The sequence below is a fragment of the Veillonella sp. LMAG:90 genome, assembly GCF_008679445.1.
Classification (GTDB): Bacteria; Bacillota; Negativicutes; order Veillonellales; family Veillonellaceae; genus Veillonella_A.
Map to the genome: position 1 here is coordinate 1563529 of NZ_NAND01000001.1, position 57671 is coordinate 1621199.

At 41.6% G+C, this 57671-nt stretch carries 62 protein-coding genes and 2 riboswitches (1 of these 64 running past the window's edge); of the genes, 54 read left to right on the forward strand and 8 right to left on the reverse strand.

The features are described from left to right. Positions 1-604: 604 nt before the first annotated feature. The 11 genes from CCC71_RS06830 (at position 605) to CCC71_RS06880 (ending at position 13739) form a co-directional block, all read left to right on the forward strand. Positions 605-1669 (forward strand): hypothetical protein, encoded by a 1065-nt coding sequence (locus CCC71_RS06830; protein ID WP_021842095.1) that lies wholly within the window; start codon positions 605-607, stop codon positions 1667-1669. 83 nt (positions 1670-1752) lie between these two features. Further along, positions 1753-1887: riboswitch (FMN riboswitch) on the forward strand. 182 nt (positions 1888-2069) lie between these two features. Then, the gene (gene ribD / locus CCC71_RS06835; RefSeq protein ID WP_021842096.1) at positions 2070-3362 is read left to right on the forward strand and encodes a bifunctional diaminohydroxyphosphoribosylaminopyrimidine deaminase/5-amino-6-(5-phosphoribosylamino)uracil reductase RibD; all 1293 of its coding nucleotides are present in this window, start codon (positions 2070-2072) and stop codon (positions 3360-3362) included. Further along, positions 3343-4044 (forward strand): riboflavin synthase, encoded by a 702-nt coding sequence (locus CCC71_RS06840; protein ID WP_156705632.1) that lies wholly within the window; start codon positions 3343-3345, stop codon positions 4042-4044. The genes ribD and CCC71_RS06840 overlap by 20 nt, the downstream gene beginning before the upstream one ends. A gap of 90 nt (positions 4045-4134) precedes the next feature. Then, positions 4135-5331: a bifunctional 3,4-dihydroxy-2-butanone-4-phosphate synthase/GTP cyclohydrolase II gene (locus CCC71_RS06845; protein ID WP_021842098.1), complete on the forward strand. Its 1197-nt coding sequence runs from the start codon at positions 4135-4137 to the stop codon at positions 5329-5331. 81 nt (positions 5332-5412) lie between these two features. Beyond that, a complete protein-coding gene (gene ribH, locus CCC71_RS06850; RefSeq protein WP_021842099.1) occupies positions 5413-5874 on the forward strand; it encodes a 6,7-dimethyl-8-ribityllumazine synthase in 462 nt (153 codons plus the stop codon). A gap of 241 nt (positions 5875-6115) precedes the next feature. Next, complete coding sequence (gene hslO / locus CCC71_RS06855) at positions 6116-7006, forward strand: Hsp33 family molecular chaperone HslO (RefSeq protein WP_021842100.1); 891 nt, start codon at positions 6116-6118, stop codon at positions 7004-7006. Between the two features lie 192 nt (positions 7007-7198). Next, positions 7199-8020 (forward strand): S-methyl-5'-thioadenosine phosphorylase, encoded by an 822-nt coding sequence (gene mtnP, locus CCC71_RS06860; RefSeq protein WP_021842101.1) that lies wholly within the window; start codon positions 7199-7201, stop codon positions 8018-8020. A gap of 47 nt (positions 8021-8067) precedes the next feature. Beyond that, complete coding sequence (gene mtnA, locus CCC71_RS06865) at positions 8068-9120, forward strand: S-methyl-5-thioribose-1-phosphate isomerase (protein WP_156703946.1); 1053 nt, start codon at positions 8068-8070, stop codon at positions 9118-9120. A gap of 143 nt (positions 9121-9263) precedes the next feature. After that, entirely contained in the window at positions 9264-10508 is a 1245-nt protein-coding gene (locus CCC71_RS06870; protein WP_226974399.1) for an adenosylhomocysteinase, read from the forward strand. A 91-nt stretch (positions 10509-10599) separates the two neighbouring features. Continuing rightward, the gene (locus CCC71_RS06875; protein WP_021842104.1) at positions 10600-11934 is read left to right on the forward strand and encodes an amidohydrolase; all 1335 of its coding nucleotides are present in this window, start codon (positions 10600-10602) and stop codon (positions 11932-11934) included. A 197-nt stretch (positions 11935-12131) separates the two neighbouring features. Beyond that, positions 12132-13739 carry an IS1182 family transposase gene (locus tag CCC71_RS06880; RefSeq protein ID WP_156704349.1) on the forward strand — a complete coding sequence of 536 codons (1608 nt, stop codon included), beginning with the start codon at positions 12132-12134 and terminating at the stop codon, positions 13737-13739. Positions 13740-14026: 287 nt separating this feature from the next. Here CCC71_RS06880 and tpx read toward each other — a convergent pair whose 3' ends face one another. Further along, positions 14027-14542 carry a thiol peroxidase gene (gene tpx / locus CCC71_RS06885; protein ID WP_296333347.1) on the reverse strand — a complete coding sequence of 172 codons (516 nt, stop codon included), beginning with the start codon at positions 14540-14542 and terminating at the stop codon, positions 14027-14029. 271 nt (positions 14543-14813) lie between these two features. On the opposite strand from tpx, the gene CCC71_RS06890 reads away from it, so the two are divergent. The 13 genes from CCC71_RS06890 (at position 14814) to CCC71_RS06950 (ending at position 27224) form a co-directional block, all read left to right on the forward strand. Continuing rightward, entirely contained in the window at positions 14814-16559 is a 1746-nt protein-coding gene (locus CCC71_RS06890) for an ABC transporter ATP-binding protein (protein WP_226974397.1), read from the forward strand. Continuing rightward, positions 16556-18334: an ABC transporter ATP-binding protein gene (locus tag CCC71_RS06895; RefSeq protein WP_021841869.1), complete on the forward strand. Its 1779-nt coding sequence runs from the start codon at positions 16556-16558 to the stop codon at positions 18332-18334. The genes CCC71_RS06890 and CCC71_RS06895 overlap by 4 nt, the downstream gene beginning before the upstream one ends. A 2-nt stretch (positions 18335-18336) precedes the next feature. Beyond that, a complete protein-coding gene (locus tag CCC71_RS06900; protein WP_021841868.1) occupies positions 18337-19116 on the forward strand; it encodes a TrmH family RNA methyltransferase in 780 nt (259 codons plus the stop codon). Next, on the forward strand, positions 19116-19895 hold the full coding sequence (gene larB, locus CCC71_RS06905) for a nickel pincer cofactor biosynthesis protein LarB (RefSeq protein WP_021841867.1): 780 nt from the start codon (positions 19116-19118) through the stop codon (positions 19893-19895). Before CCC71_RS06900 ends, larB begins: the two co-directional genes overlap by 1 nt. Before the next feature lie 4 nt (positions 19896-19899). Beyond that, the gene (gene larC2, locus CCC71_RS06910) at positions 19900-20346 is read left to right on the forward strand and encodes a nickel pincer cofactor biosynthesis protein LarC2 (RefSeq protein ID WP_021841866.1); all 447 of its coding nucleotides are present in this window, start codon (positions 19900-19902) and stop codon (positions 20344-20346) included. A gap of 245 nt (positions 20347-20591) precedes the next feature. Continuing rightward, a complete protein-coding gene (locus CCC71_RS06915; RefSeq protein ID WP_021841865.1) occupies positions 20592-21446 on the forward strand; it encodes a ChbG/HpnK family deacetylase in 855 nt (284 codons plus the stop codon). Further along, positions 21443-22465 (forward strand): lysylphosphatidylglycerol synthase transmembrane domain-containing protein, encoded by a 1023-nt coding sequence (locus CCC71_RS06920; RefSeq protein ID WP_021841864.1) that lies wholly within the window; start codon positions 21443-21445, stop codon positions 22463-22465. The genes CCC71_RS06915 and CCC71_RS06920 overlap by 4 nt, the downstream gene beginning before the upstream one ends. Continuing rightward, the gene (locus tag CCC71_RS06925; RefSeq protein ID WP_127058088.1) at positions 22458-22907 is read left to right on the forward strand and encodes an ACT domain-containing protein; all 450 of its coding nucleotides are present in this window, start codon (positions 22458-22460) and stop codon (positions 22905-22907) included. The genes CCC71_RS06920 and CCC71_RS06925 overlap by 8 nt, the downstream gene beginning before the upstream one ends. Before the next feature lie 121 nt (positions 22908-23028). Further along, the gene (locus CCC71_RS06930; RefSeq protein WP_296333350.1) at positions 23029-24318 is read left to right on the forward strand and encodes a homoserine dehydrogenase; all 1290 of its coding nucleotides are present in this window, start codon (positions 23029-23031) and stop codon (positions 24316-24318) included. A gap of 12 nt (positions 24319-24330) precedes the next feature. Then, the gene (gene thrB, locus CCC71_RS06935) at positions 24331-25245 is read left to right on the forward strand and encodes a homoserine kinase (RefSeq protein WP_021841861.1); all 915 of its coding nucleotides are present in this window, start codon (positions 24331-24333) and stop codon (positions 25243-25245) included. Between the two features lie 153 nt (positions 25246-25398). Beyond that, positions 25399-26262: a zinc metalloprotease HtpX gene (gene htpX / locus CCC71_RS06940; protein WP_021841860.1), complete on the forward strand. Its 864-nt coding sequence runs from the start codon at positions 25399-25401 to the stop codon at positions 26260-26262. 11 nt (positions 26263-26273) lie between these two features. Next, positions 26274-26684: a nucleoside-diphosphate kinase gene (gene ndk, locus CCC71_RS06945; protein WP_021841859.1), complete on the forward strand. Its 411-nt coding sequence runs from the start codon at positions 26274-26276 to the stop codon at positions 26682-26684. Positions 26685-26717: 33 nt separating this feature from the next. After that, on the forward strand, positions 26718-27224 hold the full coding sequence (locus CCC71_RS06950; RefSeq protein ID WP_021841858.1) for a cob(I)yrinic acid a,c-diamide adenosyltransferase: 507 nt from the start codon (positions 26718-26720) through the stop codon (positions 27222-27224). Positions 27225-27367: 143 nt separating this feature from the next. On the opposite strand, the gene CCC71_RS06955 is transcribed toward CCC71_RS06950, so the two are convergent. Then, complete coding sequence (locus CCC71_RS06955) at positions 27368-27709, reverse strand: hypothetical protein (RefSeq protein ID WP_021841857.1); 342 nt, start codon at positions 27707-27709, stop codon at positions 27368-27370. A gap of 116 nt (positions 27710-27825) precedes the next feature. Here CCC71_RS06955 and cobU point away from each other — a divergent pair, with 116 nt between their 5' ends. From cobU to dapA, 26 genes are all read left to right on the forward strand, one after another. Further along, positions 27826-28401 carry a bifunctional adenosylcobinamide kinase/adenosylcobinamide-phosphate guanylyltransferase gene (gene cobU, locus CCC71_RS06960; RefSeq protein ID WP_021841856.1) on the forward strand — a complete coding sequence of 192 codons (576 nt, stop codon included), beginning with the start codon at positions 27826-27828 and terminating at the stop codon, positions 28399-28401. Next, the gene (locus tag CCC71_RS06965; RefSeq protein WP_295240351.1) at positions 28401-29924 is read left to right on the forward strand and encodes a cobyric acid synthase; all 1524 of its coding nucleotides are present in this window, start codon (positions 28401-28403) and stop codon (positions 29922-29924) included. Before cobU ends, CCC71_RS06965 begins: the two co-directional genes overlap by 1 nt. Next, positions 29924-30901, forward strand: a complete 978-nt coding sequence (gene cbiB, locus CCC71_RS06970) for an adenosylcobinamide-phosphate synthase CbiB (RefSeq protein WP_226974394.1) — start codon at positions 29924-29926, stop codon at positions 30899-30901. The genes CCC71_RS06965 and cbiB overlap by 1 nt, the downstream gene beginning before the upstream one ends. Continuing rightward, the gene (gene cobS / locus CCC71_RS06975) at positions 30898-31638 is read left to right on the forward strand and encodes an adenosylcobinamide-GDP ribazoletransferase (protein WP_021841853.1); all 741 of its coding nucleotides are present in this window, start codon (positions 30898-30900) and stop codon (positions 31636-31638) included. The genes cbiB and cobS overlap by 4 nt, the downstream gene beginning before the upstream one ends. A gap of 131 nt (positions 31639-31769) precedes the next feature. Further along, positions 31770-32678, forward strand: coding sequence for a GHMP family kinase ATP-binding protein (locus CCC71_RS06980; RefSeq protein WP_226974393.1), 909 nt, complete (start codon positions 31770-31772; stop codon positions 32676-32678). Between the two features lie 13 nt (positions 32679-32691). Continuing rightward, a complete protein-coding gene (locus CCC71_RS06985; RefSeq protein ID WP_296333353.1) occupies positions 32692-33900 on the forward strand; it encodes an aminotransferase class I/II-fold pyridoxal phosphate-dependent enzyme in 1209 nt (402 codons plus the stop codon). Then, positions 33854-34486, forward strand: a complete 633-nt coding sequence (gene cobC, locus CCC71_RS06990; protein WP_021841850.1) for an alpha-ribazole phosphatase — start codon at positions 33854-33856, stop codon at positions 34484-34486. Before CCC71_RS06985 ends, cobC begins: the two co-directional genes overlap by 47 nt. Before the next feature lie 16 nt (positions 34487-34502). Continuing rightward, positions 34503-35249, forward strand: coding sequence for a pseudouridine synthase (locus CCC71_RS06995; protein ID WP_021841849.1), 747 nt, complete (start codon positions 34503-34505; stop codon positions 35247-35249). Between the two features lie 60 nt (positions 35250-35309). Then, positions 35310-36380, forward strand: a complete 1071-nt coding sequence (locus tag CCC71_RS07000) for a M24 family metallopeptidase (RefSeq protein ID WP_021841848.1) — start codon at positions 35310-35312, stop codon at positions 36378-36380. A gap of 14 nt (positions 36381-36394) precedes the next feature. After that, a complete protein-coding gene (gene efp, locus CCC71_RS07005; protein WP_006556749.1) occupies positions 36395-36952 on the forward strand; it encodes an elongation factor P in 558 nt (185 codons plus the stop codon). Between the two features lie 86 nt (positions 36953-37038). Next, complete coding sequence (locus tag CCC71_RS07010; RefSeq protein WP_021841847.1) at positions 37039-37413, forward strand: Asp23/Gls24 family envelope stress response protein; 375 nt, start codon at positions 37039-37041, stop codon at positions 37411-37413. Positions 37414-37434: 21 nt separating this feature from the next. Next, positions 37435-37833, forward strand: coding sequence for an Asp23/Gls24 family envelope stress response protein (locus CCC71_RS07015; RefSeq protein ID WP_226974392.1), 399 nt, complete (start codon positions 37435-37437; stop codon positions 37831-37833). Continuing rightward, positions 37817-38326: a transcription antitermination factor NusB gene (gene nusB, locus CCC71_RS07020; RefSeq protein WP_021841845.1), complete on the forward strand. Its 510-nt coding sequence runs from the start codon at positions 37817-37819 to the stop codon at positions 38324-38326. The genes CCC71_RS07015 and nusB overlap by 17 nt, the downstream gene beginning before the upstream one ends. A 12-nt stretch (positions 38327-38338) precedes the next feature. Then, entirely contained in the window at positions 38339-39364 is a 1026-nt protein-coding gene (locus CCC71_RS07025; RefSeq protein ID WP_226974391.1) for a tRNA (adenosine(37)-N6)-threonylcarbamoyltransferase complex transferase subunit TsaD, read from the forward strand. Between the two features lie 60 nt (positions 39365-39424). Then, positions 39425-40630 carry an exodeoxyribonuclease VII large subunit gene (gene xseA, locus CCC71_RS07030; protein WP_296333356.1) on the forward strand — a complete coding sequence of 402 codons (1206 nt, stop codon included), beginning with the start codon at positions 39425-39427 and terminating at the stop codon, positions 40628-40630. Then, complete coding sequence (gene xseB, locus CCC71_RS07035; protein WP_226974390.1) at positions 40623-40841, forward strand: exodeoxyribonuclease VII small subunit; 219 nt, start codon at positions 40623-40625, stop codon at positions 40839-40841. Before xseA ends, xseB begins: the two co-directional genes overlap by 8 nt. A 136-nt stretch (positions 40842-40977) precedes the next feature. Continuing rightward, entirely contained in the window at positions 40978-41856 is an 879-nt protein-coding gene (locus tag CCC71_RS07040) for a polyprenyl synthetase family protein (RefSeq protein ID WP_021841841.1), read from the forward strand. Position 41857: 1 nt separating this feature from the next. Further along, positions 41858-42325 (forward strand): divergent PAP2 family protein, encoded by a 468-nt coding sequence (locus CCC71_RS07045; RefSeq protein ID WP_021841840.1) that lies wholly within the window; start codon positions 41858-41860, stop codon positions 42323-42325. A 65-nt stretch (positions 42326-42390) separates the two neighbouring features. Further along, the gene (locus CCC71_RS07050; protein ID WP_021841839.1) at positions 42391-43194 is read left to right on the forward strand and encodes a TlyA family RNA methyltransferase; all 804 of its coding nucleotides are present in this window, start codon (positions 42391-42393) and stop codon (positions 43192-43194) included. A gap of 8 nt (positions 43195-43202) precedes the next feature. Then, on the forward strand, positions 43203-44084 hold the full coding sequence (locus tag CCC71_RS07055; protein WP_247239991.1) for an NAD(+)/NADH kinase: 882 nt from the start codon (positions 43203-43205) through the stop codon (positions 44082-44084). Then, on the forward strand, positions 44081-44707 hold the full coding sequence (gene mnmM, locus CCC71_RS07060; RefSeq protein WP_021841837.1) for a tRNA 5-(aminomethyl)-2-thiouridylate-methyltransferase MnmM: 627 nt from the start codon (positions 44081-44083) through the stop codon (positions 44705-44707). The genes CCC71_RS07055 and mnmM overlap by 4 nt, the downstream gene beginning before the upstream one ends. A gap of 3 nt (positions 44708-44710) precedes the next feature. Next, entirely contained in the window at positions 44711-45166 is a 456-nt protein-coding gene (gene argR / locus CCC71_RS07065) for an arginine repressor (protein WP_021841836.1), read from the forward strand. Between the two features lie 181 nt (positions 45167-45347). After that, a complete protein-coding gene (gene recN, locus CCC71_RS07070; RefSeq protein WP_296333359.1) occupies positions 45348-47021 on the forward strand; it encodes a DNA repair protein RecN in 1674 nt (557 codons plus the stop codon). A gap of 108 nt (positions 47022-47129) precedes the next feature. After that, positions 47130-47297: riboswitch (Lysine riboswitch) on the forward strand. Between the two features lie 112 nt (positions 47298-47409). Continuing rightward, positions 47410-48207: a 4-hydroxy-tetrahydrodipicolinate reductase gene (dapB, locus tag CCC71_RS07075; protein ID WP_226974387.1), complete on the forward strand. Its 798-nt coding sequence runs from the start codon at positions 47410-47412 to the stop codon at positions 48205-48207. Positions 48208-48297: 90 nt separating this feature from the next. Next, on the forward strand, positions 48298-49329 hold the full coding sequence (locus CCC71_RS07080; RefSeq protein WP_156705032.1) for an aspartate-semialdehyde dehydrogenase: 1032 nt from the start codon (positions 48298-48300) through the stop codon (positions 49327-49329). Positions 49330-49353: 24 nt separating this feature from the next. Next, a complete protein-coding gene (gene dapA / locus CCC71_RS07085) occupies positions 49354-50235 on the forward strand; it encodes a 4-hydroxy-tetrahydrodipicolinate synthase (RefSeq protein ID WP_296333361.1) in 882 nt (293 codons plus the stop codon). Between the two features lie 146 nt (positions 50236-50381). Here dapA and lexA read toward each other — a convergent pair whose 3' ends face one another. Further along, positions 50382-51065 (reverse strand): transcriptional repressor LexA, encoded by a 684-nt coding sequence (gene lexA / locus CCC71_RS07090; RefSeq protein WP_296333363.1) that lies wholly within the window; start codon positions 51063-51065, stop codon positions 50382-50384. Positions 51066-51335: 270 nt separating this feature from the next. Between lexA and CCC71_RS07095 the strand changes: the two genes are divergently transcribed. From CCC71_RS07095 to CCC71_RS10885, 4 genes are all read left to right on the forward strand, one after another. After that, the gene (locus tag CCC71_RS07095) at positions 51336-51650 is read left to right on the forward strand and encodes a LysM peptidoglycan-binding domain-containing protein (RefSeq protein WP_021841830.1); all 315 of its coding nucleotides are present in this window, start codon (positions 51336-51338) and stop codon (positions 51648-51650) included. 218 nt (positions 51651-51868) lie between these two features. Continuing rightward, the gene (locus tag CCC71_RS07100; RefSeq protein WP_021841829.1) at positions 51869-52135 is read left to right on the forward strand and encodes a type II toxin-antitoxin system Phd/YefM family antitoxin; all 267 of its coding nucleotides are present in this window, start codon (positions 51869-51871) and stop codon (positions 52133-52135) included. Continuing rightward, positions 52122-52316: a Fic family protein gene (locus CCC71_RS07105; protein WP_021841828.1), complete on the forward strand. Its 195-nt coding sequence runs from the start codon at positions 52122-52124 to the stop codon at positions 52314-52316. Before CCC71_RS07100 ends, CCC71_RS07105 begins: the two co-directional genes overlap by 14 nt. Before the next feature lie 12 nt (positions 52317-52328). Then, positions 52329-52499: a hypothetical protein gene (locus CCC71_RS10885; protein ID WP_226974398.1), complete on the forward strand. Its 171-nt coding sequence runs from the start codon at positions 52329-52331 to the stop codon at positions 52497-52499. On the opposite strand, the gene CCC71_RS07110 is transcribed toward CCC71_RS10885, so the two are convergent. From CCC71_RS07110 to CCC71_RS07130, 5 genes are all read right to left on the reverse strand, one after another. After that, positions 52500-53501 carry a site-specific integrase gene (locus tag CCC71_RS07110; RefSeq protein WP_021841826.1) on the reverse strand — a complete coding sequence of 334 codons (1002 nt, stop codon included), beginning with the start codon at positions 53499-53501 and terminating at the stop codon, positions 52500-52502. It abuts the gene before it with no gap. A gap of 181 nt (positions 53502-53682) precedes the next feature. Beyond that, entirely contained in the window at positions 53683-54522 is an 840-nt protein-coding gene (locus tag CCC71_RS07115; protein ID WP_296333365.1) for an ABC transporter ATP-binding protein, read from the reverse strand. 1 nt (position 54523) lies between these two features. After that, complete coding sequence (locus CCC71_RS07120) at positions 54524-55531, reverse strand: FecCD family ABC transporter permease (protein WP_296333367.1); 1008 nt, start codon at positions 55529-55531, stop codon at positions 54524-54526. An 11-nt stretch (positions 55532-55542) separates the two neighbouring features. Continuing rightward, on the reverse strand, positions 55543-56655 hold the full coding sequence (locus CCC71_RS07125) for an ABC transporter substrate-binding protein (RefSeq protein WP_226974384.1): 1113 nt from the start codon (positions 56653-56655) through the stop codon (positions 55543-55545). A 219-nt stretch (positions 56656-56874) separates the two neighbouring features. After that, positions 56875-57671: the end of an FAD-binding and (Fe-S)-binding domain-containing protein gene (locus CCC71_RS07130; RefSeq protein WP_156705020.1), read on the reverse strand. It continues 2023 nt past the right edge of the window; the window shows 797 of its 2820 coding nt (coding positions 2024-2820); its start codon lies off the right edge, out of view; the stop codon is at positions 56875-56877.

The window sequence follows — 57671 nt, forward strand, 5'->3', positions numbered from 1 at the left end:
AAGTTTTTCAGCCTGCTGTTACAAACTGATTTGTTATACTGTTACGAACTGATTTGTTTTACTGTTACGAACTGAGTTATTCGCCGGTAACAAACAGAGTCGTTCTGATATTACAGATTAATTTGTTGAAACGTGTATTGCAATCACTAGTCTTAGTATAGTAAAGCGGCGGTTTTCAGGCAAATCCGGAGAAAACTCGAAAAAGTTTACCACTTATGAATCTTGATTTATTGCGTGCCAAGGTATAGAGTAGAGCATGTCGGTAATATGTCTGATTTTTTCATGATTGCAGTTTCATAATGACTAATAAATGATGATATTAGTACGCTATTTTTTGGGAAATATATCGGATATGGAGAGCCGGTAGTTGGGGGTAAGCAAATCCATTGGAACAGCTTAGTAACGCATGTATTAAGTGTAGCGAATTTCAAATGGGTACGATGATTCGGAAGAAGGCGGCTAAGTATTTTAACAAAAACGAGGTCAGTTGACAGGTTCTAGTCTTGTTTATGACTAAGAGTATGCATTATTGCGTTGGTAAGAATCTTCTGAATTTAAATTAATTGACCGCGGGGATTTATCGTTATAGGGGAGTGTTGTATATATGGCGGAAAATGATACGTATACTTCGATTGAGCGAACGTATTGTATTGATGCCGGTAAAGATTTTATAATTCCACAGTATCTTAATTTCTTCCTGTGTATTTTGGAGGAGCGGCTGCAGGAGTCGTTGCTCGATACTGCGCCTATAGAGTCTGTAATGAAGCCTTTTAATGAAGGATACATGCTCTTAGTGGAGTATTTGAAATTAAATATTTTTTCCAGGCGGCATGCGGATAAAATCGTGGATATGTTCAACGATGGTTATATGAAAGCCATGGATCCTGAATTGCTTTGGGAGCGAGAAGAATACGCAGCTTATGTCGAGGATGCCCATATCATTATTTCTAAAATATGTCACTTAGTGCATTATGAGCAGCGTTATACCTGTCTTACTCATAATCGGTACTCCATGTTAGCCCCATTTTCACTGCATGATTTAATCGATGCTACCAGGCTAAGCAATAAAGAAATGACTTGTAAATCTAAAGAGAGACGGGAGTTTACGTATGGTCGCATTTATCTCAAGGGATGCCGGCGTATCATACGCGATATCAATGTAGCTTTAGTTAATTTTGGTTATAAAGAATTGCCCTCGCCGTTCCAAATTTTATTATGCCGAACTATGGATTTGTATGACATAGTAGAGCGTTTGAAGAACATGGTAAGCTACATTGAAGTTTCGAAAAAGATTCCACGGCCTTATATACGCCGTGAAATAGAATCGGTCCATCAGTCTTTTCATGCCTTTGAAGCCGCCTTTTTGAATGCGTTTTCACAACAAGCGACCAAGAACGATGTACCGGCGGGTACTAATAATCAGTCACATCAAGGCGGACCGAAGTTTCTTAATTCACAGCCTCATAAAGAAAAAGTGGCACGCGTTTTGAAAAGTTTAGCCGTCAATTTAGCTTCGCTCCGTTGGGGCCTATATTTTCTCACACTTAGTTACGGCAGCGGTTATATTAACCAATTTGGCGAACTGGCAATCAAAAAAGGAAATGTGAAAAATAGAGCCGCCGGTAGAAGACAAAAACGGATAGTGCAAACCTCTTGCACTATCAGCTAAATGATAGTATAATCAACTATAGAAAAGATGCTCGATTTGATACTAATTAGATTCGGAAGAGTCATCTTAAATAATTATATATAGATAGTCTTTGAGGCAAGGTGCGGAATGTAAGCATTCCAATTCCTGACCGGCGGTCATAGTCCGCAAACTCTGAAATGGGTTGACTCGGTGCGATTCCGAGACCGACAGTATAGTCTGGATGGGAAAAGACACGCTATACGTTTGCGTTTTAATTAAGCTGTTAGGATTCAAGGCGTTTGCCTTTTGATTTGCTGTGAATCAATTAGAGGTAATTGAAGGCTTTCAGCAATTGTAAACAATAAACGATATATAACGTAAATAACTCAGGGACTATAGATACTATAGTTCCTTTTTTGTTAGGAGTTGAGTTCATAATATGAGAGATGAACAATATACGGGGAAGCCGCAGACAGCTGAATATGAACAAGATAAGCAGTATATGTTGCGGGCATTAACGTTGGCCAAGCGGGCGACCGGATTTACCCATCCCAATCCAATGGTGGGTGCCGTTGTTGTGAAAAACGGTGAAATCATCGGCGAAGGGTATCATCAAAAAGCCGGCGAGGCTCATGCCGAGGTACATGCTCTAAAGGCAGCCGGTGAAAATGCCAAAGGGGCGACACTTTATGTAACGCTCGAACCTTGTGCGCATTACGGCAAAACACCGCCTTGTGCGAAACGAGTTATCGAAGCGGGCATTAAACGTGTTGTAGTTGGTTTAATCGATCCGAATCCGTTGGTTGCCGGTAAAGGTATTCAGATGATTCGCGAGGCGGGGATTGAAGTGACTACCGGCATTTTGGAAAAGGAATGTGCCAAACTGGTGGAAGGTTTTCTGACGTTTATAAAAACGGGCAAGCCCTTTGTTACCTTGAAGTCGGCTATGTCGCTGGACGGTAAGATTGCCACGCGGACCGGTCATTCGCAGTGGATTACGAATGAAACGGCACGCAGGGACGGGCATAAACTTCGAGCCCTTCATGATGCGATTTTAACCGGTATCGGCACGGTATTGAGCGATAATCCGAGTCTTAATTGCCGTTGGCAACCGGAGGATGTCAATGAGTATGCGGTGCATCAGCCGGACGTAATTGTTCTCGATAGTATGGGCCGTACACCAACGGATGCCAATATATTTAAGCAGGATCATCGCAAAGTATATATCTTTGTAAGTTCTGCGTGTGAAACTTCACGTATAAAAGTTCTTGAAGATGTGGGGGCGCAAGTGATTATCTTGGATGATAGGACTAATGTGACTAATACGACCGATACGACTAATACGACTAATACGACTAATACGACTGTCGCGACTGACACAGGCGATGCTACAGCGATAAAACAATCCGGAGCGACGAAAGGGCAACTGCCGATTGAACAGATTTTAACAAAAATGGCTGAACTTGGTTTTACTTCGGTCCTTGTAGAAGGGGGCAGTCAGGTTATTGCCTCATTTGTGGAAGCACGAGCTTTTGACAAAATCGTAACTTATATCGGTAACACCATAATCGGCGGTCAAGCCGCTTTAGGTGCCATCAGCGGTACCGGCATTGATCAGTTGGCCGACGGTGTTGATTTAGTCTTTGAATCGGTTGAAATTTTAGCTAATAATATACGAATAGAAACCTATTTAGCAGGAAGGAGCGGTGCCTATGTTCACGGGAATCATTGAAGAAGTGGGTCATGTGGTCAGCGCTCAACGGAATGCGCAGGCCATGCGGCTCACCATTGCGGGTGACGTGATTTTTTCAGATATGAAAATCGGGGATTCCATTGCGGTTAACGGTGTTTGCCTTACCGTAACATCTTTTGCGGGCAAACAGTTCGTGGCTGATGTCATGCCTGAATCGGTGAATATGACGACGTTTTCTAAATTTACATCCGGCCAGCCGGTTAATTTGGAACGAGCTATGGCGTCAAACGGGCGCTTCGGTGGTCATATGGTAGCCGGTCACGTAGACGGGCAAGGACGAATTCGTCAAATCCGCAAGTTGGATAATTCGGTAGTGTTCACCATTGAAACAACGCCGGATGTACTTGATTACATCATTTACAAAGGCTCTATCGCCGTTGACGGAGCGAGTCTTACTGTTTCTAAACGAGAGCGCACGTATTTTGAAATTTCTATCATTCCTCACACCATCGCCAATACTGTATTGGCTAATGCCAAGGTTGGTACGGTGGTGAATTTAGAAACCGATATAGCCGGTCGCTATATCCGTCATTTTATGACGCTCGACAAAGAACCTAGTTCGGGTTCCGAAGCAGGCAATGCTTCGAGGGCAACCGGTGAGGCCAAGCAGGAGTCAAAGAGTTTTTCAAAAGACTGGCTCATGAGCAAAGGTTTTATCTGATAAGTAGCAATACATAATTAACAAGCAATAACAAACTCATAACAGTTTATTTTTATAGATTTACAATTCATGTTTTAAGGAGATGCTAGTATGGCAAAAACATTGAACACCATTGAAGAAGTATTAGAAGATATTAAGGTTGGCAAACCGGTTATTATCGTGGATGACGAGAAGCGTGAAAACGAAGGCGATCTCATGGTTGCCGCTGAATTTGCCACTATGGAGAATATCAATTTCATGGTGAAAGAAGCGCGTGGTATCGTTTGTACGCCTATGAAAAAAGAGGATTTGGACGCCCTTCAAATCGGTCAAATGGTGACGAAAAATACAGATAATCACGAAACGGCTTTTACCGTAAGTGTTGACCATGTGGATACAACTACCGGTGTGTCGCCATACGAACGTGCGTTGACGATTCGTGCCTTGGTTGACGGCAAAGCTCGTCCGGAAGATTTCCGTCGCCCGGGCCATGTATTCCCATTGCAGTATAAAGAAGGGGGCGTGTTGGTTCGTCAGGGTCATACGGAAGCATCTATCGATTTATGCCGTTTGGCAGGCCTTAAGGAAGCATCCGTAATCTGCGAAATTACCAAAGATGACGGCAATATGGCTCGTCTCGATGATTTGTTGGCTTTTGCCGAAAAACATGATTTAAAAATTGCGTCCGTAGCCGAACTTATCGAATACCGTAAATTGCACGAACCAATCATTACCTTGGCAGCTGAATCTAATTTGCCGACTGAATTCGGCGATTTCAAGATTTTCGTTTTCAAAAACTACTTGGATCACAAAGAACATTTAGCTATCGTTAAAGGCGATGTGAAAGACCTTGAAAATGTACTCGTTCGTGTTCACTCCGAATGTCTCACCGGTGATGTGTTCGGCTCCAAACGTTGCGATTGCGGCGAACAGCTTCACAATGCCTTACGCACCATTGAAAAAGAAGGTAAGGGCGTTGTTGTGTACATGCGCCAGGAAGGTCGCGGTATCGGCTTAACCAATAAGATTAAAGCCTACGCCTTGCAGGAAAAAGGCCTCGATACGGTGGAAGCGAATGTGGAATTAGGTTTCCCGCCTGATATGCGTGAATACTCGTTGGCAGCGCAAATTATTCGTTTCTTGGGCATTAAGAGTGTAAATCTTATCACCAATAATCCAATTAAGAAAAACAGCTTGGAACACTGGGGTATCAAAGTAAATAAACGGGTTCCGGTGATTGTAAAAGCTAATAACATCAATGCCGGTTATTTACAGACAAAAAAAGAAAAAATGGGTCATTTACTATAATAAGATGAGCCAATTATTATATTTTAGAAGAAGTTGAAGCTTTAATTTTTAGAAAATCCCTTAGACTATTAGGAGGCTATTATGATGGTTACAGAAGGTAAATTATTAGGCACAGGTAAACGCTTTGCTATTATCGGTTCTCGTTTTAATGAATTCATTACATCTAAATTAATCGGCGGTGCTATGGATGCATTGTTACGTCATGATGTAGCGGAAGAAAATATTAACACAATTTGGGTACCGGGCGCGTTTGAAATTCCAATCGTTGCCAAAAAAGCAGCTCTCAGTGGCAAATACGATGCCATTATCTGTGTCGGTGCTGTAATTCGCGGATCCACGACTCATTATGATTATGTATGCAGCGAAGTGTCCAAAGGTATCGCTCATATCAGCCTTGAAACAGGCGTTCCTGTTATGTTCGGCGTTCTTACGACTGAAAATATCGAACAGGCTATTGAACGTGCAGGCACTAAAGCAGGCAACAAAGGTTTCGATTGTGCTATGGGCGCTATTGAAATGGTTAACTTGTTGGAACAAATCTAAGAGTTTTATAGTAAGTGAGTATCAGTGCCAATTATTGGAAGTATAATTGGCACTGTTTACTTATTGACGTTTAATATTTGAGTTTAATATTTGAGTTTAATATTCTAGTTTAGTTTTTAAATCGAATTTTAAAGTGAATGCTAGAATTAAATTTTATGTTGAATTTTATATTTAATTTTAAGTTGAATTTTTAAGTTATACGTATATTTTTAAGTTATACGTATCAGAAAGGAAAATAGATATGGATTTTATTCGTCGTTATACGACTAAAGAAGGTGTACGTATGGCCTTTGCCGTAACGACTGACACTGTAGAAGAAGCAAGAGTGCGTCACGATTTGAGCCCTGTAGCTACGGCGGCTCTCGGCCGTACCATGACAGGGGCCCTTTTAATGGCAGGGGATTTTAAAAACGAAGAAAATGTAAGCTTACGCTTGAACGGTAAAGGCCCGTTAGGCGTTGTTCATGTGGACGCTTTCAGCGACAACACAGTGCGCGGTTATGTGGATAACCCGCATGTGGAAGTGCCTTTAAAATATGCAGGCAAACTCGATGTAGGCGCTGCTGTCGGTCATGACGGTGAAGTACAGGTAACTCGTTTTACCAAACTTCGTCAAGATTACACGTCCCAAAGCCCTATGCAGACCGGTGAAGTGGCTGAAGATTTGGCCTATTATTTATATACATCGGAACAGATTCCGGCCACTATCAGCTTGGGGGTTCTGGTAAATACGGACAGAACGACTAAGGCTGCGGGCGGTTTTCTCGTACAGGCTTTGCCGGATGCAACTGATGAAGCATTGGCACAAGTAGAAGCTAATATTAATGAATTGGGACCAATTTCTCATTATTTAGAAGCCCATCCTAATGGCGAAGGGTTAGTGGAAAAAGTATTGGCCGGTTTGACGTGTGAACAGGTATATGAAGGAGATGTCGCCTTTAAATGTACTTGCAGCCGTGAACGGTTTGAACAAATTTTGGCTACCTTACAACCTGCCGACAAGGAAGAGCTTCTAGAAGATGAAACGACTGAGCTTGTTTGTCATTATTGCAATGAAAAATATCAGTTCAGCCGTGATGAATTGAAACAGATTTTTGCGGAAGCGTCCCGTAACGATGGGGCAGCTCATTAATCAGATTTTTTGATAAACATGTTTTGACCTTCAAAAACAAATGATTAACGCAATCAGTTAGATTGTGGTACAATAGAATAGACGAGCCTTAGGGCAGTAACTAAGGTATGGAATCTCCGGGGCTCAGGCTCCGGAGGTTTATTTTTTTAGTAAAAAGCTAATTGTAAAGAAAGATAAGACGAGGTGACTATAATGGGTGTAATCGCAGTTATTGGCGGTACCGGTGTGTACGATCCATCTATGTTTGAAAATATTGAAGAAAAGACTATGCAAACGCCATATGGTGAAATTGCTTATACCAGCGGCAGCTATAAGGGTAAACAGCTTATATTCCTGGCCCGTCACGGTAAAGGTCATTCCATTCCGCCTCATTTGATTAACTATCGCGCCAATATTTGGGGCCTCAAAAAATTGGGCGTAACCATGATTGTATCCACTACGGCGGTAGGTTCTTTAAATACGGATTTTGCTCCGGGCCATTTCGTTTTGGTTGATCAATTTCTTGATTTTACAAAATCTCGTGTATCTACTTTCTTTGACGGCAACGGTAAAAAAGTTGTTCATCTAGGCGTTGGTAATCCTTATTCACCGGCTCTTCGCAAGGTGATTATGGAAGCAGCGTCGGAACTCAATATCGACGCTCATAACGGTGGTACTTATGTATGCACGGAAGGTCCTCGTTTTGAAACGCCGGCTGAAATTAAGATGTTCAAAATGCTGGGCGCCGATACGGTGGGCATGACGAATGTTCCGGAAGTGGTATTAGCGGGCGAAGCGGAAATTGCTTATGCTACGATTTCTATGGTAACCAACTTTGCCGCCGGTATTTCGCCGACTGAACTAACGCATCAGGAAGTACTCGATATCATGGCGGAAATGTCCGATAAATTTAAAGCCTTGATTTTGCGCACGATTGAAAAACTTAATCCGGATCAGGATTTACCATGTCATCATCGTTTGGCCGAATACGGCGGTTTTAAAGCGGCCTTAGGTAAAGAGGGCGAATTACTATGAGTTTAGAAGAAGCAGTTCATACATTGGATACCTTAAAAAGTGAATCTATGAAGAGCATTACTTGGAATGGTAATTCTTTGATTTTATTAGACCAAACGAAATTACCGAACCGGGAAGAATATATCGATTGTACCGACTGGCGTCAGGTGGCAGAAGCCATTAAAAAATTACGTGTCCGCGGGGCACCGGCCATCGGGGTGGCCGCCGGTTACGGTCTTATTTTGGCTGCCCGTGAGGCCATTGAATCGGCACCTGATGAAGTAACGCAGCGAGCTAATTTCTTGACGTTTGCCAATACGTTAAAAGAGACACGCCCTACCGCCATTAATTTGGCTTGGGCCATTGACCGTATTGTAACAAATATCGTATTCCCTTGCGACACCATGATTAACGCGTTGCCGTTAATCGAAGCGGAAGCAAAAGCTATTGATTTGGAAGACCAAGGTTTAAACGCGGCTATGGCTAAAGCGGGGGCCACTCTTTTCGAAGGAAAAAAAGGCATACGCATTTTAACGCATTGTAATGCCGGTGCTTTGGCGACAGCCGGTTTGGGTACCGCTCTTGGCGTGGTTCGTGAACTTCATGCTAACGGTCAATTAGAACGGGTATACGCGGATGAAACGAGACCACTTTTGCAGGGCGCTCGCTTAACGGCTTTTGAGCTTCACCATGACGGTATTCCTGTTACTTTGTTAACCGATAACATGGCTGCTTATGCTATGCAACAGGGGCTTATTGATGCTGTTATCGTCGGTGCCGACCGCATCACTACGGAAGGGGATGTGGCCAATAAAATCGGTACTTACGGCGTAGCCTTGGCGGCGAAAGCCCATAATATTCCGTTTTATGTAGCCGCACCGTACAGCACTTTTGATTTTACCTTGGCTAAAGGCAGTGACATCCCAATCGAAATGCGCAGTGCTGATGAAGTTAAATGCTTTGCCGGTATCCCGACCGCACCGGACGGAATCGACGTTTTGAACCCTGCTTTTGACGTAACACCGCATGAACTTGTAAGTGCTATTATTACCGAAGAAGGCGTTTTAAAAGCACCTTACAATAAAGCGATTGAAGATTTACAAAAGAAGCTTGTACGCTAACGCGTTCTATATTAATCAATTGATGGATTTCAAATAATATAGTTGAGTCTAAAACAGGCCTACCTATGTTTACATACTCATTACTACAAAATCTACTTATATCGGTTTTACTATAGATGTTTTTCAAGAAAGAAGAGGTTATCATGGAATCATTAATCAGAGACATTAAATTGGCACCGGAAGGACGCAAGAAGATTGAATGGGTGTCCAATTTTATGCCTGCCCTTAACAGCTTGCGCGAAGAATTCAAAGCCAGTCATAAATTTGAAGGCAAAACCGTCGTAGTAAGCGTTCATTTGGAAGCTAAAACGGCGTACTTGTCTACTATTTTAAAAGAAGCGGGCGCTGATGTTATCGTAACCGGTTCCAATCCATTGTCCACTCAAGATGATGTAGCGGCAGCCCTCGTTGATATGGGTCTCACCGTATATGCTTGGCATGACTGCACCGAAGAAGAATACTTCATGTTCTTAAATAAAGCCTTGGACCATAAACCGCATATTATCATCGATGACGGTGGGGATTTGGTAAACTTGTTGCACACCACCCGTACGGACGCTAAAGAACGTCTAATCGGCGGTTCCGAAGAAACAACGACGGGCGTGCATCGTCTCCATGCGTTGGCTAACGAAAATAAATTGACTTTCCCAATGATTGCTGTTAACGATTCTTATTGTAAATACCTCTTCGACAATCGTTACGGCACGGGCCAATCCGTATGGGACGGCATCATGCGTACCACTAACTTGACCGTTACCGGTAAAAATGTAGTCGTAGCCGGCTATGGCTGGTGCGGTAAAGGCGTGGCTATGCGTGCTAAAGGACTTGGCGCTCATGTTATCGTTACCGAAGTGGATCCGATTAAAGCCATCGAAGCCGTATTTGACGGTTTTAAAGTAATGCCTATGATTGAAGCAGCCCCAATCGGCGATATTTTCATCACCGTAACCGGCTGTAAAGACGTAATCCGCAAACAACACTTTGAAGTGATGAAAGATAAAGCCATTATGTGTAATGCCGGTCATTTCGACTGCGAAGTAAACGGTGTGGAACTTGCCGAAGTGGCTGTGTCTCATAAAAATGTTCGTAAAAATATCGAAGGTTATAGCTTAGCTGATGGTCGTACGCTTTATTTATTAGCCGGTGGGCGTCTTGTTAACCTCGCCGCCGGAGATGGTCATCCTGCGGAAATCATGGACTTGTCCTTTGCTATGCAGGCATTGGCTGCGGAATACTTGCTTGACCATGGTAAAGATATGGAAGCAACGGTTCATATTTTGCCGCATGAACTGGATGTTCGTATTGCTAAAGTTAAATTGCAGAACATGGGCTACGATTTAGATGCCTTGACTCAAGAACAATACGATTATTTGCATAAAGTTCAATAAGAGACGGCGCTCTGGGGTTATAGGCACAAACGATTGTGTCGTGTAATACGAATAGAGTACGTTGGTAGCGGTTCAACTAAAGGAGATATAAATGGCTGATATTGTAATTCGCAATATTGATTGCATTACCGGGGAAAGTGCCGAATCCGGCAAAGACATGTTGCGTAACGTAACTTTGATTATTAAAGATGGGTATATCGATAAAATTTTGACCGAAGAAGAAAGTCAGACGCCATTCGGTCAAGAATTAATTACTAAAGAATGCGGCAATGCGGCGTTCATTTTAGACGGTCACGGTCGTGTAGCCGCACCGGGGCTTGTCAATACTCATACCCACATCGCTATGGGCTTATTCCGTAACTATGCGGATGATTTGGAACTCATGGATTGGCTGGAAAAGGCCATTTGGCCGGCCGAAGCTAAGTTAACCAATGAATTGGTAGAAGTTGGTACACGCTTAGGTATCGCTGAAATGTTCCGTTCCGGCACCACTTGTTTCAGCGATATGTATTTCTTCATGAACGATACGGCCAAGGTGGTAAAAGAAACCGGCATTCGTGCCGTTTTATCACGCGGTATGGCCGGGGTAGCACCTACAGCCGAACAAGCCTTGGTGGATAGCCGTCATTTATTCAATGATTGGCACGGTTTTGACAATGACCGTATCAAAGTAATGCTTGGGCCACATGCGCCATATACTTGTCCCGATGAATATATGAAAAAAGTCATGGACCTCAGCCATGACTTGGGGGCGCAAATTCACATCCACTTATGTGAAACTAAAGGGGAAGTGGAGAATGTAATTAAAGCGACCGGCAAAACTCCGATTGCTCACTTCAATGATTTAGGCGTCTTTGATACGGGCTGTGTGGCGGCTCACGGCGTTCATTTAACGGATGAAGACCTTGATATCATGAAAGCCAAAAACGTGCGTGTCGCTCACAATCCGCAGTCCAATCTTAAATTAGCCAGCGGCATTGCCGATGTGCCGGCTATGCTCGCAAAAGGTATTACCGTAGGTCTCGGTACCGACGGTTCCGCCAGCAACAATAATGCCGATATGCTTGAAGAAGTGCGCTTAGCGGCAACCCTCCATAAAGCAACTCACTTTGATCCAAAAGCCATTCCGGCCCATCAAGCCTTACAATTAGGCACCGTTGAAGGGGCCAAAGTACTTGATTATAACGATTTGGGGCTCATTAAAGAAGGCTATCGCGCCGATCTTTGTTTATACGATGTAACGGGCATGCATTGGTTACCACGTTACAATGATGTAGCCTCTTTGGTTTATGCGGCTAATTCGTCTGATGTTCAGACAACGATTGTAGCGGGCAAAGTAGTCATGAAAGACCGCGAATTACTTACCATCGATGAAGAAAAATTACGTCATGATGTGATGAGTAAGACGGAGATATTTAAACAATAATATTGTATAATTTACATATAAAAACGGTTTCTCAGCCAACCAAAATGAGAGCTAAAAATGAAGGGGCTGTAACGAAATACACCCCTAAAAACAAGAATGCGGTTTGAAGATACGAAAGTGTCTTCAAGCCGCATTCTTGCTATATTTGTATAAGAAAAAAGGCCCCGAAGAGCCTTCTTTGTTGGTATAATTAATTTATGAACAGAAACCATATCCAACAAGGCAATTATACTAAACTTTCTGGCTTTCGCCAAGTAGTTTTATCATTGGATTATGGCTTTCAGATCGGACCAAAAGAACCGGTGAGATTACTGGATGCTGTATTGGAGGAACTGGACTATACAAGGTTGCAGCATTTATATTCTTCAAAAGGAAGAAAATCTTTAGTACCTCCCCATCTTTTGTTTAAAGTCTATGTGTTAGCTATGACCGAAGGCATTGTATCTGTTCGCAAAATTGCTGAGCAATGCACTAAAAATATCCATTACATGTGGCTCTTACAGGGCTATCCGACTCCGTCTCATATGGTATTTCATCGATTCTTTCAACGCTTAACTGTTGATGTACTTAGAGATTTGTTATCTCAATTTATTCAAGCATTAAGTGAATTTGACAGCTTAGATTTTTCTGAAGTATTCATCGACGGAACTAAATGGGAAGCCTATGCAAATAAATACACCTTTGTGTGGAAAAAGGCAATTCTTAAGCACTATGCTAAGTTACCGGATAAATTGTTAGTTCTTCAATATGAAATACAAAATCTTTTGGACATAGACGTCTCAGATATGACTGAAGATGAACTATTGGTTTTGCTGGAGCAATCCATACGCGAAAAGCAAATTGAGTTTGTACACGGTACCGGTAAACGAAAACATCCATTGCAAAGAGCTTTTGAATCCTGTTTAGCCTTGCGTGACAAGCGAAATGAATATGATGAAAAGTTAGCTATTCTAGGCTCTCGCAACAGTTACTCTAAAACTGATCATGATGCTACGTTTATGCGACTAAAAGAAGATCATATGTTAAACGGCCAATTAAAACCGGCCTACAATGTTCAACTAGCTGTTCATAGTGAATATATTATGGGCGTTGGCGTATTTCCAAATCCTACAGATACGAACACCTTAATTCCATTTATGCAACAATTAGAAGGACAATACAAACAACACTTTCAATATGTGGTAGCTGATGCCGGTTATGACAGCAACGAAAATCTGGCATGGTTATGGGCTCATGATTACAAAACTTGTATTAAACCAAGTACATATGAATTGAGTAAAACGAAAAAGTATAAGAAAGATATTGGTCGAGCGGATAACATGGTATATGATGAGGCGACCGATACATTTACTTGTGCCAAAGGCCGTACATTACGATTCCAATACATACGCAGAAACAAAAGTAAGACCGGTTTCATTAAGCAAAACCGAGTATACCGGTGTGAAAACTGCAATTATTGTGGCTTACGTAAGGAATGCCAAAAACTTAAGTTCGGAAAACTTCCTAAGGGGAATAAGACGATATATATTGCTACTGATTACCGCGAATTATTAGCCAAAAACAAGGCTGTATTTGATAGTGACTATGGCTTACAACTTCGAGTAAACCGTTCTATTCAGGTGGAAGGTGCTTTTGGCATAACAAAAGAAGATTTTGAATACACCAGGTTCAGGCACCGAGGCAAAGTTAACGTAGAAAAAGATTTATTACTATTAGCTTTTGGATACAATTTACTGAAGCTGCATAACCGAATACAGAAGAAGCGATTAGGTCAACGGTTGTTCGAAACTAATTCTGCTGCGTAATTAAAAGCCAAAAGCTAAAGGCTTATTTAAGTGCGCTAAAAAACAAAAAAACAAGGATATTTTCAGAATTGTTGATTTTGGAAATATCCTTGTTTTAATTGAAAAGAGAGCTGTAACTGAAATGTGAGTTAAAAAACTCAATTTCGTTACAGCCCCTTTTTCATACAAAAATAGGCGCTTATAGGGTAAATAGGGTCTTATAGAGCTCAGTGGGTGAGGACCTATAGGACAAAAAAAGAGTGCCGAGCCAATGCTCGACACTCTATGTGAGTTAATTAAGTTAATCCTTAGATTAATTTTTTAACAGCATCAACAGCTGCGTCAAAGTTAACGGAGCTTGTTACTTCCGGAACATATTCAACATAAGCAACTTTGTCGTCTTTACCGATAACAACGATACCGCGAGTTAACAAACGAAGTTCTTCAATCAAGAAACCGTATGCTTCACCGAAGCTTGCATCTTTGTGGTCGGAAAGGGTGATTACGTTATCAACGCCGGCAGCACCGCACCAACGTTTCTGAGCGAATGGAAGGTCCATGGAGATAGTCAAGATAACTACGTCGTCGGAAAGTTCAGTAGCTTCTTTGTTGAACCAACGAGTCTGTGCGTCACAAACGCCGGTATCAAGGGAAGGAACTACGGAAATAATTTTTACTTTGCCTTCGTAGTCTTTCAAAGTTTTAGCGCCTAAGCCGTTATCTAAAACAGTAAAGTTAGGAGCTGTGTCGCCAACTTTTACTTCTTTACCTAATAATGTCATTGGATTGCCTGCGAATGTAATTACACCGGTACGTTTTTCCATAATGAATAACCTCCTAAGATTAATTCAAAATTTAATGTTTAATTTATCTGACAGAGAACAATTTTCACTGCCTCATAAAGTGGAGACGGTTATTTTTATAAATGCCGTACAACTCCGCTTACCATATTAAGTATAGCATGATAGAATTTATAAGTAAAATAAAAATTGATGATTTTCGATGTGATATAAACTATGTTACAATATAGAAGTAAAATATATCATTTTATTTTTATAGATAAAATAAAAAATCTAACTATTCTTGGAGACGATAATGAAAAAACTGACTATTTTTTCACAATTTTTTAAAGGTTATGGGCCCGTCTATTTGCTGGGCGTTTTGATTCTGATTACGATTAACATTCTGTTTTTATATGTTCCGCGCCTCATCGGGGAAGCCATTAACACCTTATATTACGGTAAGGAAGGCCTTACTACATATATAGGGTACTTTTTTATGTTAGCTATTGTTATCACTGTGCTAAAATTTTCATCCCGACATTTGCTGTTGGGGTCCATTCGTCGCTTTGAATTTTTACTGCGTCGTCGTTTATTTGATCACGCATTATATATTCCTACTGCCTATTATGAAAAAAACGGCCCCGGTAAGGTTATGGCCTTAATGACCAATGACGTAACATCCTTGCGCGTTTCCTTAGGCCTGGGGGTAATGATTTTAGTAGATGCCATCTTTTTCGGTATTTTTTCATTCTTCTTGATGGCTAAAGAAATCAGCGTTTCCTTGACGGTACTTACCTTACTACCGATGCCGTTTATTCTGACCGGTATGCTCACCGTGAGTCGCCGCATGCGTAAGCGTCAAAAAGAAGCGCAGAATACGTATAGCGACTTAACGGAGTTCGCTCAAGAGCTATTCCTCGGCATGCCGGTGATTCGTGCCTTTAACCGTGAAATGCGCAGTTTATGGCGTTTTAATAACATTAACAAGGTGAATTATGACAAGAACATGCGTGTTGCCTTCCTTGATTCAATCTTGGCACCGCTCACTTTCGTAGCTCCTTTTATGTGTCACGCCATCGCCATTTTTATCTGCGGTCGCTTAATCATTGCCAATGAAATTACCGTAGGCGATTTCGTAGCAGTCAACGGCTATTTGAGCTTAATTATCGGCCCAATTATGGGTATTGGCTCCTTGTTATCGGTTCTTCAAAAAGGGTTGGCCTCTTTGGATCGTATTTACGATTTCCTCATGATTGAAGAAGAAAAACCAACCGACGAGGAACGGGAGTTACCATTGACCACACTTACCGTTAAAGATTTAACCTTTACCTATCCGGAAACAAAAGTACCTATGCTTCACGACGTAAACTTAACGATTAAACCGGGTGAATTTATCGGCATCGTCGGTGGACCGGGGTCCGGTAAATCTACGCTATTTAAATTGCTATTGCGCTTACACGATACGCCGCAAGGCAGTATTTATGTGGGGGACGAAGATATTACGTCCATGCCGCTTCAAGTGCTGCGTCGCAGCATTGCCTATGTACCGCCGGAACCATATTTGTTAGGCACTACTATCGGTGAAAATATCGCCTTTGGGGAAGCGTCAGATCATACGCTGGAACTTTCCCAAGCGGCTGAACGAGCGGCTTTAACTCGTGATTTAAGCGAGCGCCTGGCGCCGGCGGCTAAACGTCTAAAAGAAGGGGGCACCGATTTATCGGGCGGTCAAAAACAGCGTGTTAATATTGCTCGCGGTCTTTATAAAAATGCACCGTACTTGCTCCTGGATGATAGTTTTTCCGCTTTGGATACCATCAGTGCCGGTACGATTATAAACACCTTACGCCAAGGTCGTAATCAAAGTTTATTATTCATTTCCCAACGTTTGGAAGCACTCCGCGAAGCGGATCGCATTATTGTTTTTAAAGAAGGTACCATTGTCGAAGAAGGTACTCATGAAGCGCTTATGGCCAAAGAAGGCGAGTATTATCGCTTATATGCCCAGCAGCTTGATGAACCGCTTATCGGTGTAGCTGAGGAAGGAGGGGACCAATGAGCAAGCAACATACCAGTTCCTATACGGTACAGGAAGAAGCGCAGTTAACGAAGCATCAAGATATCTTGCTACTAAGCCGTTTAGGACAATATATAAAACCGCATTCCTTCCTGCTTTTGTGGGCAGCGCTGTTTTTATTGATTGCCATGGGCCTCGACTTACTGCGCCCGCTTTTGATGAAAACCGTAATCGATACGGCTTTTCCGCAACGAGACATCGGCATTATTACAGAGTATGCCGGTATCTACTTTATGACGATATGCTTCAGTATTATTGCTTTGTTTGTACAAAATTATACATTACAAAAATTCGGTCAAAGCATTATTTTTGAAATTCGAAATATAGTATTTTCCAAGATTTTAGCGCGCACACCGGCTCATTTCGGGCAATTGCCAATCGGTAACTTGGTTACCCGGGTAACCAATGATACGGAATCACTGCGCACTTTGTATACCGACGTAGTGTTAAAATTGGGCAGCAGTGTGCTCATGATTATCGGTATTTTAATATCCATGTTTGCCATCGACGTAAAATTGGCGTCCTTAGTCTCCTTACTGGTGCCGATTATGGCGGTTATTATTTTTATTTATCAAAAATACAGCCGTAAAGCGTTCCGCGGTGTCCGTACCAAATTGGCGGCTTCCAATACGTCGGTGCAGGAGATGCTCAACTTCATCGTCATTATTAAATCCTATGTGGGTGAAAAGATTATGGCGAAGCAGTATGACCGCATCAGTCGTGAATTTTTAGAAGCCGGTTTATTCGAGGTTAAAACCTTCGCCATCTTCCGTCCGATTGTGGACGGCTTACTGTTCGTCATTTTTATCGCTATTTTCAGTTTTACCAATTGGTTCGATTCGGTGACGGAAGCAGGTACAGTATTTGCCTTCATCCAATATATGGATAAATTTTTCCAGCCGATTAAAGAAATCGCCGAAAAATATAATAACTTGCAAAGTGCCTTAGCCGGTGCGGAGCGTTTGGTGCCGATTATTAATGAAGAGTCCGACACGACCATTGAAGCAGTGTCGATTCCGGAAGAGTTTAAAACGATTAACACCATTGAATTTGACCATGTGTGGTTTTCCTATGATGATTCCGATAATTATGCCTTAAAAGATATTTCCATTGCCATCGACGGTGGGCAATTTGTAGGCATCGTAGGACCGTCCGGGGGCGGTAAATCTACCTTGATGAGCTTATTAATGGGCTTTTACCGTCCTACTAAAGGTACGATTCGCATCAACGGCTATGATACAGCCGATTATGCACCGGCTGTCTTGCGAGAAGTCATGGGCTATGTATTCCAAGACAGTCATTTGTTCAAAGGGACTATTCGTGAAAATCTCTCCCTCTACGATGACACAATTCCGGAAGAGAATCTCATAAAAGCGGCTAAAAAGGCCCATTTGCACGCTATGATTGAACGATTGCCGCAAGGCTATAATACGCCGGTTGGTTATTTAGGTTCTTTATTATCCACCGGTCAGAAGCAGTTGTTAGCGTTAGCTCGCGTCTTGGTGCGCGATCGCAAGGTTCTTATCTTTGACGAAGCAACCGCTCATATTGACAGTCATACGGAACAATTGATTCAAGAATCCATTGAAACGATTCGCGGTGAAAAAACGATTATCAGCATTGCCCATCGTTTATCGACTATTCGTTCGGCTAATTGTATTTATATGATTAAGCACGGACAAATTGTAGAGCAGGGGGATTATGAATCATTAATTGCACAAAAGGGTGAATTCTTTGCACTTTGGGAGGCGAAATAAGGTTGGAGCTCATTACGTCAAAAGATAATAAAACATTAAAATATGCACAATCTTTGCAGCGCAAAAAATACCGCAAATTACATGGTGAATATTTAGCGGAAGGTCTTCGTACCGTAAGTGATATGATGGCCACGGGATTGGTAACTACGATTTTTGTAAAAGAAGACAGTAACTGTGAATCAATAATATCGGAGGCGGAACAACGAGGTATCAAGTTATGGTCGGTGAGCAGTGATTTGATGCATACCATCGAATCTACCGTTAACGGCCAAGGCATCGTTGCCATTGTGAAGAAGCAACATCATGATATTAACGATTTAGTTATTACCGATGGTTTATATGTATTACTTGATGAAGTGCAAGATCCCGGTAATTTGGGGACTATTATTCGTACTGCATTAGCGGCCGGTGCGAAGGGGCTTTTTTTAACCAAAGGCAGTGTAGACCCTTATAATGAAAAGACCGTTCGCAGCACCATGAGTGCCATCACTAAAATACCGATTTTTGAGAATGTTACCATGGAAAATGTGGTGGGTCTAATGAAAAACAGTCAGTTAACGGCCTATGCCACCGCCTTAGATAATGCTGAGGCTATTCAAGATGTAACATTTGCGAAGCAAACCTTATTACTTTTAGGCAATGAAGCGAATGGGCTCAGTGAAGCGTGGTTCAACATGGCCGATAATCGGATAACTATACCTATGTACGGACCTATTGAGTCCCTTAATTTATCGGTAGCGGCCGCTTTATGCATGTATGCAGTGAGAGAGAGTTGGTTATAATGAATGAACAGGACATCAGCCAAATTTTAAAAGCTTATAAAAATGGTTCCCTTGAGTTAGAAGAATGTAAGTCATCGATTACTGAATTGATTAGTCAAGCGGTTCAAAAAGAAGAACGGTCGCGCAATTTACAAGATGCCGTACTCGATTTGGATCGTGACAAACGACAGGGGTTTCCCGAAGTGGTCTATTGTGAAGGTAAAACCGATGAACAGTGTATTACGATTCTAAAAGAACTGAATTTACACTACAGTACGTATATGGGCACCAGAGCGAGACAGAGCATTTATGATGCGTTAAAAACTGTGATTCCTGAAATTGAATACGATGAAACGAGTCGCATTATTTATCGTCATAGTGATAAAGTCATACACAATGAGGGTCGTACTATTGCGGTAGTAACAGCGGGGACAAGTGATATTCCAATCGCCGAAGAAGCAGCGGTAACCGCAGAGCTTATGGGGAATGAAGTGACTCGCATTTATGACGTTGGCGTAGCAGGGATTCATCGTCTGTTTCACCGTTTAGATGATATTACATCCGCCAATGTCGTTATTGTAGTAGCAGGCATGGAAGGTGCTCTGGCCAGTGTAATCGGTGGGCTTGTGACGAAACCGATTATAGCCGTGCCCACCAGTGTTGGTTATGGCGCTAATTTTAAAGGTTTAGCCGCCTTGTTATCCATGTTAAATTCTTGTGCCGCCGGAGTCGGTGTAGTGAACATCGATAACGGATTCGGCGCCGGCCGTTTGGCTCATATGATTAACAGTCAGAGGTGAATGTATGAACTCACAATTAATTCAAATTGAAGCCAATATCGATAACATGAATCCGGAACTATATGGTCCTTTACTGGATACCTTGCTGAAGGGCGGCGCCAATGATGCGTGGTTAACCCCTATTATTATGAAAAAGGGAAGACCGGCTATTATGCTCAGTGTGTTGGCACCGAAAGAGCAATTAAAGGATATCAGTGAATTGATTTTTGAAAATACCACCACTATCGGTTTTCGATATTTTGAGGTAGACCGTGTAATCTGTGAACGAGAGTTTGAAGAGATTTTTTACAAAAATCAAAAGATACATGTAAAAAAGGCATTTCACGACGGAAAACTGGTGAATATTTCCCTTGAATACGAAGATTTAGCTAACGCGGCACTTGCATTAAATATTCCTATAAAAATTTTAGAAAAAGAAGTGTGGGCCACCTTAACAAGTCCCGTATTTTAGTGTAAAATATAGTCTCTCGCACTAATTATTTAAAATTCAAGATGAAAAGTATCATCTGTCGTGATTTGAGACATCATGACGGTAAATTTTACAGTCATATTATCAGCAGTTCATTAATTGATTATAATTTTTTCCTAAAATTAGTGTGTAATAGTAAAATTCCACTATACACTACCAATAGACATATGTTAAAATAACATATATCCTCTTTAAATGATTAAGTATTAAAAAAGTAGAAGGTGCATATGATACGATTAATTGTTAATGCCGACGATTTCGGCTTACATCAAGCCGTTAACGAAGGTATCATTAAAGGGCACAAAGAGGGGATTATCACAAGCACATCGTTATTGGCCAATGGCGATGCTTTTGACGAAGCAGTTGCTATGGCCAAGGAAAATCCTCGTTTGGGGATTGGCGTCCACACAGCCCTTGTGGGTGGTCTTAAACCACTAAGCGGTGCCGACAAAGTACCGAGCCTCGTTGACGAGCACGGTCGATTTTTTACCTCCTATCCGCAATTCATTAAGAAAGCGGTATCGGGAGATATTAATTTTGAAGAAGTATATCAAGAATTGGATTTACAATTCGAAAAAGTGGTATCCTCCGGACTTGCCATTACACATGCGGACGGACATCAGCACTTGCATGTATTGCCGCAAATTACACCGATTATGACTTCCTTATTGAAAAAATACGGCATTAAAAAGATGCGCATTCCTGCGGAAGATCGTTTTTTCCGCAACGGAATTAATCAATGGGGACGTTTTGCCGGTAAGGTAGGTTTGGCGGAAGTGGCCGATAAAGCATACACCTTTTCAAGTCGTATGGGTATTTGGTCACCACGTTATTTCTGGGGTATGATGAGTGGCGGCCAGCTCACGGAAGAACGATTAATGGAAATTCTTCATCGTGTAGCCGGTACTCGTGGCAGTCATGAAATTATGACTCATCCCGGTAATAATGATCGGGTTCTCAACGCTTTATTCCCTTGGGATTATCACTGGGAAAGTGAGTTAGCCGCTATGTGCGCGGAACCGGTAAAAGAGTTTATCAAGTTCCATCAGATTCAGCTTCTCAATTATGGTGAATGTGAATGAATAAGATGCTCAAGCGAGGCCTATTGTTAGGGCTTTTGCTACTGGTTATTTCAGGGCTCACTATTTATTTCACCATTGATTTAAAAGCGTTACAAACTCTGGAAACCTTTAATATTACATCCCTGTTGTTGGCTTTGATTGCATTGGCTGTGGGTATGTATTTTGACGGTTTACGTTTACAGCGGTTAGTACAAATGGGCGGCTATAAATTACCGATTAAAGCTATTTTACGCGTTATATTCGGTAACTATTTTATGGCCATGCTGACACCTGGTGCCAGCGGCGGCGCGGTGGCTCAGGTTTTAATCCTTAAGAGTTACGGTGTACCCGTTATGAAAGGGGCGCCGATTGTACTGATTCGAACCGTATTTTCTATTTTGTTCTTAATTGCTATGTTACCGGTTATATTTTTACACGGCTCCATAACAATTCCTTACATCAGCAACGAAGCTTTGATTCAGGTATCATTTATTATGGTACTTTGTACAATTTTTGGCTTATATCTGTTGCAGACCAATTTAATGAAACGATTTGTTTACATTGTAGCCGAACGGTTACAAAGTGGTCATCCTAAAAGTTGGTTAGCCAAATTAGCTGAGTTAAATGAAGGGTTTAGCTTAATCTATGCCAGACCATTTCAGTCCATAGTGGTTTTCATTGAGTCCGGTTTAAGTCTTATCGCTTTATATACGATAGCACCGGCACTTATGATGGCCTTTACATGGGATATACCGATTGTGGAAGTCCTCAATCGCATGATTTTATTAAATCTTATTTTGTATTTTGCCCCTACACCGGGTGGTACAGGTGTAGCCGAAGGTTTGTTCGTTTATTTGTTTGAGTCATTTTTGCCGTTAGGGACTGTCGGAATTGTCGCAGTTGGCTGGCGTGTAGTGGCTGAGTATTTGCCGTTTTTCATTGGCATGTATTCCGTATTTACCCTCTACGGTCGTCAATTTGTAGCCGGCGCGGCAATGACTGATGAACAGGAAAAAGATGGAGGTAATAACATTGGCTAAGTTAAAGAAAGACAAATTTTATTTGGTTCAAGAAGACATTCTTCCTGAAGCCATTAAAAAGACGATTAAAGTAAAAGAAATTTTAAAATTAGGCGAAGCTAAAACGATTAACGAAGCTGTTGAACGCATGGATTTAAGTCGTTCCGCCTACTATAAATATAAGGACTATGTATTCCCGTTTTACGAAATTGCCCAAGGTAAAATCGTATCTATTACGGTTTCCATGTCTAATGATCCGGGCATGTTATCCAGCATCTTACGGGCTATTGCCGAAAGTAACGGCAGTATTTTGACAATTAACCAGGATATTCCGCTTCAAGGCATTGCTAACGTAACGATTGCCTTTGAAACCAAGGATTTGTCCACTACATTAGAAGAATGTTTGGATAATATCCGTAGTATCCGCGGTATCTTAAAAGTTGAAATTTTAGGTCAGGCTTAATCGAAACAGATTGATCACTCATTTCAACATTAAAGAATATGGCTAATAAAAAAGAAAAATAGGCTTAGCCCCGACTTATTTAATAGGCCGGGGCACTCTTATAAGAGAGAGGGAGAAGAAGATGGAACAAGTTAAGGTCGCTTTACTGGGATTTGGGACCGTAGGGCAAGGAACATTTGAATTATTAGTTAAAAACCGTGATTTAATCACTAATCGCACCGGTGTATCGATTCAAGTCAGCAAAATTTTCGTGCGTAATGCTGAAAAATACAGCCACATTACGTTGCCGGAAGGTACACAGTTTACGAATGATGTAGACTCGATTTTTGAAGATTCGTCCATTCAAATTATTGTGGAAGTTATGGGCGGTGTGACTTTCGCCCGGGATTGTGTTGAAAAAGCTCTAAAAGCTAAGAAAAGTGTAGTTACAGCCAATAAGGATTTACTGGCTGAAGCAGGTCCTTATTTATTGGATTTAGCCGGTAAAAACGGCGTTGATTTGCGTTACGAAGCCAGCGTATTAGGCGGTATTCCGATTATCCGCACCCTCTATGAATCCTTAGGGGGGAATAAAATTACGGAAATCGTTGGTATTTTGAACGGTACAACTAACTTTATTTTGTCCAACATGACTGAAAAAGGCGCCGGCTATGCCGAAGTATTGGCGGAAGCACAGGCTTTAGGCTACGCCGAAGCAGATCCGACAGCCGACGTGGAAGGGCTCGACGCGGCTCGTAAATTGGCTTTTTTATCATCTATTGCCTTTAACCGTCGTATATTCTTTGAAGACGTATCCGTAGAAGGGATTACTAAAATCGACGCTACGGATATTGCCTTTGGTAAAGAATTCGGTTACACCATTAAATTGTTGGGTATTGCCAAAGAAACGAAAAAAGGTTTGTCGCTTAATGTGCATCCGTCCTTTATTTCCAGCAATCATCCGCTCGCGTCGGTACGCGGTTCCTATAATGCATTATATGTTAAGGGCAACGGCATCGATGACGCCATGTTCTATGGCCGCGGCGCCGGCAGCTTGCCAACGGGCAGCTCCGTCGTAAGTGACATCATGGAAATTGCCAAAAATATCCAAACTAACCACCTTGGTCAGTTAAAACCATTCTATTTCTCCGAAAAGAATCTATATGCGTCCGGTAAGATTGAATCGTCCTACTACATTCGCATCTTAGTAGACAACTCCACCGGTGTTTTGGCAAAAGTAGCATCAAAACTGGCGGAGCAGCGTATTTCCGTACAAGCCGTAACGCAGCGTAATGAAAGTGAAACGACCTCTACGTTAGCTATTGTTACATCGTCCTGCCCTCGTTCGTATATTTCAAATGTAATCGATGCGTTCAATAATCTTCGCGTCGTTCGTGAAATCGGCAGCGTTATTCCTATTATGACTGATTAGGAGGCAATGCAGATGGATACAATTACAGTTAAAGTACCGGCTACCAGTGCCAATTGCGGCCCCGGATTTGACTCTCTGGGGCTCGCCTTGGAGCTTTATAATACATTTACCTTCACGCCCGATAAAACGGCCAGCGCCAACACATATACCTTTTCCGGCTTTGATGCCGATACGTTGGCCAAAGAAGATCAAACTTATAATTTAGTGGGGCAGGCCATGCAAGCTGTATTTCAACAAGCAAGCTCCGAACCTATATATGGTAACGTTCACAGTGAAACGGTAATTCCACCGTCCCGTGGGCTCGGTAGCAGCTCCACGGCCATCGTAGCGGGTTTACTCTTAGCGAATCGCTTGTTGGCAAAACCACTTACAACGCATGAACTCTTAGTCTTAGCCAACGACATCGAAGGACATCCGGATAATGTGGCGCCTGCTTTATTGGGTAATCTTGTGTGTGCCGTCAATGATCCGAAAGAACTTTTATATACAACCGTGGCCTTACCGGAAGAGTTACTTTTCGCCGTAGTGGTACCGGAAGTGTCTGTTTCAACGGAATATGCCCGGAGCGTTTTGCCAAAGACTATTGCTCATAAAGAAGCGGTGGCTAATGTAAGTCATGCCACTTTATTTGTTACGGCCTTATTGCAACATAAACTGGATTACTTGCGCATCGCTTTGGAAGATTATCTTCATGTGCCATACCGCAAAACGCTCATTCCTCATTGTGAGGACGTGTTTGAGGCCTCTCGCAAAGCAGGTGCCTATGGCGCCACTATCAGCGGCTCCGGCTCTACCTTAATTGCCTATTGCCCGCGCTCAACAGCACAAACCGTAGCCACGCGTATGGGTGATGTGTTTAATAACAATAATATTCCATGCCGTACTTATGTGCTGAAAGCCGATACGGTAGGGGCTCGATACATATGATAAATGTTTATAAAATTGCCAAATGAAAGCAATTACTATATAATTATACTGTGAATAGAATGTTACTAAAATCAGGAAACAAGTCTATTCATCAGGACGTAGCTTACTGAGTAGCAAGCTACACATTTATCTTAAGAAAGAGGCAAAACAAATATGAATAATGTTAAGACTGCTGTTTTACTGGCATTGATGACGGGGTTATTGATGGTGATCGGACAGTTGGTCGCCGGACGGGCCGGTCTCATGACAATGTTCCTTATCTCCATGGCTATGAACTTCTTCAGCTATTGGAATAGCGATAAGATTGTACTTAAAATGTACAATGCACAGCAAGTTTCGGGCACGGACAATCCGGAATTATACAATATGGTAGCCGGTTTGGCCAAACGCGGTAATTTGCCGATGCCAAAGGTGTATATCATCAACTCCGATGTGCCGAATGCATTTGCCACAGGTCGTAATCCTGAGCATGCAGCGGTAGCAGTTACGACAGGGATTATGAATCTCTTGACGGATGATGAAATCGAAGGTGTACTGGGTCACGAATTAACTCACGTTAAACATCGCGATACCTTAATCAGTACTGTGGCTGCCAGTCTGGCCGGTGTAATTACAATGATTGCCAATATGATGCAAATGTTTGCTATCTTCGGTAGCAGTGATGACCGTGAAAGAGGCAATCCAATCGCAATGTTGGCTACCATTATTTTGGCACCGATTGCGGCTGCCTTAATTCAGATGGCGATTTCACGTTCCCGTGAATACCTCGCCGATGAAGGGGGCGCCGAAATGAGCGGCAAACCATTAGCTTTAGCTTCGGCCTTAGCTAAAATCGATTATTACGCTAAACATGGCATGTTGCCGGGCGGCGAAGCTCAGCTTGGGCCAACAGCTCACATGTTCATCATTAACCCGTTGGGAAGTGTGAAAGATTTAGCAAGCTCACTTTTCAGCACACATCCAAGTACAGCATCTCGTATTGAAAAATTAAAAGAATTAGCAAGTCGTATGCGTTAGGAGGCAGTCTTATGGAACACACGTTAGTACTCGTAAAACCGGACGGAGTGAAAAAGAAAATTTGCGGTGAAATCTTGGCTCGTTATGAGCGCAAAGGTTTGACAATCAGCGCTTTAAAATTATTGCAAGTACCGCGTGAGTTAGCCGCTGCCCATTACGACGAACATAAAGATAAGCCGTTCTTCCAAGAATTGATTGATTTTATTACGTCCGGCCCGGTTTTGGCTATGGTACTTAGCGGTGATAATGCAGTTGCTGCCGTTCGCCAGTTAAATGGCGCCACAGATCCGTTAAAAGCTAATGCCGGTACTATTCGCGGCGATTACGGTTTGGCTATTAATGAAAATGTTGTTCACGCATCGGATGCGGTAGCAACGGCAGAACGTGAAGTTGCCCTTTGGTTCCCTGAATTCAAAGCGTAATATATCTTTCTTTTTACAAATGAGGTGATTAGTATGAGTGGTAAAGTATATACTAAGACTGGCGATAAAGGTTCTACATCTCTTTACACGGGTGAGCGTCTTTCCAAAGCATCCCTTCGCGTAGAAGCGTATGGTACGGTTGATGAACTTCAATCTGTATTAGGTGTTGCGCGTGCTTTTTCTGAACATGAAGATATTCAGCAGGTTATCTATGATATTGAAAAGGAATTGTGGCAGCTTATGGCGGATGTGGCCAGTCTCGGCCAAGAACCGAATATCACGGATGCTCATATTGAAAATTTAGAAAAGATTATTGACAGCTATGATGCTAAAATGGAACCGCTCACTAAATTTATCGTACCGGGCGACAAAAAAAGTTCCGCCTTATTGCATCAATGCCGTACGGTAACTCGTCGTGCCGAACGCGCTTTATGGCGTCTTGCCGAGTCCGGTGAAACCGTTCACGATGTGGATATTCGCTATTTAAATCGTTTGTCCGATTGCTGCTATATGTTAGCACGTGCCGAATTTGAACTATAAGTTGGTGGCAGTAACTTCATAAAATTTGACACGTGAATACGGTCACCAATATAAAAAAGCTATGTTACCGAATTATTCGCGTAACATAGCTTTTTCTTTTGTTATATAGATAGTTTTAAACTAAGCGATTTAGTAATAACTGACTATTGCTGGTCTATGGTGCCTTTATTGAGCACATCTTCGGGACTTGGATAGTAGAAGAAGACCGTCATGATTTCATAATTAAATTTTTCACGAACTTTCGCCGCTAAAATAGTTTCGAATTCGATGAGATTATTGGGATCGAGAGCGCCGTCTTCAACAAGTACCAATAACTGTGGGTCCACTTCGGGGGCGTTATCCGGCAGTACTTCACGACTTAAGGGAATATTAACGATAACGCGAGCCGTTGCTACGTACTGATCATTTTGATCGGTAACCACGGCACGATATGTATTTTCCCATAAAGTGGCCATTAATTTTACAAACAAGTTTTTCATTTCCATAGGTATACACTCCTTATCAGTCTTTGATTTATTGTATACTTATTCTAGAAATAATTTCAAGGGTTTATGATATACAAAATCCTTTAAATTTAAATGTAAGGGAGAGGATATTTCTCATGTCGATAGTAGAGAGTCGAATTATATTGTGCACCGGCGGGGCACGCAGCGGTAAAAGTGAATTTGCGGAGCGACTCGTTTTATCCTTGCCCGGTCAAAAAGGCTACGTTGCAACGGGTCAGATTTTTGACGATGAAATGGAAGATCGCGTCAGAAAACATAAAGCACGGCGCGGTAATATATGGCATAATTTTGAGATTCCTTATGACATAACCGCTTCATGGTCAAAGATTTTAGACAGCTGCGACGTTATTCTTATTGATTGTTTGACTATGTATGCCACTAATGCTATGCTAAAAAAAGAGCCTCAAAATCAAGCTGAGTGCAATGAGTTGGCAGATTCATTAGTAGCTGAGTTCAAAGAACTCATAGATGCAACGCATAAAGCCGATAAAACAGTAGTTTTTGTAACGAATGAATTGGGTCTCGGAATTGTTCCGGAAAACAGAATGGCTCGATTCTTCCGTGATATTGCAGGCTTATTAAATCAAACTGTGGCCCAAGCGGCCGATGAAGTATATTTAACAATCAGTGGCATTACCACAGAGCTAAAGGCTAAGGAGGTTCATATATAATGGCAAAAAAACTCATGTTCCAAGGAACCAGCTCAAATGTAGGTAAAAGTATTTTAACGACGGCGCTTTGCCGTATTTTTTATCGTCGCGGCTTAAAAACAGTACCGTTCAAAGCCCAGAATATGGCTTTAAATTCCTATGTAACACGCTGGGGCGATGAAATCGGCCGGGCTCAAGTGGCACAGGCGGAAGCCGCCGGCATTGACCCGATAGTACAGATGAATCCCGTATTGTTAAAACCTACAGGCAACCAGTCCTCCCAAGTGGTTCTCATGGGGAAACCGGTTGGTGTATACAGTGCCAAAGAATACCACACCCATTACTCCTTAACAGCTCTCGATAAAGTAAAAGAAAGTTTGGACTTTTTAGATAAAAATTTTGACATGATTGTCATCGAAGGTGCCGGCAGCCCTGCGGAAGTTAATTTAAAGGCTAACGATATCGTAAACATGCGCGTAGCTAAAATGACAAATTGTCCGGTTATGCTCATAGCCGATATTGACCGTGGTGGTGCTATTGCGTCCATCGTGGGAACTTTAGAACTATTGGAACCGGAAGAACGGGATTTGGTAAAGGGCATTGTAATTAACAAGTTCCGCGGTGACATTAATTTATTAAAACCGGCTCTTGATTTTATCGAAGAACGTACGGGTCGCAAGGTAGTGGGGGTAATTCCGGCCATTGACAATTTGGATATTGACGAAGAGGACTCCGTAGCCCTTGAAAGAAAACACACCACCATTAACCGTGAAATTACCATTGCGGTTATGCAAACACCTAAAATTTCCAATTTTACCGATTTTGATGCGTTAGCTTATGAGCCGGATGTAGCAGTACGCTTTGTAAAACCCGGTGACGCTATCGGCGAACCGGATATGGTCATTTTACCGGGTTCCAAAAACACCATGGCCGATTTAAAATATCTCGAAGATCGAGGCTATGCCGAAGATATTAAAGCTCTTGCCAAAAAGGGCGTACCTGTATTCGGTGTGTGCGGCGGCTATCAAATGCTCGGCGAAAAACTCCATGATCCGGACGGTGTGGAAGGAGATATTCCGGAACTTAACGGCCTTGGTTTATTACCGACGGAAACAACTATGACGGGCACGAAGATGACCCATCAAGTTTCGTTTAACACTACTAAATTGCCATTCCTGGGCATCGATTATAGCGGTGAAAATTTACGCGGCTATGAAATTCATATGGGGGACACCCACGGTGTGGGTACTGTGGCTGATTGTTTTGCCATAACGTCTCGCAGCGAAAAACCGGTAGCTGTTATGGATGGTTTCGTCAATGAATCAGGTCTTGTTATGGGGACCTACATTCACGGCATTTTGGATAATGACAGCTTACGTCGCCAAATCTTGAACGCCTTACGCAAGCGTAAAGGGCTCGAACCGCTGGACGAAGTGTTCCATTACTTTGAACATAAAGATGCGGCCTATAATCGCTTAGCTGATATTGTGGAAAAACATCTTGATATGGATTATATCGACAAATTATTAGAGGAACAGGCATAATGGACTGGTTTCTACATAATGCATATTATTTCATTCCTTTGTGGGCCTTTTTACTGGATTGTATTGTGGGTGACCCAAGAAGCCGATTCCATCCGGTGGTCCTCATTGGCGATGTTATTTCTTTCTATGAAAAATTTCTCTACGGCGAGCGTGACAGTAATGGGAAAAAGTTGTTATACGGCGGTTTAACTGTACTTTTAACATTGTTAACAGTGACTGTTATAGGCTTTCTACTGATTTTAATTGCCGGCACAATCAATCCGTGGGTTGGCTATGCCATGCAGGTCATTATCGTATATATTACAATCAGTCCGCGCTCATTGGCGGAAGCAGGGCTTGAACTGGCTCAATTGTTGCGTAAAGGCGATTTACAAGAAGCCCGTCGTAAGGTAGGCTGGATTGTAGGTCGTGATACAACCGAGCTTGATGAAAGTGAAATTACTCGTGCTACCATTGAAACGGTGGCGGAAAATACGGTGGATGGCATTATTTCACCTTTATTGTTCTTTGCTGTTTTCGGTCCTTTAGGTGCCTTATTTTATCGAACAGCCAACACCATGGACTCCATGTTGGGCTATAAGAACGATAAATATATGTACTTCGGCCGTATAGCGGCACGTTTTGACGACGTTTTAAATTGGCTGCCCGCTCGCATAACATTTCTCTTATATACGTTAACTGCCTTTATTTTACGTCATGATTGGCGTAACGCGTGGCGCATTGGTTTACGTGATGCCAAGAAGCATCCGAGTCCGAATGGTGGCTATGCGGAAGCGCCGGTAGCCGGGGCACTTCATATTCGTCTCGGTGGTTATAATAAATACGGCGACACCATGACATTCCGTGCCTATATGGGAGATCCGGACATGAAAATGCGAGGTGTTCATATTCAAAAAACGATTGGCATGATGTATGTTTGTTCTTTACTAGGCGTTGTTATCAGTGCCGTATTAACTAGGATTTTGGTGATATTATGAAGTCATTTTTTATTGGCTTACAGTTTTTAACACGTTTAAAATTGGTCAATCAGACGGAATGGGACATTTACGACTTTGGTAAAAGCGTCGTAACCTTTCCGCTGGTAGGCCTTGTTATCGGTGCCTTCATGGCTCTTATTTATTGGCTGTTGGTACCCTATATACCGATTACGTTATTAGCTTTATTATTGGTTGTGTTCGAGTTTCTTTTTACCGGCGGCTTACATGCGGACGGGTTCATGGACACCTGTGACGGTCTTTTTTCAGGTCGCGATCGTGAACGTAAGTTGGAAATTATGAAAGACAGCCGCGTCGGCTCAAATGGTGTCGTTGGCTTTGTTTTTCTTACTTTATTGAAATGGCAATTAATCGCCCATGTCAATCCAACCATACTTTTACAATTTTTATTCTTTATGCCGATTATCAGTCGCTATTCCTTAGTGCTGAGTATTCGACTCTTTCACTATGCTCGTCCCGAAGGGATGGGGAAGGCCTTTGCCGTATATTCACCAAAGCAAACCCTTCTTTGGACAACACTCATTGCCTTATTACCGGCTGTATATTTCCATTGGCTCTACGCCATCTTCCTCGGTTTAGGAATTTTGATCAATTTAGTGTTAAATTCCTATATTTCCAAACACCTTGGTGGCGTAACCGGCGATACGTACGGCTTTGTCATTGAGTCATCGGAATTATTATTGGTATTGGCCGCTGTTGCTGTTGGTATTACTTTATAGTTATCATTTATAAGTAATATTTTTAGTATCAAAGAATTCTTTGTATTGTAACACGGCCTCAAACAAAACTTTTACAATGTATTTACATTGATTTGTGTTATTTTGTGTATATTAGTATGGAGGAACGACAGGTGTCATATTATGTACGAGCACCAGGGACATGCGGTGAGTTTTTGCAAGGGTCCATTGATGGTCACCCGTTTTTGGTTACCTGTCCTATTAATCGCTATTCCTATGCGTTAAGCGGAGTAAAGCAACCGCTTAGACCTTATTATTGTTCGCTGCAACCAAAAGCAGCTTTAGCAGCCCAAAAAGTTATCAATTCTTTTGTAGCTGAAGGCACCCTGCCCAATAGTCCGGCTGTACAGCGTGCTTGGCGTAGTCCTGTTTATGTGCGTTCCGATATTGCCCAGGGAAAGGGTATGGCATCCAGCAGTGCCGATATTAGCGTAGCCGCCATGGCTACGGCTTTGGCTTACGGACGAGCGCTAACCTTGGAAGAACTAAAAGAGATTTCTTTAAGTATCGAGCCCAGTGATGCTTCTTTTTATCCCGGGGTAGTTCAGTTTGACTATATCAAGGGAAAAATAACCGAGCCCCTTGGCAAGTGTCCGCCTATGAAAATCATGATTTTTGACGAAGGCGGCGAAATTGATACAGTCAGTTTCAATGCGCAGCACGGGCTTCATGACCTGATTGCCGAAAAAGAACCGTACATCAAAGAATCATTGGCTCTTTTTAAAGAAGGGATTGCCACCCATAATGTATCTTTAATCGGCCAGGCCGCCACCTTAAGTGCGTTTGCTAATCAGCGTATTTTACATAAACCATTATTGTATGCGTTGCATGAAATCGGTAATCATTTTAACAGTGTAGGCACGATTATTGCCCATAGCGGCACAATTATGGGACTTTTATTCCCCACCGACGGGGCACCGCTGGCTGATTGTCGCGCCGCTGTCCATCAGGAATTACCGGATTTATTATATTTAGATACCGTCGAAACAACCAACGAAGGTATCACCTTTATGAAGCGTTAGGAGGTGCTCAGCCATGAAAAATACCCACGGTGGTAACATCTATAAAGTGGCGGCCGCTCATAACGTAGCACCACAGGATATTACTGATTTTAGCGCTAATATTAATCCTTTAGGCATGAGCCCCAAAGGGCAAGCCGCTTTGACGGCTCACTTAAATGAAATCATTCACTATCCGGATCCGGAATACACAGAATTTCGCCGGACAGTAAGTCAGGTTATGGATGTACCTGATGAGAACATTCTGGTGGGGAATGGAGCGGCCGAATTATTGTATGCCCTCATGACCCTACCCGGTATCGAGGAAGTATTGGTACCGGCACCGGGCTTTTCCGAATATGCCTTAGCCGCACAGGCTCAAGGTCTTTCGGTCTTAGCCTATTCTATGATTCCGATGGCCGCCGATGGTGAAGTAGAATCGGTAAATGAATCCCATCATTTATTTGGGAGTACTACACCGCATCAACCGATTACCCATTTTGCCGTTCCTTATGAAGATTTAAAAGCCCATCTCAAACGCTGTGCAGAAGAACAAGTGCGAACAATAATCTGTCTCAGTAACCCGAACAATCCGGACGGCAGTTTGCAAACGCTGACGGAAGTATTCGAAATGGCTGCGTTAGCCCAAGCATCAAACAGCTTACTGCTTATTGATGAATCATTTATTGAGTTCACCAATGAATCTCATAGCCTCCGGCCTTATTTGGCGGAATATCCGGCCATTGTTATATTGCATTCACTGACCAAATTCTATGCAATTCCGGGTTTACGCTTAGGCTTATTATTGGGGGACACGAATATATTAAAGAGTATTGCCGTTCATGTACCGACGTGGTCGGTTAATCATTTGGCCCAACAATATGGGATAGAAGCCCTTCAAGACGAAGTGTATCGTCAAAAAACGCGGGCCGTCGTGGCACGTGAAAAAGAGTGGCTCTATGGCGCCATTAATGCATTCGACTTTATAACAGCTTTACCGCCGACGGTTAACTTTATGCTTTTACATTGGCAACCGCAACATCCGAGTCTTGCCGATTTTATGGAATTTTTAGAAAATAAACAGCTTCTGATTCGCAGTTGCGAAGCCTATGACGGGCTTGGGCAAGGGTGGTTTCGGATTGCTGTTAAAGATAGAAACCGTAATGAATTATTGATTTCATATGTAAAGGAGTTCGCCCATGCACACAATTTACTTAGTTCGCCACGGCCAGACGGAATGGAATAGCAGTGGCTTTTATCAGGGATTTACGAATGTTCAACTCAATCAGACGGGCATTATTCAAGCTGAAGCGGTGGCCAAGGAATTAACATCCGTACATTTTGACTCCATTATTGCCAGTGACTTAGATCGTGCCCGTATTACAGCGGAAACAATTTTAGGAAATCGTCAAATTCCGTTTAAAACCGATGAACGGTTGCGTGAAATTAATTTTGGCGACTGGGAAGGCCTCACCTATGACCAGATTGAAGCTAAATGGCCTCATTCCATTTACACCATGTATCGCAGTCCCGATAAAGTTAAAATTTCAAACGGGGAATCTTTCCAAGAAGTGCAGGAGCGCGCTTGGCAAGCCTTGACCGATGAAATGACAGCTATCGGTGAAGATAAAACCATTCTTATTGTGGCTCACGGCGGTACCAATCGTACCTTGATTTGTAAAATGCTCAGCTTACCGCTTCATTTTGCTTGGAATTTCAGCCAAGGTAATACGGCCATCAGCCGTGTGGAATTCTACGGCCTGACAGAAGATGATCATAATACTTTGAGTCTTTTGAACTACACGAAACATTTGGAAACGATTCAGTTATAATAGTTCGGATTATATTATGAGATTACGTTTAGATAAATTTTTAGCCAATAAAGCTTTGGGCAGCCGTAAAGAAGTCCATGCACTCATAAAGCAGGGACTTGTTACGGTGGATGGTGTAGTGGCTAAGAAAAAAGATATGCCCATTGATATTCCGGAACAAACGATTGCGGTAAATGGTGAAATCATCGACAGCCGCCAGATTTATTATGTAAAGTTTAATAAACCGGCCGGTTATGTATGTGCCATGGAGGATGCTCGTCATCCCACGGTTATGGATATTTTGCCGCCCGAGTTTCGCACTATGGGCGTAGGCCCGGTGGGACGCCTCGATAAAGATACGGAAGGCCTTTTATTACTGTCCAATGACGGCGCCTGGGCCCACCGCATTATCAACGGCAAAAAACATGTGCCCAAACGCTATTATTTTGAATATAGCGGTACCCTTAGCGCAGAAGGCTTAGAACGCATTCGCACCGGTATCGTCCTAGGTGACGGTACGGAATGTAAACCGGCTGAAATCATCTTAACCGGTGCAGTGGCCGAAAAATCAGAAGATACGGGCGTCGGTGATGCCGTTTTACTTAAGAGTGCCGAAATTATAATCGAAGAAGGTAAATATCATCAGGTTAAACGCATGATAGGGGCGGCCGGCGGTGAAATCACCTATTTAAAGCGCCTCACAGTGGGACATCTTGATTTAACAGACATCCCGACCCCCGGTGATTTTATGTATCTTGAAGCGTCAGACTACGAAAAACTATAGTCAAAACGCTCATTTTGTGGTATCATGAAATGAAAAAATTTATAGCAAGGGAGTCTTATCATGAACGGCTTATTACGCCTACAGGATTATTTGACTGCGCACCAGTATGATGGCATACTCTTGCTTAGCCAGACCAATCTGAGATATTTTGCCGGTTTTACAGGGACTACAGCCATAGGCTTTGTAACACCGAATACAGCGTTTATAGTAACTGACAGTCGTTATACGGAACAAGCAGAGAACCAATGTGAAGGGTATGAAGTCATCCAATACACCGGTTCTAATTGGGAAACTATAGCGGATATTGTCAAAAATCATAATATTACATTATCTGTCTGTGCGTTCGAAGGCAATTATGTGCCGGTTGACACGTATATGACATTTTCCGATATTTTGGTAGGCAGTAAGTTTAAATCCGTTGATTTAACACCTTTACGGGCTGTTAAACGGCCGGATGAACTTACGCTTATGAAAGAAGCTGCCCGCATTGCCGATGAAGCGTTTGCCGCTTTGTTACCGCAATTAAAACCGGGTATGACGGAACGGGAAGCATGCGTCACTTTAGAAATTGAAATGTTAAAACGCGGCTCTGAAGAACCGTCTTTCGATACCATCGTGGCCTCCGGGCATCGCTCCAGTATGCCACACGGTGTAGCGTCTGATAAAGTCATTGAAACCGGTGATTTTGTTACCTTTGACTTTGGCGCCGTATACCAAGGGTATCATTCGGATATGACCCGCACCATTGTGATGGGGCACGCATCCGATTTACAACGCAAGCTCTATAAAGTTGTGCTTGATGCGCAGCTGAAGGGCCTAGCCGCTGTAAAAGCCGGTACTACAGGTAAAATTGTAGACGCCGCTTGCCGCGACAGTATTGCGGCCGACGGTTATGGCGATTATTTCAATCACGGCACCGGTCACGGTGTAGGGCTCGATATTCACGAAGAACCGGTAGCATCACCGCGTTCCAATACTGTATTAGAGCCTAATATGATAGTTACAGTGGAACCGGGCGTATATCTTCCCGGGGAAATAGGTCTTCGCATTGAAGACAGTGTTATAGTTACTGACGATGGCTATGAGCTACTCACTCATACCTCGAAGGAATTAATAGAAGTAAAAGGTTAAACGGAGGGATTTAAATGATTTCTAGTAATGATTTTCGTCCGGGCGTAACAATTGAGCTCGATGGCAACGTGTGGCAGGTTGTAGACTTCCAACACGTAAAACCGGGTAAAGGTGCTGCATTCGTACGTTGTAAATTAAAAAATTTACAGACCGGTTCTGTAGTTGAACGTACTTTCAATGCCGGTGAAAAAGTGCCTAAAGCACATGTTGATCGTCGTCGTATGCAATACTTATACGAAGCTGACGGCGCTTATACGTTCATGGACAATGAAACGTATGACCAAGTAGAATTGAATCTTGAACAATTGGGCGAAGCTAAAAACTTCTTGCTTGAAAACATGGAAGTTAGCATCGTATTTTTCCAAGGCATCGTAATCGGTATCGATTTACCGGTAGCTGTAGAACTTCGCGTTGTTGAAACTGACCCTGGTATCCGTGGCGATACCGCAACAGGTGGTAACAAACCGGCTACATTGGAAACCGGCTATGTTGTTAAAGTGCCATTGTTTATCGAAGTGGGCGATGTTCTTCGCGTCGATACACGCACCGGCCAATACATTGAACGTGCGTAATATCAATTAATTTTAAAAGCATTTGTCTTTAACGTACGTTGTTCAAGGCAAATGCTTTTTATGCTATTAAAGAAAGGCAGGGTACTATGAGTGATAAGAATGCATTCTTTGAAGGAGTGACTAAAATAAGCGATAATGTGTATGGCACTATTGCTTCCTTGAAAGCGTTGGAAGTGAAGGGTGTCGCTTCTATGAGTACCACTGCAGGCGATGATTTTGCCAATTTAATCGGCATGAAAAGCCAATGGGAAGGCGTTAGTTTACAACGAACATCGGATAATAGTATTACCATCGACTTATATCTTGTTGCTCGTTACGGCTATCGTATTCCCGATGTGGCTTTGCGCGTTCAGGAACATGTAAAAACCGGCATCGAAACATTGACCGGCACACATGTAGAGGGTGTTAATATCTTTATTCAGGATATTGCCTTTGAAAATACAGGCGTTAAGTACATTTAATCGGGAAAGGAGCGATACCAAGTGGACGTAAAAACAAATAATCCGCAATTACAGGTAGATGTGTCCGATGAAGTTCTATTGCAGATAGCTCATCATGCATTAACCTTAATTCCGGGCTATCATTCACTAAACAGTAATTTTTACACCGGTATGGTTGACGGCATTGCGCGCAATTTTGGTCAAAAACGCTTGCCCGGCATTAATGTAAAACATCGCAAAGAAGGCCTTGAGATCAATATATATATTAATGTCCTTTACGGCTATCCCTTGATGACAATGGCTACCCAAATTCGCCAACAAATCAACAAAGATTTAAAAGAATCCTTAGACCTGGATTCAGTGCGAATCGATGTGCATTTTGAAAATATAATCGATCCTAATCAAGTAACAGAGGAGTTAAATAATGAAGCAAAATCGTAATCGCCGCCAAGCGCGGCTGTATGCTTTCCAATCTTTATATGCCAAGGAATTTCATAAGCCTGAAGATTCCGTAATTATGCCGGAAGAAGAATCCGGCAGTACCGGTGCCATGGATATTGCCTATGCAGAAGCGATTATTAACGGTGTAACGGCTAATCAGGAGATTTTAGATAATCTGTTACAGGCCCACTCGCCAAAACGCAAAATAGGGCAATTAGGAGCGGTTGAGCGAAACGTATTGCGCTTAGCAGCTTGGGAACTTACCGTTTCTACCGAAGCCATCGATCCTCGCATTATTATTAATGAAGCCGTACAATTGGCTAAAGATTTCGGTTCCGATAAAGGCTATAAATTTGTAAATGCCGTATTGGATGCCATTGCCAAAGAAAAAGGCTCTTCAAAAGCGTCTCCTACATCCGGGGCGACTGAGTCTAGCGATGCTAAAACCACGGAAGCTAAAACATCCGATAATGCTTCAGACCTTAAGTCCTAAACGAGGCATATCATGAAAGTTTATTTAGGATTAGATACAAGTTGTTATAGTACATCCTGTGCGTTGGTCAATGAATCGGGTGAATTAATTGGCCAAGCCAGAAAACTATTAGACGTAAAACCGGGCGAGCGTGGGCTGCAACAATCACAAATGGTGTTTCAGCATACCCGTGCTTTACCCGATTTAATTGAACAATTGCCGTCAGGTGTCCAACTAGCGGGCATTGGAGTCAGTGCGTTTCCGCGCCGTGAAAAGGATTCCTATATGCCTGCTTTTTTGGTGGGCCGAGGCATGGCAAAAAGCTTAGGTCATCTAAATGACGTTCCCGTCTATGAGTTTTCACACCAGGAAAACCATATTCTGGCCGCTTTACGTGTTTTAAACTGTGTGCCGGACGAATCGTTTTATGCGCTCCATGTATCGGGCGGCACGACGGAGCTATTATATTGTGAACCGGCTGAAGAAACATTTTTTACGGCCCAATTAATAAGCGGGGCTTTAGATTTACATGGCGGTCAATTTGTCGATCGCATCGGCGTAGCTCTAGACCTACCGTTTCCGGCGGGGCCCCATATGGAACGAATCGCCAAAACACTATGCGATGATCCTAAAGCATTAAAAAAGACAGTTAATCGCTTAGAATCTGAATCAAATGGTGATTTTAAAATGCTACCCGTATCGGTAAAAAACGGCGCCATCAGCTTTGGCGGCCCTTGCAGTGAAGCCATGCGCCGTATTGAACGAGCTAACAACGGACATAAGCTTTCCGATGATTACAAGGCGCAAACGGCTTTAACCGTATTCCACTGCATGACTCGTTCACTGCAAAAAATGTTGACCTATCATTGGGAACAGCGCCCGGCCGGTACTTTAATTGCCGTAGGCGGCGTCATGGCTAACAGTTATTTACGCCAAGCTCTGTTTGATTTCGGTCAATCCCGCAAAGTTAAGGTCCTCTTTGCACCGCCTGAATACAGTTCCGATAATGCCACCGGTGTAGCTTACGGAGCCGCTTTACTGGACGCTGAAAACAAATAGAAAATAAATAGTATTGAAGGTTTTTACCATAAGAAATACAAGGTTCACAGGAGGAATTATATGGATGTTTTCTCCATTACCAAATTAAACAATCTAATAAAACGGGTGTTGGAGCGGGAGTATGTACTGAAAAACTGTTATGTAGCCGGTACGATTGCCAATTTAAAACGCCACAGCACCGGCCATTACTATTTTTCACTAAAAGACGATGATGCCTCCGTCGATGTAGCCCTTTGGGCGGGCACGGCGCAGAAAAAAGGCCTCGTCGGTCAATTGGAAAACGGCCTCTTTGTAACCATGCGGGCTACTATTAATTTCTATGAAAAAACCGGCCGCTTAAGTCTCATCTGTAATGATATGGAAATCGGCCAGAAGAGCCCGTATCAACTTGCCTTCGAAGCGCTAAAGAAAGAATTGACGGCCCTCGGCTATTTTGACGAAAGCCATAAACAGCCATTGCCGGTTATGCCTGCTACGATTGGCCTCGTTACATCCGAGTCAGGTGCTGTGCTCCATGATATTTTGCATGTAGCTCGGCAACGTAATCCGTTCGTACAGTTTAAACTCTTTGCCGTACCGGTACAGGGTGATAAAGCCGGTCCCATTATTGCTAAAGGGATTGAACGAGCTGATGCGGATACCGAGGTAGAACTCGTTATTGTAGGACGCGGCGGGGGCTCTATGGAGGATTTATGGTGCTTCAACGATAGAACCGTAGTAGAGGCTGTGTATAGCTGTAAGACGCCTATTGTATCAGCTGTAGGTCACGAAACGGACTATACCCTTTGTGACTTTGCCGCCGACGTACGTGGTGCCACGCCCAGTCATGCAGCAGAACTTACGGTCTATCCCGTAAGTTATCTCTTAGAACAGTTAGAAGCGAAAGAAACATACTTGCATCAATACATGAAACAAACGATAGAAACAAAGAAACAAGAATTGCAGGCTATTTTTAATCGCAAATTAGGCATTCCCGCTTTAACCTTAATCCACCAAGAAAGTTCTAAACTCAGTGAGTTACAACATCGTTTAAGCGGTGCTGTGCAACAGGCTGTCGGCAAAAAGCAAAACGATTTGTTACTCCTGGGACAGCAACTGGAATTATTGAATCCGTTGCATTTACTGTTAAAAGGATATACTAAAATTGAACATGGCGGTTCACCGATTCACTCCGTCACCGCTGTAAATGTAGGGGATAGCGTGAATATTACTATGAACGACGGCTCATTAACAGCCAAGGTAGAGGAGATTATAACAAATGGCTAACACACTTAAGAATTACGAAAAAAAATATGCAGCCTTGGAAGAAATTGTACGCACCTTGGATGCTATTGAATTATCCGTTAACGACTTATTAACACAATATAAAAAAGGCCTTACACTCGTGAAAGAGTGCTCCGACATGCTGCAAAGCGTGGAAGGGGAAGTACGCCAAATTATTGAAGAAGTCCGTATCGGCAGTGAAGGTCAGAAATAATTCTTCTGAAATATGCAAAATATTTGCTTATTTACTCAATAATCTATGTATAAAATCTATAAAATGATGTATAATAACTATATTCAAACGAGTCAGTAAAACTGACTTTACAGGCCGTTCAGAGGCAGGAGGATATATGTTAAAAGAGTATTTAAAGGCGAGCAAAACATGGGTGGAAGATTATCTCAAAGAAGTGTTAAACTCGCCCAATACAGAATATGAGAAACTTTATGAATCCATGCGCTATAGTTTACTCATGGGCGGTAAACGGATTCGCCCGATTTTAACGAAAGCGGTTATGGAATCCTTCGGTGTTTCACCGGAACCGTATAAGGAAATTGTGTGTGCCATCGAATTAATTCACACCTATTCCTTAATTCATGACGATTTACCGGCCATGGACAATGACGATTACCGCCGCGGCAATCTGACAAACCATAAAGTATATGGTGACGGGCTCGCTGTTTTGGCAGGTGACGGCTTATTAACATATGCCTTTCAGCTAATCTGTCAAAATAAAGCAGCCACACCGGAACAGCATCTTAAATGCGTGTTAGCCTTAGCCAAGGCAGCCGGACCGGAAGGTATGGTAGGGGGGCAGGCCTTCGATTTATTGTCGGAAGGACGTCACATTCCACTGTCGGAACTGCAAGTGCTCCATCGCGGTAAAACAGGGGCCTTATTCTTGGCGGCTATCGAAATCGGTCTGATTCTCAGCCACGCTTCAGCAGATGTCCATAAAGCCTATATGACTTATGGCGATCAGCTAGGCTTATTGTTCCAAATTACCGATGATATTCTCGATGTAACGGGCACCATTGAGGATTTAGGGAAAATGCCCGGTAGTGATGAAAAACAAGATAAATCCACCTATGTATCCGAATTAGGTGAAGACGGGGCTCGCGCTAAAGCGGATGAAACCGCAGCAGCCGCTAAAAGTGCTTTGGCTTCGGTACCAAACGATACAACCATCTTGGAAGCATTAGTAGACTACCTTGTACATAGGACGAATTGATATGCAATTTTTAAATGAATTATTCGATAATTACATTGCGCTGAGTGCCTTTCTGGGATGGTTTTCAGCACAAGCTTTAAAATTTGTCATCGTGTTACTGCAGTATAGACGCTTCCAATGGGAACGCCTCATCGGATCCGGCGGATTTCCCAGTTCTCATTCGTCGCTCGTAGTCGCTTTATCAACGGCTACCGCTTATATTCATGGCATAACGTCAGACTTATCGGTAATCTGTATTACCTTTTCACTTATCGTCATGTATGACGCGTCCGGCGTACGCCGTGAAGCAGGGCGACAGGCACAAATTTTAAACCAATTAATGGAACATTTCAAAAAGCGTAATATTCCGGTCTATCTGGATGACGGTCATGTGCTCAAAGAGCTCTTGGGGCATACGCCTTTTGAAGTTTTCGGCGGTGCCTTTTTAGGCTATGCCGTGGCCTCCATTATTTACTATAACTTTCTATAACTTTTATAACTAAGAAGCTTACAGGGGCAATCTAAAAGCTTCCCGAGTTGAAACTAAGGAGTTTTATGAGTACTAAAGAACGGTTAGACGTCTTATTGGTGAATCGCGGTCTTTTTGAAAGTCGTGAAAAAGCCAAAACAGCCATCATGGCCGGCCAAATTTTTATGGGCACTGTCTGTGTCGACAAAGCGGGTACTAAGGTGCCGATTGATGCGGATTTGAGCGTTAAAGGCAATACGTTACCTTATGTTAGTCGCGGCGGGTTAAAGCTGGAAAAAGCGTTACAATTGTATCCAATCGATTTAACTGATGCGGTTATGGTTGATATTGGCGCTTCTACTGGTGGTTTTACCGACTGTGCTCTTCAAAATGGGGCCGCCAAAGTCTTTGCCATTGACGTGGGCTATAACCAACTGGCTTGGTCACTGCGCCAAGATAAGCGCGTCATCAACATGGAAAAGCAGAATATACGAACCGTTACGGCGGAACAACTGGGTGAACTGGTTGATTTCATTTCCATTGATGTGGCGTTTATTTCACTGGATAAAGTACTTCCTGTAGCCGTAACGCTCCTTAAGGACACAGGCTCTTTAGTAGCTCTTATTAAACCGCAATTTGAAGCGGGGCGTGAAAAAGTGGGCAAGGGTGGTATTGTCCGTGACCCGGCTACGCACGCCGAAGTGCTGACACGCATTTTAAATGTAGCCGAAGAAGTGGGCTTACATCTTCATGGCGTAACCTATTCACCCATCAAGGGGACTGAAGGTAATATAGAGTTTTTGGGATATTTTAAAAAGACGACGGACGGTGCCTTACCGATTACGCCTGAATTGGTTGAATCAGTGGTAGCCGCCGCGCACGAACTGTAGGTGATGATATGCGAGTAGGGTTTATTCCTAACATGGGGAAAGAGAATATTATTCCTATTTTGCAAGAGGCGAAGAGCCTTTGTGAAAAAAACGGCTTGGACGTATGGCTACCGGCCGATTTGGAGGAGTTTAATTTACCTGAACTATTAGGTGTTCCGACTAAGCACGTATTGCCTAGGCCTGAATTTTTTAAGCATCTTGATATGGCCTTCAGTTTCGGCGGTGACGGTACCTTAATTCACTTAGCCCGTCAAATTTATGAATATGATGTTCCCATTTGCGGTATTAATTTAGGGGAATTAGGCTTCTTAAATCAAATCGAATTAGCCGATATGGAAGACCGCATCAAGAAAATCGCCAACGGTGATTATCGCGTGGAAAATCGTATCCATTTGGCTGCGGAAATCCGCACACCTCATGGTGTAAAAAAATTAACACCGGTCATTAATGAAGTGGTTATTACTCATGAAAAACCCGGCCGTATGGCACGTATAAATTTAGCCATCAACGAAGGGTATACGCAGATGTACCCTGCCGACGGTTTAATCGTAGCTTGTTCTACAGGATCTACGGGCTATAACTTATCGGCCGGCGGTCCGATTATGGCACCTGATAATCATTCCATCATCGTTACACCGGTAGCGCCGCATTTGTTGCAAAGTGTATCCTTGGTGTTAAAAGAGAGTGCCCGCATCGATTTAACCATGCCGAAGCGTCAGGAAAAGCTTCATATTTGCATCGATGGGACGTTCGATTATCAGTTTAGCAGTGAAGACAGTCTTCACATCGAAGCCAGCGCGCTTTACAGCCGCTATGTGCGCTTCTATGACGTAAAATTCTTCGCTACCTTATTCCGCAAATTATCGGCACGAAGAGATGAGCTTTTATGATCAACTATAATCATGTTGTACAGTTCCAACACATTTTTTGGGATGAGCAACTAAAAAGTGCCAAAACAGTCGTAGATGCTACGGCCGGTAATGGCCATGATTTGGTGTATCTGGCCCAACATTGTTTGCCCGGCAGCACGCTGTGGGGCATCGATAAACAGGCAAAGGCCATCGAAGCTTCCACTAAGCGCCTGCATACCGAATGCGGCCGCACAGATATTACGTATCACTTGGTACATGGTACCCATGAAGATATATTGGCAACAGGCAATGCGGCAGCAGCCCATAACGATGGATCTGCGGCGAATACTAAATTTAATACGACCATTACTAATATTGACTTACTAATTTTTAATTTAGGGTATTTACCGGGTAGTGATCATACCATGATGACAAAACCCGATTCAACTATACAAGCCATCAAAGGAGGCTTAGATTTATTAAATCCTAAAGGGCTCATTACTATCGTTACCTATCCGGGTACACCGGAAGGTGAGCGGGAAGACGAAGCAGTATGTGAATTTATAAGTACTTTGCCGCAAAAGTCATATGATGTAGCCAATTGGAAATTAATAAACCAAGCAAACAAACCTCCTATTTTATATATTATTAAAGGACGGTGACCTATGAAACGTTACAGATATAATAAAATCAAAGAAATCGTACAATCTCGCTCTATTGAAACACAGGAAGAATTGGCAGCCGCTTTAGCCGCGGAAGGTATTGAAGTTACGCAAGCTACGGTATCCCGCGATATTAAAGAATTAATGCTCATTAAAATTCCTACCGGTGACGGTCATTATCGTTACGCTTTATCGCCGGAAGAGAATGTACTCCTTATCGGTAATCGCATTAGTCGCCTGTTCCAAGAATCCATTACGCGCGTAGACTTTACCATGAATCAGATTGTATTGCATACCTTACCGGGTTCCGCTCAATCTGTGGCATTTGCCATTGACCATGCTAAATGGGCTGAGTTAATCGGCACCTTGGCCGGTGATGATACGATTTTATTAATTGCACGCTCCGTTGAAGACGTACAGCCGATTTTAAAACGTATTTCCGATCTTATGAAAGATTAATATGTAACTATTAAGCCTATGCGCCCTTATGCGTATAGGCTTAGTGATTATTAACGGCATCATTTATGTTTGCCTCGTATAATTACTATTTATATTTGCCCAGTATACTTATTATTTATATTGGTATCGTATAATTTATTTATGTGTTATTACCTGTAAAGGGATTAAGGACTTGTAATCTATGCTCACACAAATGGGAATTCGTAATTTTGCCTTAATTGAACAGATGAATTTACAATTTTCGGACGGCATTACCATCTTTACCGGTGAAACCGGTGCCGGTAAATCCATCCTTATGGATGCTTTCAGCATTCTGTTGGGCGAGCGGGCCAGCAGTGATTTTATCCGCCATGGCAAGGATGCCTTTGTTATTGAAGGGGTATTCGATGTAACCGATGATACGGAACTGTTAGATCTTTTAACAGCTAAAAATATTCTCGTGGAAGAAAATCAGCTCATTTTATCGCGCTCTTTTAACCGTCAAGGAAAGTCTACTATTTTGGCTAATGACCAGGCTATCCCACTTAAAGCACTGCGCGAAATCGGCCTTTATTTAGCGGATATTCACGGCCAATATAGCAATCAGCTCTTGTTGAATCCTGATGTGCATCACAAATATTTAGATGAATACACCAAAGAAGGGCAAACGGCCTTTGATACTTATGTAAAGGCCTATAAGAGCTATAAAACAGCAAAATCTCAATTAGACGGTCTGGAAGCCATGGCTGCGGAACGAGCCAGAGAACTGGATATGCTTCGCTTTCAAATTGATGAAATTGAAGAAGCGCAACTGAAACCGGGTGAAGACGAAGCGTTAGCGGCAGAACTTAAACGATTAGACAGCTTTGAACATCTGGATAAAGTATTAGGTGCTTGTTACAATGCCTTCTACAGTGATCGACATGCCATCTTGGAAGCAGTCAACAGCATTAAATCGGAAGTACAGGATTTGGTTCGTTATGACGAGGAGCTCAAAGACTTATCCGAATTGATCAATTCCGCCTATTTTCAATTAGAAGAAGCGGCGCAAGGGCTTGATCGCTATCGTGATTCCATTTCTTATGATGAAGAACGGTACGCCTATTGTCAGGAACGGGATTCCTTAATTTACGGTTTAAAACGCAAATATGGGGAAACCATTGAAGCCGTTTTAGAATTTGAAAACAAAGCGCAAGCCCGATTGGAAGAGTTAGAAGCACAGAGCTATGCTAAAGAAGATTTAGAAAAAGCCGTCCAACAAGCCGAAGCCGATGCAAGAACTAAATTAGCTGAGCTTACTGCGATTCGCGATACAAACAGTGCCATAATTGCCGAACAATTGCAAAAGCAGTTAAAAGACTTAGGGATGAGTAAAGCCAAACTTAAATTTGTCATTGAAAAAAGTGACGAACTATTGCCGTTAGGGGCTAAACGCATTGAACTCTTATTCAATGCCAATGCAGGGGAGGACTTATTGCCGCTCCACAAAGTGGCCTCCGGCGGTGAAATCTCGCGTATCGCTTTGGCCTTTAAAACGGTATTTAATACCAAAACATTTAAGACTTTGGTATTCGATGAAATCGACGTTGGTATTAGTGGCGATATTGCCTTGCAGGTAGCAGCTAAAATCCAACAACTCAGCAACAGCACACAGGTATTTTGTATAACTCATTTGCCTCAAACCGCAAGTATTGCCAAACATCATTATCACCTGTCCAAGCAGGAAGTGGATGGACGCACCGTATCAAGCCTTACCGAGCTTAGCGAGGAAGAACATGTGGAACAAATCGCCCGCATGATGTCCGGTCAAAACTTCTCCCATACGGCTCTAGCTACGGCGAAAGAAATGATTCAGCATTTTAAAAATAAGCATTAATAGCTTTACCTCGGTTATAGTTATAACTATGTATACAGAATACGATTTGACGCCATCAGAAAATAAATGTATACTATTGGTAATCACTTATGAATTTTGAATTAAATATGCGGAGATAGAGGCGCGATGCTTAAGAGTACTTGTAAGGAGCCCGGCAAGGCTGTGAGATATGAAGAAAGGGAGAATCGCCGAAGCTTGTTTGTGCCGACAAACATAGCTGGTTGTGCATTGAATAAGTGTATGACTGTCATCATTTGATGGAGTGCTAGCTCATTGTTCTGACTATCATAGTTTTGTTATATTCATATGATAAAGCGCATAGTCGTTCAGGTAACCATACCAAGATCAGTGGCAGCTATCCGCTGGTCTTTTTTTGGGAGGAATGAACATGATTACAGTAATGGTATGTGGTGCGACCGGCAAAATGGGTCGCGAAGTCGTAAAAGCTGTTCATAATGATCCGGACTTACAGTTTATCGGCGGTATCGATCCTAAACAGGCCGGAGAAGATGCCGGTACAGCTGCCGGTATCGAATCATTGGGGCTGCCTTTATACGAAAGCTTAACAGCCGCCTTAAGCGCTAAAAAGCCGGATGTTATCGTTGATTTTACCAGTCCCGCCATTATTTTTGAAAACGCTAAAACTGTTTTAGGCGCCGGCGTTCACATGGTAATCGGAACTACCGGTCTTACCGCTGAACAGCGTGATGAATTAGCGGCCATCGGTAAAGCCAATAATGCCAATTGCTTAGTGGCACCTAACTTTTCACTGGGCGCTGTTATGATGATGAAAACAGCAGCCGATTTGGCACCCTATTTCCCGAATGTAGAAATTATCGAATTGCATCACAATCACAAATATGATGCTCCATCGGGAACGGCCGTATTAACAGCCAAGCTTATTAATGAAGCTAAACAGGCAGCCGGTGCGGTAGGGGCTGAAGATTTAACTCGTGAAAGTTTACCCGGTGCTCGCGGTGCCAAGGTAGATGATGTAACGATTCACAGCGTTCGCTTGCCGGGTTATGTGGCTCATCAGGAAGTTTTATTTGGGGGTTATGATGAAACACTGACAATTCGCCACGATTCACTCAGCCGTTTATCCTTCATGCCGGGCGTAGTTTTAGCTTGTAAGAAGATTGCTGAAAAACCGGGCCTTACTTACGGTTTGGAACATTACTTATAATTTTAAAGATAGGATATGATAGGGTATTTAAAAACCCTTTGTCATACTATTGCTACAATATTTATTTTTATTAAATTGGGAGAGATACACATGAGAAAACCAAATGTTGCTATTTTAGGTGCTACCGGCGCGGTAGGGCAAGAATTTATTAAATTAATCGAAGATCGCCAATTTCCGTTTGAAAATCTTAAATTATTGGCATCCGCTCGTTCAGCCGGCACGGAATTAACAGTATGCGGTAAAACTTATGTGGTAGAAGAAGCTACCGCCGATTCTTTTGAAAATGTTGACATTGCTTTATTTGCGGGTGGCTCCATATCCAAAACTTTGGCACCGGAAGCGGTGAAACGCGGTGCTATTGTTATCGATAACTCCAGCACCTTCCGAATGGATCCGAACGTACCGCTCGTAGTACCCGAAGTAAATCCGGAAGATATCGATACTCATCAAGGCATTATCGCCAATCCAAACTGCTCTACCATTATTATGGCTTTAGGGCTTAAACCGCTCCACGATTTATCGCCGATTAAACGTGTTGTCGTAAGTACCTACCAGGCCGTATCCGGAGCCGGTAAGGAAGGCATTGACGAATTGGATAACCAAGTAAGTGCTCACATTCAAGGGAAACCGATGGAAGCCCATATCTTACCTAGTGCTTCCGCGCCTAAACATTATCCGATTGCTTTTAATGTAATTCCGCAAATTGATGTTTTCTTGGACAACGATTATACTAAAGAAGAAATGAAAATGGTCAATGAAACGCAGAAGATTTTGCATGATGATTCCATTCAAGTCGTTCCGACCACGGTTCGTATCCCCGTATATCGTTCCCATTCCGAGTCTGTTTTGGTAGAAACCGAAGCACCGGTAAGTGTTGCTGATTTTAAAGCTGCCTGTGAAAAATTCCCGGGCCTTGTGGTCAATGATAATCCACAAGAACAAGCGTATCCGATGCCGCTTTACACATCCGGTAAGGATGATTGTGAAATCGGCCGTATTCGCAAAGATTTATACAACGATAAAGGCATGAATTTCTGGATTGCCGGCGATCAAATCCGCAAAGGGGCTGCCTTGAATGCCTTGCAGATTGCCGAGTATTTGGTGGAACACCAATCATTTTAAAGAATAGTTTTAGAGGAGGTTATTATGAAAACCTTAGGTCGCGTATTAACAGCTATGATTACACCGTTTAACGCGGATGGTTCAGTAGATTTTGAAGGAGCGCTCACATTAGCCAAGCATTTACTAAACAATGGATCTGATGGTCTTATTGTATGTGGCACTACGGGAGAAAGTCCCACAATTGACAATGAGGACAAACTTAAGCTATTTGAATTAATCGCGCGCGAGTGTGGTCATTTAGGTTCCATCGTGGCCAATACAGGTTCCAATAATACCCAACGTACAATAGAATTGACCAAGGCGGCTTCTAAAACGGGCGTAAATGCCGTAATGGGCGTAGTACCTTATTACAATAAACCAAATCAACGCGGATTATTTGAACATTTCAAAGCCATGGCTGAAGCTACTGATTTACCGGTCATCGTATACAATGTTCCGGGCCGTACAGGCGGCAAAATTATGCCCGCTACTATAGCTAAATTGCGTGAAGCTTGCCCAAATATTGCTGCTGTTAAAGAAGCGAGCGGTGATATTAATGTAGCGGCTGAAATTTATTATTTATTGCCGGATGATTTCATGATTTACAGTGGTGATGATGGGTTAACTCTACCGATGCTCGCTGTAGGCGGATGCGGAGTTATTTCTGTAGCGGCTCATGTAGTGGGCAAAGAAATGAATGAAATGATTCAGGCTTATGAAGCAGGGGATGTGGCTAAAGCCAAACGAATCAATAAAGACTTATTCCCTATATTCAAAGCCATGTTTGTAACAACTAATCCGATTCCTGTAAAATACGCAGTACGTCAATTAGGTTTGCCGGCCGGTCCGTTCCACTTGCCGTTATGTGAACCGTCGGACGAAGAAGAAGCCGTAATTAATGCAGCTATTAAACCATACATTAAATAAGCCAGCACTGCATTACAACAACAATAATAAAGAAGAAAATTATAAAAATAAAAAACGAACACTTGTTTCTTAAGCCAAAATTCCGGCAGACAAACAAGTGTTCGTTTTATTTTATTTAATTGAAAATATAAATGACAGACTGACTATTAAATGTGATCGCGAATTAAACCGATAACTTTACCCTCGATAGTACAGGAATCTGTATAAATAGGTTCAAATTCACTATTTTCAGGCTGTAAACGAATTCGATTGGCTTCACGATAGAAGCGTTTAACCGTTGCTTCGTCATCAATACGGGCTACTACAATATCACCGTTATTAGCGGTTTGTTGATTACGAACGATTAGTAAGTCACCTTCATACATGCCGATATCACGCATCGACTCACCGCGTACACGAAGGAGGAAACATTCGGAATTACCAATTAAGGATAAAGGAAGCGGAATAGTAGCTTCCTGGTTTTGAATAGCCGTTACCGGTGTACCGGCTTGAACCGTACCGATTAAAGGAACATTACGTAAACGAGCCTGGAGCATTTCAAATGTTTCGGAAGAGGTAACCTGTTTATCAGCAGACACCTCTACTTTAGGCGCCATTTTAGGCTTAAGGCCAACAACTGTAATAGAGCGGTTCTTATTTACATCACGGGTAATATAGCCAAAACGTTCTAAAGTATTAAGATGACTCTGAACCGTAGAAGTAGAGCTCAATCCCATATACTCACAAATTTCACGAACACTGGGGCAGCGAAATTTAGTTTCTAAACACATGGTAATATAATCCAAAATTATCTTTTGTTTTGAGTTAATATCGGTAGCAGGTCGTCTCACGGCTATAACCTCACAATCTAAAATACTTAAAATCTGTCATTAACTAAATAGTCATATATTATGAAATGTAATTTATAAAAATTGGCGTACATAAACTATCTCAATGTTATTATAGAACGTATTTACAAATATTGTCAAATAAAAGTTCGATTTTCACCTTGACCGAACATTTATTCGTGTGATATACTAAGCGTGTAAACAAACATATATACCGTTAGTAATGTTCGTTTAAATACTATTTAGAAAGCATAGTTCAATGGGGTGATTGTTATGAAACGCGATTTTTTAATTGTTTTCAGTATGTTCTTAACCTTAACCGTAGGTTATTTTATGAATACGCCAAGCATTGAGTTAGATACGCATAATGTACGCACCGTAACCGTAAAAGCCGGTGATACTGTTTGGGGCATTGCTTCCCAATATGCCAATGATCATATAGATATCCGTGAAATGGTTCACGCTGTAAGCACGTTAAATAAATTAGATGAAACTGCCAGTTTAGAACCGGGTCGTACACTCAAAATACCTACTGTTAAAACACAGAACGATAAAGTATTCAGTGAATACGTAGCTCAGAATGAATAATCTGTTCGATTGTTAATTTCGAACAAATCATTCAAAGTTACTAATTATGTTGACAATTTAATATACATATAAAAAAGAGCTTCCCAGCGGCTGGGAGGCTCTTTTTGTTCGAGTTAACTTAATATCCTCCACACAAAATAGGATAAATTCATCCTATTTTTGTGTTATAATATAGCTATAAGATAAAAACCAACTATTTCAGAACGAGGTGAATTACAATGATTACGGATACAAATAATTTAATTTCTATTACAGAGGCCAATCAAAACTTCTCTAAAGTAACTAAACATGTTGATGAAAACGGACCTGTAATAATTTTAAAAAATAATAAACCAAAATATGCAATCATTCCAATTCAAATGTTACTTAAGGAATCATCAGCCGACTACAATGTTAATCCTCATCGTGATATACTCGAAGCTTCTAAAAAACTATTACAAAAAAATAAGGAAGCTTATAAGGTATTAGCTAATGAAGAAAATTAATTTAGATGAAATTCTATTAATCCATGAACAAATGATTGATACATTTGGAGGCACAAATGGGATTAGAGATAAAAGATTACTTGAATCTGCAATTCAAAGCCCATATCACACTTACAGTGGAATCGATATCTTTAATTCTATAGAAGAAAAGGCTGCTCGTTTAGGTTTTGGAATTATTTAAAATCATCCTTTTATAGATGGTAATAAACGAACTGGAATACACTGTATGCTATTGTTACTATTAATCAATGATATCAACTTAGATTATAGTCAAAAGGAGTTATGGGAAATAGCTTTAAAAATAGCAAATAATGGAACATATGATGATTTGTTAAAATGGATTAAAAATCATAAAATTATATAATTATAATTTTCTTCTACTATTAAATATCGTGCTAATCGGATTATCCACAAATTTATTGGCTTCATTGATATAACGACGTACCATATTAACACTGTGGTGACGTGTTTGCCTCATAATATTACGTTCTTCAACGCCAAAGGACGCTGCCGTTGTTGCAAAACCGTGGCGTAAACTATGAGCACCATACATAGACGGGTCTAATCCGATAAGCTCGACATATTTTTTTACAATCTCCGCAATACTTTTATCACTCAAAGCCGTCTTGCGAATGTCCATTTTCTTCGTAAAACCTCTGAAAATTGGACCGGTTTTAATACCAGTATACCGGAGCCATGCCTTAACGGCCCTTACAGCGCAAAATTCGGCGTTTTCGATATAAGGGATAGCTACAACAGCACCTTGACCTTCTTGGTCGGCCTTAGAGGAGCGCACAAAGATTTCGAGCCCTTGTGGTGAAAACGTTAAGTCTTCAACCATTAAAGCGCTGATTTCACTGCGACGAAAAGCACCCATAAAACCGATTAAGAGGATTGCTTTATCACGAAGCAGCTGAATTTCCGGTAAATTAAGCGATTCCATTTCCTTAAAGATATCTTCCAAATCTTCTAAAAGGATAGGGGTTTTACCTTGCTGATACGTTCCTTTAAGTCGACGAATACCACGCAAGGCGGAACTCACCAAAGAAGACTTACAAGGATTGTCGGCTAAACCGGCAGCATTAAAATTTTCAGAAATAGCACTGATACGTCTGGATATAGTATTAGCCTTAGCATGATCGGCTAAGTCGTTAATATAGTTAACGACAGTTTCCGGAGAAGCCGGAAAATAATCGACATGACGGGATTCACACCAATAGACGAAATCGTCCCAGTCGGATTCATAAGCATCAACAGTATTATCTGATTTAGAAGACAAAATGCTTAATTTAGCTTTATCAGAGAGTTTGCTGCTGGCCATGAGTATTTCATTGTCACGCAGATAAAAATGTTTGTTAGACGGCATATAGAAGACTCCTTTAAGTGCCTAAAACTGGCTAAAACACTGATTAGGGCTGAATTAGGCCTATTTTTATATAAAAAATTACTTCCGATAATATATCGTTATCGGAAGTAATTATATCATATCACTCTATTTAGTTCAATAGCCGTCTATTTTCAGAAATCTGTATATAAAACTATTATATCTAGATAACTGTAAAAACAGGTATATCTTTACCATTTACATTAAGGGATATAATTTTAGTTTTAATTCCAAAATATTCTTCCATAGATTCTTCTGTAATAATTTCAGGCGTTTTGCCAAAAGAATACTTTAAATGACCAAGCAATAATGTTCTGTCAGAAATTCGCAAAGCATGATCAGGATAATGTGTGTTAATTAAACAAGTTAATTTGTATTTAATGACTAAATCATTGATTAACTTTAATATCTTCGACTGATTTTTAAAGTCTAAATATGATTCCGGTTCATCCAATACGAGTATCTTAGGCTCACCGGCTAAAGCTCTAGCTATAAACACTAATTGTAATTGACCACCACTAAGCTGTGTCGATAATGCATCTTTCAAATGGTAAATACCCACTTGATCCATCGCATTTTTAACAATCGCCTTATCAATGTTTCGCGGTGTTCCAAAAATACCAATATGTTTAGCACGGCCCATCATGACTACTTCTTCAACTGTATAAGGAAAAGATAAACTTTTAGCCTGTGGTACATATGTTATCAATTTACTTTCTTCTGAGTCACCGGTTACTTCATTGTTTAGAATAAAACTACTACCACTTGTCCATTTCATGATACCTGTTATACATTTTAACAATGTAGTTTTACCGATACCATTTTGCCCTAGTATTGTCAGTATTTCTCCTTTTTGTAATGAAAAGCTAATATCCTTTAAGACAAGTTGACTATTTAAGTAACTAAAGCAGCCCTGTTTTACTTCAAGTATTGGAATTTCTCTGTTCTTTATTTCTATATCATTTTCTATAGAAAGCTCTTTTCTATTATCTTGGTTCGTCATTTTATAAGCCCCCTTTCAAATGTTTAAAAAGGAAGGCAAAAAAAGGTGCACCTACTAAAGCCGTTAAAATACCAATAGGAATTTCTGCAGCACTTACCGTACGAGCTAAAAAATCTACCAAGATCATAAACGTAGCTCCTATTAAACAACTTAAAGGCAGTAGCTTCGAATGGTTAACACCTATAATCATACGACATATATGAGGAATTACGAGCCCCACCCAACCGATTACACCGGTTGCCGTAACACAGGCCGCAGTTATAAAAGTCGCTAATACAATTACTACCTTTCTGGTTTTTTTAGGATTTACACCTAATGCCAATATTTCATCTTCACTAAGTGATAAAATATTAATGCGCCACCGCATAAGTAATAAGATTACGCAACCAATAATAATGGGCATCCCTATAATCAATAAGTTCTGATAAGAAGCACTGCTAAAACTTCCCATGAGCCAATATGTAATGGCCGGTAATTTATCATATGGATCTGCTACATATTTAATAAGAGATATTAAAGCGCTCCCTACTGCCGATATAATCATACCTGCCAACACTAAGGTTAATGATGTCGATTCGCCTCTTAATTTAGACAAATTATAAGTTAGCCAAACGCTCAAAATACCACAACTTAGTGCTATAATCGATGTCATATACTCATTATAAGACATTAAAATCCCCAAACAGGCGCCTAATGCAGCACCTGTACTAACACCAAGTACATCAGGACTTACTAGCGGATTTCTAAAAATACCCTGGAATACGGCACCGGATAACGCAAGCCCCATGCCTACCAGACAATTTAGCAAAACACGAGGCAAACGCAAATTCCAAATAACAGAATAATCTACATTATTAGGCAATTCACCGGTTAAACCGGCCCATAAAATATATATAACTTTATGAGGTTCTAGTACATAACGACCACCAAATAATGATAATGTAAATACCATAAAAAAGACAATAAAACAAATTACTGTAATATACAAATTACGGTTCACTATATTCATTAGACAACCTCTTACAGTGTCGGAATCACCGGATTTACATTACTTTTCAAAATATCGTTAACTTCTTCTTCGGATAAATCATACTTCAAATAATTATGATAGAAAGATTTTAATTCTTGTGACATGGAGTAATCATTAAAAACCTCCGGTTGTAAAACCTTACCTAACCAGCGCATCATAAGAGGTGTTTCTACTGCAGGAGCATCCCAGCGGTAAATCCCCATCGGAGCTTTATATACTTGTTTAGTTTGTAATGCTTTCACCTGACTCCAATCTTGGCCGGTTATCTTGTTATTATATAAATCTTCCGGCATAAGTTTAGAGAAGTTACTAATAACAATAACATCAGGATTCCAAGCCAAAATTTGTTCCATCGTAGTTGGTTTCCATTGACCTGAAATATCTTTGGCAACATTAATACCACCGGCACTTTCTATCATAAGTGTATTGACAGAGTCTTTGGCCGCTACATTTAACTTTTCATCTCTTAAATATAAAACCTTTTTTTTAGGTTGTGCTTTTAATGCTTCTTGTTTACCTTTAAAGTAATCAGCACTTTGAATATGGTAATTTACTAATGCCTCTGCTTCTTTAGGCTTATTAATAATATTACCAACCAATATCATCCCTTTTTGAATGTCTTCCAAAGTACCGTATTTAATTTGTACCGATGGAATCCCTAATTCTTTTAACTTCTTGGCTACTTCCGGCTGATAATCCCAAATAACTACAACATCTGGTTTTAATTTGGCTAACTCTTCATAATTTACATTAAAATTATTATCTACAAAAGTAGCGTTAGCATTTTCCATATTAGGTGCCATCGTTTTTAAGATACTGTCTTCATATGCTTTTTTTGCCGATGGATGCATAGCCGCAATTTTATCACCGGAACCGTCAACTGCATAAACTATAGTCGCCCAAGGAATAGGCACAATTGCAATCTTATTCACATCTTTTGGCATTATAACTTCATTACCTACTAAATCGGTAACTACCTTTGTCGTCTGCACTTTTTCTTCTTTTGATTCCGAATTGCCACACCCCACGACAAATAGAGTAATAAAAGCTATACATAAGCCAATAATTACCAATTGAATTTTATTTCTTAGAACTATCCCCACACCAACAACCTCCTTAAAAACCTACAATAAATAAAAATAAATACCTTAGTTTTTATTGTACCGTTTTGTTTGATACTTTAATAATAACTATTGTTCATATGTTGAATTATAAACAACAAAAAGCAACAATATAAAGAAGTAATATCTTTATATTGTTGCTTTCGTTTAATTTACTAGTCTTACTAAATTCTATTAATTAACTAAAAAACAAATAGTATATTATTTTCTTGTAGAACAACGATCCAACAAGTATGCAATACTTACAAATGGAATACCGCCGCTTTCGCCGAGACCGATTTCACAAGTAGAACTGGAACTTACGCCTAAAGTTACACCTAAGTTTTTAACTTCTTCGGCTAAATCTTTAGTAGATGATTTATTAAGTTCCGGTGTGAAGAAACCTTTTTGACCGGCAAAACCGCAACATGCGAAAGATTTAATATTAAATACTTTGTCGGTACATGCACGCGCTAAGTTTTCAATATAATCGCCTTTATTCAAGGTCTTAATCTTACACTGTTTATGAACGATAACAGATTCATTACATTTTGTTACATTCAAGTTTGGTAAAATTGTGTACAAGAATTCGGAAATATCAAGAATCTTCAAACCTTTAATATGTTTGAATGCATGATTGAAGCAAGCGGAATGGTCGATAACAATCGGATAAACCCCACCTTCACTGGCTTTAGTAAGCGCTTCAGTCAAATCAGCCAAAGCTTGTTTATCGATTTCTTCATAATTTTCAAAACTTAAGCCACAGCATAAGTTTTCAATATGCGGCGGATAAATTACATTGTACCCTGCCTTATCGCACAAGCTTTCAAATACTTGTTGTAAGCTGCGAGTATCATCATAACCTTGGTTTTGACGGAATGCACGATTAGCACAAGTACTGAAGTATACTACATTTTTCTGATAAGCCGGATTGCGTTTATTTGTCAATTTGTACGTATTAGCTTTCGGCATTGTTTCCGGTACATATGGTGTTAAACCGGTAATCTGATGTGCATCTT

Coding starts and splice junctions, on each gene's coding strand:
- CCC71_RS06830 (WP_021842095.1), top strand. CDS start 605: ATGGCGGAAAATGATACGTATACTTCGATTGAGCGAACGTATTGTATT.
- ribD (WP_021842096.1), top strand. CDS start 2,070: ATGAGAGATGAACAATATACGGGGAAGCCGCAGACAGCTGAATATGAA.
- CCC71_RS06840 (WP_156705632.1), top strand. CDS start 3,343: ATGTTCACGGGAATCATTGAAGAAGTGGGTCATGTGGTCAGCGCTCAA.
- CCC71_RS06845 (WP_021842098.1), top strand. CDS start 4,135: ATGGCAAAAACATTGAACACCATTGAAGAAGTATTAGAAGATATTAAG.
- ribH (WP_021842099.1), top strand. CDS start 5,413: ATGATGGTTACAGAAGGTAAATTATTAGGCACAGGTAAACGCTTTGCT.
- hslO (WP_021842100.1), top strand. CDS start 6,116: ATGGATTTTATTCGTCGTTATACGACTAAAGAAGGTGTACGTATGGCC.
- mtnP (WP_021842101.1), top strand. CDS start 7,199: ATGGGTGTAATCGCAGTTATTGGCGGTACCGGTGTGTACGATCCATCT.
- mtnA (WP_156703946.1), top strand. CDS start 8,068: ATGAAGAGCATTACTTGGAATGGTAATTCTTTGATTTTATTAGACCAA.
- CCC71_RS06870 (WP_226974399.1), top strand. CDS start 9,264: ATGGAATCATTAATCAGAGACATTAAATTGGCACCGGAAGGACGCAAG.
- CCC71_RS06875 (WP_021842104.1), top strand. CDS start 10,600: ATGGCTGATATTGTAATTCGCAATATTGATTGCATTACCGGGGAAAGT.
- CCC71_RS06880 (WP_156704349.1), top strand. CDS start 12,132: ATGAACAGAAACCATATCCAACAAGGCAATTATACTAAACTTTCTGGC.
- tpx (WP_296333347.1), bottom strand. CDS start 14,542: ATGGAAAAACGTACCGGTGTAATTACATTCGCAGGCAATCCAATGACA.
- CCC71_RS06890 (WP_226974397.1), top strand. CDS start 14,814: ATGAAAAAACTGACTATTTTTTCACAATTTTTTAAAGGTTATGGGCCC.
- CCC71_RS06895 (WP_021841869.1), top strand. CDS start 16,556: ATGAGCAAGCAACATACCAGTTCCTATACGGTACAGGAAGAAGCGCAG.
- larB (WP_021841867.1), top strand. CDS start 19,116: ATGAATGAACAGGACATCAGCCAAATTTTAAAAGCTTATAAAAATGGT.
- larC2 (WP_021841866.1), top strand. CDS start 19,900: ATGAACTCACAATTAATTCAAATTGAAGCCAATATCGATAACATGAAT.
- CCC71_RS06915 (WP_021841865.1), top strand. CDS start 20,592: ATGATACGATTAATTGTTAATGCCGACGATTTCGGCTTACATCAAGCC.
- CCC71_RS06920 (WP_021841864.1), top strand. CDS start 21,443: ATGAATAAGATGCTCAAGCGAGGCCTATTGTTAGGGCTTTTGCTACTG.
- CCC71_RS06930 (WP_296333350.1), top strand. CDS start 23,029: ATGGAACAAGTTAAGGTCGCTTTACTGGGATTTGGGACCGTAGGGCAA.
- thrB (WP_021841861.1), top strand. CDS start 24,331: ATGGATACAATTACAGTTAAAGTACCGGCTACCAGTGCCAATTGCGGC.
- htpX (WP_021841860.1), top strand. CDS start 25,399: ATGAATAATGTTAAGACTGCTGTTTTACTGGCATTGATGACGGGGTTA.
- ndk (WP_021841859.1), top strand. CDS start 26,274: ATGGAACACACGTTAGTACTCGTAAAACCGGACGGAGTGAAAAAGAAA.
- CCC71_RS06950 (WP_021841858.1), top strand. CDS start 26,718: ATGAGTGGTAAAGTATATACTAAGACTGGCGATAAAGGTTCTACATCT.
- CCC71_RS06955 (WP_021841857.1), bottom strand. CDS start 27,709: ATGGAAATGAAAAACTTGTTTGTAAAATTAATGGCCACTTTATGGGAA.
- cobU (WP_021841856.1), top strand. CDS start 27,826: ATGTCGATAGTAGAGAGTCGAATTATATTGTGCACCGGCGGGGCACGC.
- CCC71_RS06965 (WP_295240351.1), top strand. CDS start 28,401: ATGGCAAAAAAACTCATGTTCCAAGGAACCAGCTCAAATGTAGGTAAA.
- cbiB (WP_226974394.1), top strand. CDS start 29,924: ATGGACTGGTTTCTACATAATGCATATTATTTCATTCCTTTGTGGGCC.
- cobS (WP_021841853.1), top strand. CDS start 30,898: ATGAAGTCATTTTTTATTGGCTTACAGTTTTTAACACGTTTAAAATTG.
- CCC71_RS06985 (WP_296333353.1), top strand. CDS start 32,692: ATGAAAAATACCCACGGTGGTAACATCTATAAAGTGGCGGCCGCTCAT.
- cobC (WP_021841850.1), top strand. CDS start 33,854: ATGCACACAATTTACTTAGTTCGCCACGGCCAGACGGAATGGAATAGC.
- CCC71_RS06995 (WP_021841849.1), top strand. CDS start 34,503: ATGAGATTACGTTTAGATAAATTTTTAGCCAATAAAGCTTTGGGCAGC.
- CCC71_RS07000 (WP_021841848.1), top strand. CDS start 35,310: ATGAACGGCTTATTACGCCTACAGGATTATTTGACTGCGCACCAGTAT.
- efp (WP_006556749.1), top strand. CDS start 36,395: ATGATTTCTAGTAATGATTTTCGTCCGGGCGTAACAATTGAGCTCGAT.
- CCC71_RS07010 (WP_021841847.1), top strand. CDS start 37,039: ATGAGTGATAAGAATGCATTCTTTGAAGGAGTGACTAAAATAAGCGAT.
- nusB (WP_021841845.1), top strand. CDS start 37,817: ATGAAGCAAAATCGTAATCGCCGCCAAGCGCGGCTGTATGCTTTCCAA.
- CCC71_RS07025 (WP_226974391.1), top strand. CDS start 38,339: ATGAAAGTTTATTTAGGATTAGATACAAGTTGTTATAGTACATCCTGT.
- xseA (WP_296333356.1), top strand. CDS start 39,425: ATGGATGTTTTCTCCATTACCAAATTAAACAATCTAATAAAACGGGTG.
- xseB (WP_226974390.1), top strand. CDS start 40,623: ATGGCTAACACACTTAAGAATTACGAAAAAAAATATGCAGCCTTGGAA.
- CCC71_RS07040 (WP_021841841.1), top strand. CDS start 40,978: ATGTTAAAAGAGTATTTAAAGGCGAGCAAAACATGGGTGGAAGATTAT.
- CCC71_RS07045 (WP_021841840.1), top strand. CDS start 41,858: ATGCAATTTTTAAATGAATTATTCGATAATTACATTGCGCTGAGTGCC.
- CCC71_RS07050 (WP_021841839.1), top strand. CDS start 42,391: ATGAGTACTAAAGAACGGTTAGACGTCTTATTGGTGAATCGCGGTCTT.
- CCC71_RS07055 (WP_247239991.1), top strand. CDS start 43,203: ATGCGAGTAGGGTTTATTCCTAACATGGGGAAAGAGAATATTATTCCT.
- mnmM (WP_021841837.1), top strand. CDS start 44,081: ATGATCAACTATAATCATGTTGTACAGTTCCAACACATTTTTTGGGAT.
- argR (WP_021841836.1), top strand. CDS start 44,711: ATGAAACGTTACAGATATAATAAAATCAAAGAAATCGTACAATCTCGC.
- recN (WP_296333359.1), top strand. CDS start 45,348: ATGCTCACACAAATGGGAATTCGTAATTTTGCCTTAATTGAACAGATG.
- dapB (WP_226974387.1), top strand. CDS start 47,410: ATGATTACAGTAATGGTATGTGGTGCGACCGGCAAAATGGGTCGCGAA.
- CCC71_RS07080 (WP_156705032.1), top strand. CDS start 48,298: ATGAGAAAACCAAATGTTGCTATTTTAGGTGCTACCGGCGCGGTAGGG.
- dapA (WP_296333361.1), top strand. CDS start 49,354: ATGAAAACCTTAGGTCGCGTATTAACAGCTATGATTACACCGTTTAAC.
- CCC71_RS07095 (WP_021841830.1), top strand. CDS start 51,336: ATGAAACGCGATTTTTTAATTGTTTTCAGTATGTTCTTAACCTTAACC.
- CCC71_RS07100 (WP_021841829.1), top strand. CDS start 51,869: ATGATTACGGATACAAATAATTTAATTTCTATTACAGAGGCCAATCAA.
- CCC71_RS07105 (WP_021841828.1), top strand. CDS start 52,122: ATGAAGAAAATTAATTTAGATGAAATTCTATTAATCCATGAACAAATG.
- CCC71_RS07110 (WP_021841826.1), bottom strand. CDS start 53,501: ATGCCGTCTAACAAACATTTTTATCTGCGTGACAATGAAATACTCATG.
- CCC71_RS07115 (WP_296333365.1), bottom strand. CDS start 54,522: ATGACGAACCAAGATAATAGAAAAGAGCTTTCTATAGAAAATGATATA.
- CCC71_RS07120 (WP_296333367.1), bottom strand. CDS start 55,531: ATGAATATAGTGAACCGTAATTTGTATATTACAGTAATTTGTTTTATT.